The following is a 57,446-nucleotide window of genomic DNA, read 5'->3' as shown; positions in this document are numbered from 1 at the left end:
TCTGTCCGCTCGACTTGCATGTATTAGGCACGCCGCCAGCGTTCGTCCTGAGCCAGGATCAAACTCTCCATAAAAAGAAATTTGATTAGCTCAAATTGTTTTGCTGGCATCATGTTTGATGTCCAAAATTTTGTTTCGTTCACTAACTCAAGGTTAGCTACTAAAAACTTTATTGATTACGTTTTGCTTGTTCAGTTTTCAAGGTTCATTTCGTCGCCGTTTCATTTCAGCAACTTTTATATCATAACATTTCTTATTTTTGTTGTCAACTTCTTTTTTTAGAAGTTTTTTGCTCCTTTTCAGAAGCGACAACTCTTATATAATATCACTCTCGGTTATCGATGTCAACATCTTTTTGAAATGTTTTTTCGAAACCGTTTTTGTTCTTGCGTCGTTTTAACGACAAGTAATAATTTATCACGATTTCATTACATCCGCAAGTGTTTTTTTGCTATAAAATTATCTTTTTTTTAAAATAATTAGTTAGTAAGCTATTTTGTGTTTTTTCGAGTAATAAACAACTCTTGTAATCTTCTAGCTACTACTTTATTTGTTTTACTATACATCTCTTTCTCATAAATCTCAACAAGCTAAATCAATTATGTCTCAGCATAATCGCGTCCGGAATCGACTTTGTGCTCAGGCCTGCCGATGTTTTTTGTGCGAAAGCGAAGCAACACGACGTTGATCTCTCAGGCGTTTTCACAGGATGTGAAGCTCTTAGCCTGAGTCCCCCTATTTCAGCCGGTGTTTGGATACACGCCGAAAAGTGACTTAAAACCGCATTCATCATCTCACCATCTATAGCGGCAGGAGACTGCTGTACCTGTCGCTACGCTTTCGGTACAAAAAACATTTGCTGAAAGAAGTTAAGCTCTAGTCCTTTTTAAACTACTCATTCTTCAGCCTTCCTCAATAATGCCTCAAAGTTACCAGCTGGCTATTCCTACACATCTGGAACGCACCTACGTCATCTACACATTACCCTAACAAATACTCAATAGCGAAAACAGGAGCCAAAGTGCTTCTCCTGCACCTTGACTCCTGCTTATCATGTTTGTCCCTTATCAAATGAAACAATTCATTTTTCTTAAAGAAACTACTACATTAATCATTTTGTTTTTCAACTATACTTAGACACCAAGAGAAATTATCCCACGCAGAATACCAGCCACTGAAAACTTCGGAAGAATCATCCCAACGGACGTCGAATTTTTTCTGACCGTCAATATCTACTAAATATAAAGTAAGGGTCGGATCTACTTTAGAAACCGCTAACTTCATACCGTTTTCAAGTTCTTCTTCAGTTAACGTAACATCTGAAACTGAACGTACTTGTGCCTGTTCAAATACTTGTTTGTTAAAGATTTTGTAATTCATTACAAGCCCCCAATAAAACTTCTGTTACTATTTATTATTTTTATCTGCAAAACATAGTACTCTAAAAGTATAACCTATATTCATTCATCTTTAAAAACACTTATTTAGTAATGTGGCGCATTGTTGGGAATAATAATACGTCACGGATTGAAGGTGAATTTGTAAGAAGCATGATTAAACGGTCGATACCAATACCTAACCCACCTGTTGGAGGCATACCGTATTCTAATGCTTCAATGAAATCATTGTCCATTTCATGCGCTTCGTCGTTACCAGCTGCTTTTTCAGCTAACTGAGCTTCAAAACGTTCACGTTGGTCAATAGGATCATTTAGTTCTGTAAAGGCATTTGCATGCTCACGTCGAACGATAAATAGTTCAAAACGGTCAGTGAAACGCTCGTCCTCTGGATTTTTCTTTGCTAGAGGTGAGATTTCTACTGGATGACCATAAACAAACGTAGGCTGAACAAGAGTTTCCTCAATCTTTTGTTCGAAGAACTCGTTAATAATATGTCCTACCTCATGTGTTTCTTTAACTTCTACTCCATGTTCTTTAGCAAGAGCTTGAGCTTGTTCCTTAGTCATAGGTTGCCAGAAGTCTACACCTGTAGCTTCTTTTACTGCATCTACCATATGAACTCGTTTCCAACCTACAGCAAGGTTAATGTCATCTTCACCGTATTGAACTGTAGTTGTCCCAAGAACTTCTTGAGCTACATGGGCAATAAGGTTTTCTGTTAGAGACATAATATCTTTATAGTCTGCATAAGCTTCATACAGCTCTATCATTGTGAATTCAGGGTTGTGGCGTGTTGAGATCCCTTCATTCCGGAAAACACGACCAATTTCATATACTTTTTCAAGTCCACCAACAATTAGACGTTTCAAATGCAGTTCAATAGCAATACGCATGTATAATTCCATATCAAGTGCATTGTGGTGTGTAATAAATGGACGAGCCGCTGCACCACCCGCAATTGTATGAAGCATTGGTGTTTCAACTTCTAAATAACCTGCATTATCCAAGTAGTTGCGAATGGCACGAATAATTTTAGAACGTGTAATGAATGTAGTTTTACTATCCTCATTCGTCATTAAATCTAAATAACGTTGACGGTAACGTTGTTCAACATCTTGTAAGCCATGGAATTTTTCCGGCATAGGGCGTAAAGCTTTTGATAGGAATGTAAACTCTTCAGCCTTTACCGAAAGCTCTCCTACTTGTGTTCGGAAAACATTACCACGAATCCCTACGATATCACCAAGGTCAGCTTGTTTAAATAATTCATACGCTTCTTCGCCAACGTGATCCTGACGAACGTAAATTTGAATTTGGCCAGCTAGATCTTGAATATGTGCAAAGCCAGCTTTTCCTTTACCACGCTTCGTCATAATACGACCCGCGATAATCACTTCTTGTAGGTTTTCCTCTAGCTGCTCTTTTGATTGATCTGTAAATTGTTCACGTACTTCTGTTGATAAATGTGTACGTTCAAAACGACTACCAAATGGGTCTTGACCATTTTCTCGAATAGCCGTCATTTTTTGGCGTCTCACCAAAAGCTGATCATTTAATTCTTCTATGTTTGACACTTGTTTCACTCCTTATTAAATTGTCCGCGTTTACGTCCATAATATTTCTATTGTACACAATTTTATTGCTGTAATCATCTGTTTCGGTTTAATTTCCATATAAGAAGAAATGATTAATAATTCTAAAAATTAAAGTTGGCAGAAAAATCGACGCCTCTAAACGAACAGCGAGACGCCTTTTTAATATATTAAATAATTAATTCTTTTGCTTCTGGTACTATTAATTTAGATTCACACTCTTCATAGTCTTGTACAAGTCCATTTAATAGCGCACGAAGATCTGCCGCAGTTTCAGTTTGGTTAATCGCTTTTCGCGCTTTACCATTACCGCGAATACCTTTTAAATACCATGAAGCATGTTTACGCATTTCACGTACCGCCACACCTTCTCCTTTTAATTGCATGAGGCGTTCAAAGTGAAGCAAGCACACATCAATTTTTTCACGTACACTTGGCTCTTCCTTTAGCTCACCAGTTTCAAGGTATTGAACTGTACGATAAATCATCCATGGATTACCTAAAGCAGCACGTCCAATCATTACGGCATCCACCCCGGTAGTGTCAAGCATACGTTTTGCATCTTGAGGAGTTTCTACATCACCATTACCAAGAACAGGGATTTTCACATTTTCCTTCACTCGGCGAATGATATCCCAATTTGCTTTTCCTTCGTACATTTGTACACGCGTACGTCCATGAACAGCTACCGCTGAAGCACCAGCACGTTCGGCGGCTTGTGCGTTCTCAACAGCAAAGATATGCTCGTCATCCCAACCAATACGCATTTTTACGCTGACAGGTTTTTTTACTGCATCTACAACAGCCGCTACCATTTCATATAATTTATTCGGATCTAAAAGTAAACGAGCGCCCGCTTCACATTTAATAATTTTATTAACTGGGCAGCCCATATTAATATCGATAATATCAGCAGTTGTGTTTTCATCTACATACTTGGCTGCTTCCACTAGTGTTGCCTTATCACCACCAAAAATTTGTAATGAAAGTGGATTTTCACGCTCATCGATATAAAGCATGCCTAGTGTTTTTTCGTTCTTCTGGACAATCCCTTTATCACTAATCATTTCTGCATATACTAGCCCTGCTCCGAACTCTTTAACAGTTAAACGGAAAGCAGAGTTACAAATTCCAGCCATTGGTGCTAATACGACACGGTTGTCCATGACAATATCGCCAATTTGAAACGGCTTCTCCGTTGTCTGACTCAACGTTGTTTTCCTCCTTCTATAGGTTTTACCTAATCCTATATATCTAATTAACAGACTGGATAAATTTCAGCTCTGTTGATACTTGCCATAAAGTTACGCCTTCTTTTTCACAATCCACCTGTTGCATTATATCGTGTGCCTTTTGCAGCTGTTTTCCAACCGGTATAGGCGCAATTTCTATCAGTGGTACTAGTACAAAAGCTCGTTCATACATTCTTGGATGCGGAACAACTAAGCTCTCTGTTTCAATATTTTCGTGATTGAAAAGCAAAATGTCAAGGTCAATGATTCGAGGGCCCCAACGAAACTCACGAACACGCCCTAGTTCATTTTCAACCCATTGGCAAATTTTCAGCATTTCGGAAGATGAATAACTCGTTTTAATATGAACTGCAATATTTAAAAAATCGGCTTGGTTAGTGTAGCCTACAGCAGCTGTTTCATAAACTGAAGAAGTGTGCACAACATCAATTTCCGCTTTGTCCATTAAAAGTTTAACAGCGAGCTGGAGGTTTTCAAATCTGTCTCCCATATTTGTACCGATCGATAAATACACATCATTCATTCGTAATCACCTCTCGTTACCTCAACTGATACTTCTTTATAATAGCCATGTATTGGCGGGTCTGGTTTAATAAGCTCCACTCGAACACCCTTAACCTTTTCTGAGTATGTTTCTAGGATACTATTTGCTATTTTCGATACAAGTGCTTCGATAAGCTTGAACGGCTCACCTTCCACGATATCACGACATAACGCATAAACCTCTGCATAGTTCACCGTATAATTTAAGTCATCAGTTTCCCCTGCCGTTGTCATATCTACAGCAAGTGAAACATTAGCACGAAAGCGTTGACCGAGTGTAGTTTCCGCTGCTAAAACACCGTGATAGCCGTAAAACTGCATATCCTTTAAATGAATATAATCCATCACACTTCCTCCTTATAAATACGTTTACCTACTAATATATCAGCCATATAAGTAGCTCGCGCCATTTCCCTTACATCATGCACACGAATCATATGGCATCCCTTCTCAATACCATAAACAACTGTTGCGCCTGTACCTTCTACACGCTCCTCAACAGGTAGCTTCAAAACATGACCAATCATTGATTTACGGGAAGTTGCTAGCAAAACAGGATAACCCATTGCTACTAAGTCCTCTAAATGCTGCATCATTTCAATATTTTGGGCAGTTGTTTTAGCAAAGCCTATTCCTGGGTCCAAAATAATATGGTGATCTGGTATACCTGCATTATGAGCAATAGCAATACTCTTCTCTAAATCGGCCTTTGCCGTTACCCAAAAATCAGTTCCATAATCAGTGTTTTCTCGATTATGCATTAAAATAATCGGTACATTTAAATCTGCAGCAACTTGAGCGATCTCAGGATCTGCTTTTGCTCCCCAAATATCATTAATAATATGTGCACCAGCTTCAATAGCTGCTCGTGCGACGTTCGCTTTATACGTATCAACCGATATAACCGCTGGTACTTCAGCTGCTAGCGCTTGTATAACAGGTACAATACGCGCAATTTCATCTTCATCTGAAATACGCTCATAACCTGGGCGTGTTGATTCTCCGCCAACATCAATAATTTTAGCACCCTCTGCTACCATTTTTTTCGCTTGGGCTACAGCAGTTTCAACACTATTGTACTTTCCTCCATCTGAAAATGAATCTGGCGTGACATTTAAAATACCCATCACGAAAGTTTCTGCTGTATAGTCTAACGTGATACCGTTAATAGTTAATGGTGTTGTATATTTTTCTAGCATGTTAACGCTCCTTCTATTCTTGTTCCACTTCATTGACAAATGCTTCATGTAAACACGAATAAACAGGCCCTTCATTGCCTAGTAACTTCTTGTTTTCTAATTTACGAATTGGAACTAGTTCTTGTACAGAGTTGGTAATAAAGCATTCTAAGCTTTGCTCCACATCTGCTTTAGTATAGAAACCTTCCATTACCTTCATCCCTAGAGATTGCGCTCGCTCAATTACCCATGCTCGGATAATTCCAGGTAAAATACCAGTCTCTAGAGAAGGCGTATATAGTATATCATTTTTCACCCAAAAGATATTTGATGTAATACCTTCAGCAACATAGCCATCTTCTGTTAAAAAGAAGCCTTCTTGTTGCGCCAAAGATGGCATTTCAAAACGCCCAAGAACGTTATTGCCATAATGATGTGATTTCACTCGCAGTCCTTTTTCAGGAGTATTACGAGGTGTTACAAGCCACTGTGCGTTTTTTTCCATACCTCTAGGTGTATCATGTAATTCTTTGCGAAAAACAATAACATTCGGATGTCTATATTCAGTCGGCTGCAAACCGATACTATGTTCTCCAGCTGATACATTTAAACGGAAATAGCCATCCTGCCCATTCGCCTGTTCATTTAATTGCTGAACAACCTTTAGTAAATCACCTTCAGTATAAGGAAGATGAATACGATATTGAGAAAGCGCTGTTTGCAACCTCCCCATATGCTCTTCCCAGCAAAACACCTTTCCCTTATACGTTCGAAACGTTTCGAAAAAACCTAAACCATATAAAAATCCATGATCGAATGGCGATATGCGCAAATCCTGCGCCGCTACGTAGTCACCGTTCATCCAACACAGCATTTACTTCGCTCCCTCTACATACAATTCTATAAACTTACGTAGAAGCTTTTTACCTTGCTCCGTCATAATCGATTCAGGATGGTATTGCACGCCCTCAATTGGATAGTCCTTATGACGAATACCCATAATCTCGCCTTCTTCTGTCCATGCAGTTACTTCAAAACATGCTGGTAATGTCTCTTTTTCAACAATCAAGGAGTGGTATCGAGTTGCTTCAAATGGATTTGGCATTCCCTTATGCAAACCTATTTCAGCATGTAAAACGGGCGATGTTTTACCATGCATCAAACGCTCAGCTCGTATAACCTTCCCTCCGAAAACTTGAGCAATTGCTTGATGACCAAGACAAACGCCTAAAATCGGAATATTTCCCGCGAAATACTTAATAATGTTCAGGCTTTCACCTGCTTCATTTGGGCTACATGGTCCTGGAGAAATGACAATCATATCTGGTGCAAGTTGCTCAATATCTTTCAACGTCAATACATCATTTCTTTTTACCACTAATTCATGACCAAATTCCCCAAAATACTGCACTAGGTTATACGTAAATGAATCATAGTTATCAATCATTAAAATCATTTTGCTCGCTCCTCTGCCATTGCCTTTGCCTGCCACATTGCTTTCGCTTTATTTAGAGACTCTTGGTATTCTTTTTCCGGAACAGAATCAATAACAATGCCTGCCCCTGCCTGGATATGCGCTACTCCATCTTTAACAAATGCTGTACGAATAACAATATTAAATTCCATATCACCCGTGTAGCCTAGCCAGCCAATTGAGCCAGTGTATAATCCCCTTCTTACAGGTTCTAACTCTTCGATAATTTCCATCGTACGGATTTTCGGAGCACCTGTTATCGTACCTCCCGGAAACATGGCACGGATCACGTCTGCATTCGTTTTTCCCTCAGCCATTTCTCCTCGTACATTCGAAACAATGTGCATCACATGGGAATAGCGTTCAATGACCATGAACTCATCCACTTCAACCGTTCCAAATGTAGATACCCGTCCTAAATCATTACGCTCTAAATCAACAAGCATTACATGTTCGGCACGTTCCTTGTCGTTATCAATCAATTCCTGCGCTAATGCCAAATCCTCCGCCTCGGATTTCCCTCTTGGTCGTGTGCCAGCAATTGGTCGCGTAGACAATTCATTGCCGTGACGCTTCACCAAAAGCTCAGGTGATCCAGAAACGACAGCAAAATCCGGCGCTTCTATATAAGCCATATAAGGAGACGGGTTAAATGCACGTAATGCTTCATATACATCCATTGCAGTTGCATTTAATTTTTTGGATTGACGTACTGATAAATTCACCTGAAACACATCGCCCTGGGCTATATATGTTTGAATTTTACTTACTGCGTCTTCAAAGTCAGTTCCAGCAAATGATACTAACAATTCACTTTCGTCATTCACTATTTCTACAGCGTTTGTTTTTTCAAATTTGCGTGAAAGCAATCCTTCTTGCGCTGCCCCTTGCCATGCCTTAGCACATTCTTCTAAATCTACGTCACAGTCTGTTAGCTTCATTAGCGTTACTTTATTTGTTTTGACATCATGTACTGCCCAGCAATCAAAGATATAAAAATAAATATCTGGTACATGTAAATCATCTACTGCAGTATTAGGTAGCATTTCAATTTTACGCGCATAATCGTATGTAACAAACCCTATAGCTCCACCTTGAAAAGCAGGAAGCTCAGCATTGTATGAAAGGTGATATTTCTCTAACAATCCCTCTAGCAAAGCAAGAGGCTCACCGTTTAAAACTTCGCTCTCACCATTTCTCCAATTTACAAGCAAACCATTCTCGACCGACTGCGCCGTAGCCAACGGATTCCAAGCTGCTATTGTACAATTCTCTCCACGTCCACTTTCTAAAAATACATGTGCTTGCTCTGCTTCTGTTTGCTTCTTATAGCTATAAAAAAACGAATCTGCATCCATTGTTATTGTTTTCGTAAGTATCGTCTTCAAGTTGCTATTCCCCTTTAAGTCATTTGATGTGATTCCATCTTAACTTGAATACTGCCTAGAAGCGAATATTTTTAAATCACTCCCTTTAATTTATTTCTTTAGGTTTTTACATTTAAAAATTTATAGTTAAACAAAAAAGAACTCCTTGTTGAAAGGAGCCCTAACGTACAAATATAAATAGATTAGTCTTCAAATTGATATAATGGTGTTGATAAATAACGTTCCCCATTAGAAGGTACAATTGCTAGAACATTTGCGCCCTTACCTAAACGTTTTGCTGCTTCAATAGCAGCATAGATAGCTGCACCCGATGAAATACCACATAAAATACCTTCTTCACGCGCTACTTTACGAGCTACCTCGAAAGCAATCTCATTTTCTACTGGAAATACCGAAGAATATACATCTGTATCTAACACTTCAGGTACGAACCCAGCTCCGATGCCTTGAATTTTATGAGGTCCTGGTTGACCGCCAGAAAGCACTGGTGAATCTTTTGGCTCAACAGCAATAATTTCGATATCAGGATATTTCTCTTTTAACACAGCACCTGCACCCGTAATTGTACCTCCTGTACCAACACCAGCAACAAATGCGTCCAATTTTAAACCTTCAAATGCTTCTACAATCTCTGGACCAGTTGTTAAACGGTGAACAACAGCATTAGCTGGATTTGTGAATTGTTGTGGTAAGAAGTAACCATGCTCAGCAGCTAATTCTTCCGCTTTAGCAATCGCACCTTTCATACCTGCTGGTCCAGGTGTTAATACAAGTTCTGCACCATATGCACGTAATAAGTTACGACGCTCCAAACTCATTGTTTCTGGCATCACTAAAATTGCATTATAACCCTTCGCCGCAGCAATCATCGCAAGACCAATACCAGTATTACCAGAAGTAGGCTCAATAATTGTACCACCTGGCTTTAATGTACCGTCTTTCTCAGCTGCTTCAATCATCGCTAAAGCTAAACGGTCCTTTACTGAGCTACCTGGGTTAAAATATTCTAATTTCACATAAACAGTACCTTCGTTTTCACCTGTTGCATGATTTAACTTTACAATTGGTGTTTTACCGACTAATTCAGCTACCGAGTTCGCTAATCTACTCATTTATCCATCCACTCCTAATCCCTACTATTTTCATAGGTTTTACTTATTTTGATTTTATCAACTTTTCCATTCGATTGTCAATCAATAAAACTTATATTTTCAGAATATTTATTGCCATCTAGCTAAACTAGGTTAAATAAAAAATCTGCTCAATATCCTAGAGTAGCCGTTACTCTGTTGACGCTAAACGTCTGCAGTGTTTTCCTGGCTCACTTTTCAAGCAGATATCTTGCAGATTCTTTAACTTCTTTTATGTAACGTAAGTGAAACGGCAGTTACAAATTTTTTTGTAGCGAAAGCGAAGCGACAGCAACACACGACTGAGTGACCAACATCGAGTTGGCCTAAAGCCTCCGGCGGATGTCATTTCGGAGCAATCTGTTATTTACCTTTTTTTGCTTCTCCGTAATACCAAGTTGCATTGAATTCCGACCAAAATGCTTCTGGTGTAACAGATTGTGGCAATTGTTCTAGCGCAAGCTCACGTTCAATATGTTCTTTCACATCGTCGTATGTAAAGGATTGTCCTTCTACTATTTCTTGAACTTGTACAATTCCGTAATGTCCGTTATCAAGCTTAAATGCTTTACTAACTTCACCTACTTTTAAAGCCTCCGCGGCTTTTAAAATGGCAGGATCAACATTTTCCTGTTTTTCTGTAAGGAAACCGATATCTCCTCCTAAACTAGCTGACGCGCTATCTACTGAGATTTCACGTGCTAGTACTGAAAAATCTGAGGCACTTTTTATTTCACTTAACGCTTCCTCAGCAGCTTTTTTGGAGTCCACCTCGATAAAATTAGTACGATAGCTTGTTTTCGTATTATACAGTGCCTGATTTTCCTCATAATATTTTTCAATACTGTCTTCTTTAATAACTACATCTTTTGTCAGTACCTTATCTAAAATAAGTTGTGAGCGGATTTTTTGTCGTAGCTGCTCCGCTGAAAGGTTTTTCATGGCTGTATCAAATTTATCTTGAGCAGTACGCATTAAAGCTAGCTCTAAATCAATCTCTTCATCCGTAACTTTTATTTTATATTTCTTCGCTGCATTTTCCATCACAGATTCATTCACTAAATTTTGTAGTGTCTCTTTACCATAGCGTTCTTCCATGGCAACCATCCACTCTTGACGTGTAATAATATCCCCGTCAATGGCAGCGACTTGTTCATCGCTACCAATTTCTTGAACTTCATTTGGGATTAACCAAGCAATAAGCCATAGAATATTTCCTAATAATAAAATTACAATAACTGTTAAAGCAGGTTTAGTTTTTAAACGGCGGTGCAATAAGGGCGTTTGGTTGGACGGTGTAGTTTTTAAAGGTCTTCGATTACGCGTTGAGCTCATCGATAAAACCTTCTAGCTCTTCTTTTGAGAAATGGTATGTTTCTAAACAGAAGTGACATTGTGCTTCTGCTTCGCCATCTTCATTAATCATTTCTCGAATTTCCTGTGTCCCTAACCCTAAAATTGCTGCACCAAATCGCTCTTTTGAACATTGACATTTAAATGCTACTGGCATGGAATCTAAAATTTGTAAATGACCCTTTCCTAATACAGCTTCTAAAATTTGCTCTGGTGTAAAGCCTTTTTCAATCATTTTTGAAACTGGCTCTATAGTAGCCAGATGCTGTTCGATTTCATCGATTGTTTCTTCTTCACAGCCTGGCATTAATTGAAGGATGAAGCCGCCTGCTGCGAGAATTGTGTTATCAGGATTTACTAAAACACCTAGTCCAACTGATGAAGGTACTTGCTCTGATGTAGCAAAGTAGTAAGTAAAATCTTCAGCGATTTCACCTGATACGATAGGTGTTTGTCCAGAGAACATATCTCTTAAGCCGAGGTCTTTTACGATTGTTAATGCACCTTCTGTCCCTACACCTGCACGTACATCTAGCTTACCTTGCTCGTTTAACTCAAAATGAACCTGAGGATTCGTTACAAAGCCACGTACTTCTCCTTTAGCGTTACTATCAATCACCATTGGACCAATTGGACCGTCTCCTTCAATTTTAATAGTGATTTTTTCTTCACCCTTTAACATAGCACCCATCATCGTAGCAGCAGTCATCGAACGACCAAGGGCTGCCGACACAACTGGCCATGTATTATGACGACGTTGCGCTTCTCCTACTGTTGCTGTTGTACAAGCTGCAAAAACACGAACCTGTCCGTTAAACCCTAAACCTCGTACTAAATAGTCTTTCATAAATGAAATGTCCCTCATTTCTTATTGATTACGTTTGTATAGCTTATATAAGCCTTTTAATGTTAAAAACGGGTCGACTATATCAATAACTTGCGTCTCCCCAGCAATTAAATTTGCTAATCCTCCAGTAGCAATAACTAAAGGCTCTTCCTTACTTTGCGCTTTAATGCGATTAACAATTCCCTCTACTTGCCCAACAAAGCCATAAAAAATTCCGGCCTGCATCGCAGATACAGTTGTCTTTCCAACAATATGTGGAGAGCGCAATATTTCAATACGCGGCAATCTAGCTGCCTGTGTATAGAGTGCCTCCGTAGAAATAGAAATACCTGGAGCAATAGCACCGCCCATATAATCGCCCTTTTCGTTTAAGTAACAATATGTTGTGGCAGTACCAAAATCAACAATGATCAGCGGTGCTTTATAAGCTTCTAGGGCTGCAATAGCGTTCACTATGCGGTCTGAGCCAACTTCACGCGGGTTTTCATATTTAATATTCAATCCTGTTTTCACACCTGGTCCTACAACGAGCGGTTTTTTACGGAAATACTTTTGACACATCGCTTCTAACGAAAACATAATTGGTGGTACAACAGAGGATATGATAATACCTTTAACTTGTTCAAATGAAATGCCTGCATGATTAAAGAAAGATAGTACTTGCATTGCGTATTCATCTTCTGTTTTATGAAGGTCTGTCACCATACGCCAATGGAAGGCTAATTGATCGTTGTCATCATAGACACCTAAAACGATATTCGAATTCCCTGCATCTAAAACTAAAATCATGGTTGATGCCTCCTATTTATTGCACCTCATCGTAATTGTACCTGTCACTATACGATTGATACAACTAAAACAATGCATACTCATGCACAAAAAGTAAAGATCAATTATGCATCGGCATAATTGCATCCGAAATCGCCTTTGCGATTGCACAAAGAAGTTAAAACACTTAGAAAATGATACCACACTTTTATTCCTACGAAATAGCATTCATCTCACTACAAAAGGGAGTCACCCTCATCATGGGTATCTCCTTTCAATAATTTATTTCCTATCACCAAAACGTGGGGTTGATTTCCGTTCCGGCTGGATGCTTTCCTGGGGGCGTCCTATGAGCCGCTTCACTCGCGTTGCTCGCTCCAGGGTCTCATCTGTGACGCTGATCCCCAAGGAGTCACCCAGCCTCCACTCCAATCAACCAATCTACTTAGCGTGTGTCTTCTGGCAGGGCACTCTATTTATAGTTATAAAAAAGCTTCAACAATGTATGCTTTTGCGCGAAAGCATAGCGTTAGCAATAACAGGTCTGCAATACTTCCATGTTATAGGTCGCCATATTACGTTTTACGCTATCGCTGATTGGAGTGGAAGGCTACTCGACTCCCGTGGGAAAGCGAGACAGGCGAGACCCTGCACGGAGCGTAGCGGAGGAAGCGGCTCGACGCTCGCCCACAGGAAAGCGAGTAGCCTGGAACGGAAATCAACTTCACTTTTTTTAGTATGAAATTTATTTATTTTGAAAGGAGCCACCCTCATATAGGTAGCTCCTTACATATTATTTAAAATTAAATTTTTCTGGGTCTGGTCCACAACGTAATCCATCATTTAGTGTATCTAATTGAGCCATTTCTTCCTCTGTTAACGCAAAGTCAAAGACCGTTAGATTTTCCGTCATACGTGTAGGAGTCATTGTTTTTGGAATTGTTACTACACCATGCTGAAACACCATAGCCTACTAACAGCATTTCTAAACCATTATTCAATGTTATGCTTCCCACTTTTTAACACTCCTATCCATATTGGCTATACATCAAGCGTTCTGATGTATTTGTACGGAACAAATAGTAGAAACTCTATTACGCAGCTGCGTAAAATAATATTTCTATCCTAATATCTTATGCTGAAAAAAGGCAAAGAAAAAGACTGCTTACAAAAATAGTAAACAGTCTTTCCAATATTAATCACGTTTTTCATCGATACCTTTAGGTGTATCGTTTGGCTCTTGACCTTCTTTTGGTAGATCAGCCGTTGTTGGAGCTGGCTCATTGTTAAGCAATTCTTTTTTAACAACTGGTTCACCAACTACATCTAATGTTGGTTGAACTTCAACTTTAAGAGTTTTTTCTACAACCGTTTCAACCTCTGGTTCTGGTAAAACACCGTGGTCACGTAAATGCTCGATTTCTTGCGCATTCAATGTTTCTTTTTGCATTAATGTGTTAGCAATTAAATCAAGTAAATGACGTTTTTCAGTTAGGATTCGTTTCGTACGCTCATATTGCGAATCGATAATTTTTTGCATTTCTTTATCAATTTCATAAGCGATTGAATCAGAGTAGTTTTGATCTGAATTAAAGTCACGACCAAGGAATACATTCCCACCCTGACTTGAACCAAACTGCATTGCACCAAGATTTTCACTCATACCATATTCAGTGACCATGGCACGTGCAATACTTGTTACCTTTTGGAAGTCATTATGTGCCCCAGTAGATACTTCACCAAGTACGATTTCCTCTGCTACACGACCACCAAGAAGTCCAGCAATACGGTCTAATAGTTCTTGTTTTGTTGTGAAGAAACGTTCTTCCTTCGGTAACATAATCGCGTAACCTCCAGCTTGACCACGAGGAACGATTGTTACTTTGTGTACTGTATCCGCTTCATCTAGCTCTAAACCAACGACTACGTGGCCGGCCTCATGGAAGGATACAAGTTTCTTTTCTTTCGCTGAGTAAACACGGCTAGCTTTTGCTGGGCCTGCAATTACTCGATCAGATGCCTCATCGATATCTGCCATATTAATTGTACGTTTACTTTTACGAGCAGCTACAAGTGCAGCTTCATTTAACAAGTTCTCTAAGTCGGCACCTGAGAATCCAGGAGTACGTTGTGCAACAGCTGCTAAATCCACTGTATCCGATAAAGGCTTGTTACGCGCATGCACTTTTAGAATAGCTTCACGACCTTTTACATCAGGGTGTCCTACTGTAATTTGACGGTCAAAACGACCAGGTCGTAATAACGCTTTATCTAAAATATCTGGGCGGTTTGTTGCAGCGATAATAATAATACCTTCGTTTGCTCCGAAACCATCCATTTCAACTAACAATTGGTTCAGTGTTTGTTCACGCTCGTCATGGCCACCACCAAGACCTGCGCCACGTTGACGACCTACTGCATCAATCTCATCGATAAAGATGATACACGGTGCGTTTTTCTTAGCATTTTCAAATAAGTCACGAACACGTGATGCACCGACACCAACAAACATTTCTACGAAGTCAGAACCTGAAATCGAGAAGAATGGTACGCCTGCCTCACCCGCTACTGCTCGTGCAAGTAATGTTTTACCTGTACCTGGAGGACCTACAAGTAAGATACCTTTTGGAATACGTGCACCGATTTCAGTGAATTTGCGGTGGTCTTTTAAGAAATCAACAACCTCTACAAGCTCCGCTTTCTCTTCATCAGCACCCGCTACATCTGTAAAACGAACTTTTTTCTTTTGATCGTCATAAAGTTTAGCTTTACTTTTACCAAAGCTCATCACTTTATTACCGCCACCTTGAGATTGACTCATTAGGAAGAAGAATAAGAAAATGATAATGATGAAAGGAATAATCCCCGTAAAGAATTGAATCCATCCACTTGTTTCCGGCGCTGTTAAATATCTAATATTACTATTCTTATCCTTAGCAGCCTCATCGATGCGGTCCATTAAAGATTGGTTATCACGAGGGATATTTACTGTGAATTTTTGACCCTTTTCATAACCCTTCAGTGTACCTTCAACGATGTATACTGATTTATCAGGTTGAATTGTCGCACTTGTTATTTCTTTCTTATCTAGAGCTTCTTGAAACTCAGCATAAGTTAACTCTTTCGTTGGTGCATTGCCACCGTTGAAAGTACCAAAAATACCGATAATCACCAGGAAAATCAGTAAATAGAATATGGTATATCGAAATATTCGATTCATCTCCAGCCTCCTCATTACAAACAGAAAAATTATAAGTAAAATCTTAACATATCATGATTTCATCATACAACGAAAAGCCCTGCTTTAAAAAAGTTTCGTTCGATTTTTGTCGAAATCAAAACATATTCATGCATTTATCAAGTATACCTCGGCATAATTGTATCCCAGCGTAGTTGTACCTATTCCTTTATCTTGATACAGCTGAACAATATGCCTAAATTTTTGAATTACGCTTAAAAAAAGTTCATCACCATAACGTGAGGTTAATTTTCGCTCCGACTGGGCACTCTATTCCTCGCTTAGGGAAGCATGTATTTTATGTGCGAGAGCGTAGCTGCAGCAACACGATGTTGGTCACGAAGGCGTTATCACAGAATGTGTTGCTCTTAGCCTTCGTTCCTCTATCACTAATCCTCAAGGAGTCGCCCAGCCTCCACTCAAATCAACTTATATACATGACATACGTTTTAACAAATGTCATCGATAACTTTTGGTGATGAGCCAAAAAACAAAAATCTATGACCTTCGCTGGAGGCTCTCTCGTTTCATAGTTGGTGTACTTTCGTTAACCCCTACTTCTTAGAAAGAATAGACTTCTGGTTTTAAAATGCCGATATATGGTAAATTACGGTATTTTTCTGCATAATCTAAGCCATACCCTACAACAAAGCCGTCTGGCACTTCAAAACCAACATAATCAGCATCTAAGTTTACTTTACGACCTGATGGCTTATCTAACAATGTAACGATTTTGATGGATTTTGCTTTACGGTATTTAAATAAGTCTACTAAATAGCTTAAAGTTAAGCCGCTATCAATGATATCCTCAATAATTAATACGTCACGCCCCTCAACGCTTGTATTTAAATCCTTTAGAATTTTTACTTCGCCTGACGAAACTGTGGCATTGCCATAGCTAGAAACATCCATAAAGTCTAGCTCAATGAAAGAATCGAAACGTTTCATTAAGTCTGTCATAAAAGGCATTGCCCCTTTTAGAACACCAACAGCTAGCGGGAATGCATCTTTGTATTCCTCTGTCAATTGTGCTCCTAACTCAGCGATTCTTTCTTGTAATTGTTCTTCTGAAATCATAATTTTTTCGATGTCATTTTGTAACATATCGATTCCTCCTCGTGTGTATAAAAAAATTTTCAACCATTTGTGGTGAAATTTTACAAAGACCTTAGTCTACGATGAGCACTGTATCATCGTTAGGTTGTGGAGTGGTTGAAAAAAACATTCCCATACGCACACCAATTACCGCTACTACCTCATCAGATTGAGAAATCAGTAACGGCCAGCTATTTCGCTCATTTAAAGGAATCTTTTCATCTATAAAAAGGCGAGATAAACGTTTCGGCTGATCCATACCTTTTAACAGCATTCTGTCTCCTTCCTTACGCGCTCTAACATAGAGTGGAAGTTTGAGTTTGCTAGCGTTAAAATAAAAAAGTTTTGCAGTATCCGTTATCATTTCAGACGATAAATCAGACAACTTGACTACGCATAAATGTTCACCATTTGTCAATGTGGCCCACCCATTAGCAGTTGAAATAACTTTTTTCTCAGGAGAAGTTTGCCCTTCTAATGGGTCTTTCTTCTGAATCGTTAATTTTCCATAACGGCGAACTGCTATAAAATCTTCTGGCAAGTGAACTTCAGCATACCCAGCTGTCGTATCACAAAGCTTTGAAATTGAAGTCAATAAAGCATAACTTTGTATCGTATTTGAATCTTTGTAAAGATAGTTTAATAGTATTAAAATGAGCCTCCTTTGTAAAGCAAGTGGTACCAATTGAAAAGCTTCAATTTCCATGCTATATGTATTTCCGCTTCTAATTTGTATCGTTCTAGAAAATACATCTTCCGCTAATGCCATTAAATAGGCATCATCTTCTTGCAATTGTTTTGTAAAATGGGTCACCTGCTCCGTTACTCGAGGATTTTCAGCTTCCAATAATGGCACCACATGATGTCTAAAACGATTGCGTACATAGGTGTCTTTAGAATTGCTAGCGTCTTCCCGATAATCTAAACCTTGTATAAGTAAATATTCCCCTATTTCGGACTTTGTAACCGTTAAAAACGGACGAATTAATGATTTTCCTTCAAAAAAGCGTTGTGAACGTATACCTTGCATACCATTTATCGTTGCATTTTTTGTCAGGGCCATTAATACTGACTCCAGTTGGTCGTCCGCATGATGTGCAGTTACAAGCTTGCTAGCGTTTGTTTTTTGCATGACCTCTTTAAAATATTGATACCGTTCTCTACGACAAATAAGCTGTGAATTCCCATTTTCTAAAGCCATGATTTCTGGTATTGGAATAGCTTTTGCATATAAGTTTACACCATACTCATCACAATATTTTTGGACAAAAGCTCTATCCTCAGCAGATGCCTCACCTCTTAGCATATGATCAACATGTACGGCTTCTACCGTAATCCCCCATTGCTCTTTTGTTGTAACAAAATAATGGAGTAAAGCCATTGAATCTAATCCACCCGAAACGGCGACGAGAAGATGATCGTCTGGCTGTAATAATTGTTCTTTTTCAATAAATAATTTGACCTTTAATTCAAGTGACAAACGCTTCTCCTCCCCTTTTCGTTTTCTATTTTGTTGATTTACTCATAGAATGTTCAACTGGTCTAAACACAGCCCATGTAGGTACAACATGGGTAACTTCTAGCATCAATACAGTGCAATCGTCGTCAATGTTATAAAAAGATTGGAAAGATTGCATAATCGTTGTTAGTTTTTCCTGTATGGATTTAGTAGTGCCTGCTACCTGCTGCGCATACGCTAAAAATGTCTCCTCCTGCTCGTCCCAATCATCCACACTTGAAAATAATCCATCGGAGTGCATTAAAATTACATCGCCCGCTTTCAGCTTTCTTTTTTCAGCCTCGACTGCTGAAATAGATAAAAATCCTACAGGCGCTGCATTACTTTCAACCTTCAGCACCTCTTTCCCACGTAAAATATACGTAGACATTCCCCCAGCCTTCCACGACCATAAATCACCGTGTTGTAAATCGACAAGGGCAAAATCAAGCGTTGCATACATATCATTTTGTTGCTTTAAAGACATAACATAATGCAACGTATGCATCGCAGTTTCTGGGTTCATATTGTAATTTAAGCATTCCCGCATTAAATGTATTAATTTTCTACTTTCATGCTGTGCTTCTTTACTCTGACCCATACCATCTGACAATAAAATTGCAAATAGTCCAGGATGCAATTGAAATAATGCATGGGAATCACCTGAATATAACGTCGCATCTTTAGACATGCTATATATATCATACTCTACTTCAAAGCTTATAGCTGATCTAAAGCTTACTTGAATGTGACGAAATGGTACATCACATGCTACTACTTTTTCAATTTCAAAGGGTTCTTCAAAAATATCGTATAAAATTGGCAGTATCATCCGTTCAGCTACTGTCGTGTCTTCCTCCCAATTGACACGTGCCGGTGCTAAGGCACATACAATTTTTCGTGCTCCAGGCTTATTGCTTATTACATCTAGTTGAAAGCATTCAATATGTGCATCTTTTAATCGTTGAGTAATGTCCTTTTCCACACTGACGAAGGAGATAGCCTCTTCTTTCATCTCCGCTATTAATTGATTTAGATGATTGCTCATATCCCGCAGCTGAAGCGCAATCATTTTCTTACCATGAAAATACTGTCCATTAATGCGCTCTCTATACAACTCTGTTTCTAATTCTTCAAAAATCTTCGTTGATTTTACACATTTAAAGCGTAGTTGTTCTTCGACACGGTGAAGAGCAGATTCCTTTCCAACGCCTTTCATATGGAACCAGTCCGTCATAAGCTTGTCCATTCCGTTATTTTGTGCTCCCCAACAACGATCATAGCGGAAGCAACTTAAACATGTATTCATCGGTGATATTTCCTTTGCCTCTTCTATCGGGACCGTCATAAAGCGTTCAAACACAAGCTCCTTCATAAATTGTACAAAATGCTGGAAATGCTCTAGTTTATACGTAACATGCTCCGTTAACCAATTTTGCCGAGCGAGTAAGACCTCCTCGCGCTGCGGAAACAGTTTGTCCCGCACCTTATCAGAATATTTTTGGGGGATGGTTAGAAAAACAATACTCCCGATCGCAATCGATGTGAAATAGACACTATCTAACGGTAATGTTGCATCGTAAAATAAAAAAAACACACTTGGCAAAATGCTACCAATTGCTACACCAAACCTTCCAGCGCGAGCTCCCATCCCTGCGCACAATCCCGTTAAAGTTGCTACTGAAAGCATACCTGAAAACGAAAGTTTTGCAACACCAATGAGAGTCCCGAGCACTGCTCCAATAACCGTTGCTAATGGTACACTTCCTACTAACGCACCAAAGCAAATTAATAGTTGTAATAGAAAAATGGGAAGTGAAAAATAGCTTATGACAATTGCTTGCATCCCTGTAAGCATAGCAGCAAATACAACTAATCCAGAACCTAGCTTCTCATATGTCCAATGACTCGTAAACCATTCATAAGAATTAACAAACAATACTTGCATAAACAGTGTCATAATAAGAGCTAAAGCTGCTTCACAGCCTACATAAAATTGTACAAGCACCGGTGGTAAGCCTTGATACATAACCCCCTGCCACATAATCTGCACAAACAGTACCGCTAAAGAGACCGCAATACTTTGTGGCAGCTGCCAATAGCGAAAGCGCATAATACATTCATACATAACAATTTGCAACGCTAAAATGAAGACTTGTCCAAAACCAAGGAAAAAACACCCTATTAAACCACCAAACAAAACATATTTGGCATATTCCTTATACTTCGTTCGAATAATTGCCCAAAAAGGAACCGAGAAAGGTACAGCCGCTTCAAATACAACAGACTGAGCTAAAAAAAAGGATGTTAAAAAGAGTAGGGAGCCAATCATCAATTGCCTTTTTTTCGCTCCTAATTTTTGATCATCGTCTACATTTGCTGTGTTATACCATTCAATACTCGTCATTTCACTATCCCCTTTCTGCACTTTTGGCTATTATAAAAAATTATGTGTGGAAAGATTGTCTGACGGTGACAGAAAAAAATATAAACATTTCGACGAATACATATACATAAATACGAGATATGGCAACAATTCCCACGAAAACTATAGAGTGTAATCGCGTCCGGGATCAACTTTATGCTTAAGCCTGCAGATGTTTTTTGTGCGAAAGCGAAGCGGCAACAACAACAACAACAACAACAACAACAACAACACGACGTTGGTCACTCAGGCATTTTCATAGGATGTGAAGCTCTTAAGCCAGAGTTCCTCTTTTTCAGCAGATATTTGTAACTGCCGTTTCACTTACGTTACATAAAACACTTGCTGAAAGAAGTTAATCTTTAACCAATTCATAAATTTTTATATTGACCATATATTTTTATTATTTTTTTTAAGAAAACTACTTGACGTTAGTAACAAAGGCTTGTATTATTTAACTTGTCCTTAAAATAAATGCGGAAGTAGTTCAGTGGTAGAACACCACCTTGCCAAGGTGGGGGTCGCGAGTTCGAACCTCGTCTTCCGCTCCATAATATTAATGGCGGCCTAGCTCAGCTGGCTAGAGCGTACGGTTCATACCCGTAAGGTCGGGGGTTCGATCCCCTCGGCCGCCACCATAGTAGGCCCCTTGGTCAAGTGGTTAAGACACCGCCCTTTCACGGCGGTAACACGGGTTCGAATCCCGTAGGGGTCATCTCAAATAGGCGTCTCAGAATTGTTCTGAGGCGCCTATTTTTTTGCACAATCAATGATGCCTCGGCATCATTGCGTTCAGAATGAATCGGCTTTGTGCTAAGGCCTGCAGATGTTTTCTGTGCGAAAGCGTAGCGGCAACACAGCACCGATGCAGGTCAGTTAGCCGTTATCGCATGGATGCGATGGTTTTAGGCTAACATCCCCTAAGAACCCCTTTCCAATTCCGTGACATCCTCCAGAGGCTTTAGGCCAACAGGTGTTTTTTGCGTGAAAGAGTAGTGCTAACGCAGCGGCAGCAAAAGGGTTTTATTTGCGCGAAAGCGACGCAGCAGCGGCGGATGTTTGGACACCCACTGAAAAGTGACTTGAAACCGCATTCATCTCATCACCTATAGAGACTGGGGACTTCTGTACCTGTCGCTACGCTTTCGGTACAAAAGACATTTGATGAAAGAAGTTAAAAAAGATATGGCTATAACCTTTCCAGTTATAAAATTTATGTACTAGGAAACGTCATATGTACTTATGTTTTTTACTGTCTACAAAAAATATGGCATACTAATAATGAAAAGAACGAATTAACTAGGAGGTTTATTTCCTTTGGGTTCATTAACAAAAGCTGCTTTAATTTGCGGAAGTGGCTCTATGATTATTCTCGTATCCATTCTTATTAATTTACCTTTTGCTGTACAAATATTTTTGCTTATCACTGGACTAGCCGTTAGTGTATATGGTGTGTTTTTACTTGTCAAAATGGTTGTTAACCCAGTAGAAAAGACTTCAGAAAAACCTGCTGAACAAATACCTGCGCCAGCTCCTAAAAAGAAAAAAAGACCAACATCCACGTTGTAGGGATTTAATGTATCCCTACTAGAAAAGTTATAATGACGTATGGCTAGAGTATATTTTGAGATAGCCTTTTTATGAAGTTTTGAGGATTATATTATTTAACTATCAAAAAAGGGATTAGCTTTAATAAAAGCTAATCCCAACTCTATTTCATACACTTTTTCTACGATTAAAACAGTCAGCAAACTACCCTCTTCTTGCGCCGCGACCACCGCGTTTTGACTCTGTAGCACGTTTAAGTGTTGCTAGACGCTCATCACTATCTTTTAAGAAACGTGCCATTTTTTGTTCAAAATTCTCTTTTGGTTGATGACGCTCGTTGCGATCATTAGAACGATTATCGCGACGAGGACGTGCTGGACGCTCTGGACGCTCTGGTCTCTCAGCTTGAGGCTTTGCTTTACGGATTGAAAGACCAATCTTTCCGTCCGCTTCAACATTCATCACTTTTACTTCAACTTCATCTCCAACTTTTAGATGCTCATTGATATCTTTTACATAATTGTCAGCAACTTCACTGATGTGTACTAAGCCTGTTTTGCCATCTGGCAGCTCAACGAATGCTCCAAAATTTGTGATTCCTGTTACTTTACCTTGTACCTTGCTGCCTACTTCAATTGACATAAAAAAAATGCTCCTCCTTAAAAATTAAGCGACTCATTTGAGCCATGTAATCAATTTAATCAAACTTTTTACTGCAATAAGTTTCTCTTTTCATTATATATAACAAAAAAAGAGTGTCAACAATACATAGCTTTTCAGTCGTCTTTTTTATCTTTCTTTTCTGGTATGACTTCTTTTTTATCCTTTTTTTCTGGTATATCGCCTTTATTTTCTTTCTCTTCCGGTATAATGAAAATAATTTCACCTTTTTCAGATAGGAAATAATCTTTGCGTAATAGCTTCGCGATATATTCATCATCTTCTAATTGTTTAATTTTAAGATTTAATGAATCTTGCTCTTCCTTCATTTCAGTTAGATGCTGATTCGCTTCGTCCTTTTTTTTCTCTTTTACAGCTAGTGTTTTGTTTTGTTGAAAAAGTATATTTATGAGAGCTGCGATAATAACGACTGGCACAATCGTAAAAAAGACAATACGTCGTAGTTTTCTTTTCAGTAATTGTTTTTTACGATTTATAGCTCTATCCGTGTTACGGACATAGTCATTATCAAGTTTAGTAAAGTTTTTTTGGTCATCATTTGATGAATGACGTCTAGACATGCCCGCACCTCCGAAAATTATTGTTGTCTTTTATTATACTTGATAAATCGGACTTTTTTTAAAAAAGTGTAGGACAAATACGAATAAATTTTGACAAAAGGTCTTAAAATAAAAGCTCCTATATTCATTAATATCTGTAAAATTTGTCGAATGATAGCAATTATTAATTGTACGACAAACCAGAAGGGTCTCCATATTATATTCACCAAAACTTTTGCGATGAAACGTAAAAATGTTTGAAAAAATGTTTGATACAAAAAAATTCCGGCAATTTGCGCTAGCGGGTCATAAGCCCGCCAAGCGCCATCCTTCAGCCAAAATAATAAATAGTATGTCAGCCCTCCCAGTAGAATCCAAGTGAGTAATTCAAATACCATCATCCACCTTCGAAGGCTTGACCTTTTTGGAGTCGAAAAAACAATAAGCCTTACACTATCAATTATGAACCCAACTGCTATACCGCTCAAAACCATGACTAATAGTTGAACAAATTGTTCACTAACAATCATCCAAACAGCTTATGAAGGAAACCTTTCGAGAAGCCACTTTCCTCCTCGTCATACTGTAAGGTTTTCACAGTTCCTTCAAGTGTCAATAACCCTTTATCAACATCTAAATGAACGATATGCAGTTCCTCTCCACGGATTAACAAATGCCCTTGGGACGTCTTGATAAAAAACTCTTCCTGATCAAAGCGTTCAATTGATTTTACAGAAGTCATGTCCATTCTTTTACGATTACGAATCGTTAAAATATGTTCTCCAGATGGAATTGTGTAACGGTTACTTTCTTGATGTAGCGTCATTTTCTTCCTCCTTTAGTCGTCCTAGCTTCTGTTCACTTTATGCGGACAACCTTAAAAGCATGACAACTTTATTAAAGTTGCTAAACTTTTACCATTCATTCGCATTTTTGTAGCTATATGCAGTAACAACTTTTGAGGACTTCAAAAGAGGACGAGACAAACATATAAGTCCGTATTACTTAGTCTTCATCATCAATAAATTCAGGTTCAATTTTTTCAAGACGCTCTTCTTTCAAAATAGTGAACATTTTTGCTGCATCTTCTTTTTTCACAGTATCACGTAATTCCTCTACACGTGCTGTCACAATTTTTTGTCCAAAACGAATGGCTAGCTCATCGCCAGCTTTAACAGCACTACTAGCTTTTGCTACCTTACCGTTAATCGTAATACGGCCTTGGTCTGCCACTTCTTTCGCTAATGTACGACGTTTAATTAAACGCGATACCTTTAAAAATTTATCTAATCGCATATTTTTACTCCTTTTCTAACTGCTTTGCTTCATTCCAGAAAGCATCTAATTGTTCTAATGTATAATCAGAAAACGGTTTTCCGCTTTCCTTTACCTTTGCTTCCACATAGCCAAAACGGCTCGCGAACTTCTCATTCGCATGTAACATAGCCTCTTCCGGAGATAGCTTGTAGAAACGTGCTAAATTCACAAGTGTAAACAAGACATCTCCAAATTCATCAAGACGTGACGCACTTGTACCTTTCGTCACCTCATTACGAAATTCCTGCCATTCCTCCGCAAACTTGTCCCATGCACCATCCACATCAGGCCAATCAAATCCTACCGTTGCAGCTCTTTTTTGATAATTATATGCTGTTTGTAAAGCTGAGGACGCTCGGTATTCCTCTTCCAATAGCGGCTTCTCACTTTTACCCTTTTCTTCTGCTTTTATAGCTTCCCAATTGGCTACAACACCTTCTGCATCTTCTACCGATACATCACCAAATACATGCGGGTGTCGACGAATCATTTTTTCACTGATTGAAGCTAAAACATCTTCCAATGTAAAGTAGCCTTGATCTTCTCCAATTTGTGCATGAAGGAATACTTGTAATAACACATCTCCAAGCTCCTCAATCATTGCAAAGTCATCCTCTGCATCTACAGCTGCCAAATATTCATGTGCCTCTTCTAATAAATATTTTTTCAATGATTCATGCGTTTGCTTTTGATCCCACGGACAGCCATCTGGCCCTCTTAAAGTAGCAATAATTTGACGGAAAGTGGTCCAGTCTCGTAATGCCCCCTCTTGTGATTTCACAGGCGGCACATATACCGTTGTTAAATTGTTCACCTCAACGCTTTGATCGAGCTCATAAAGTGGTACTGTTACTAACTTTTCCTGTGCTGATCCCGCTGCCGTAACTACAGTAACAGGGTATTCATCATCATATTTCTCCATCAACGTTAGCTTTACTTCTGATGCACTGAATGTATCATATACTTGGGCTATTAAAATATGTTGACGCATGTTAATGTCATGCATAGAAAAGTTAGTGCCATCTAGCAATTGAAAGCCTTCAATCGGGTCGATTTTCAACGCGCCAAATATTGGATCTAAGAAGCTTTGCCCACCTTCAATGATTAAATTTACCTTTCCCTCATCCGCCGCTGCAATAAGCAACTGTACAGTCTGCTCCGCAACAAGTGGATGTCCTGGTACAGCGTACATTACATCTTCCATTAATGCCGCAGCCACAAGTTTTTCTGCAATTTCCTCATACACAGGCTGGAATGAATTATGTTCTTCATAGACTGCATCAAAGCTTTCAAATTGTAAGCCTTCTGCTGATAATTCATCTAATACTGGATGATCCACTGTACGAACATATAATTTTCTAGCCGCTTTTATTTTTTTATAGACACCCATTTGCAGTTGATCAAAATCACCCGCACCTAAGCCAATAACTGTTAATGTATTCAATCCATCCACCTACTTCTTCCGATTTAACCATAATTGATAAACAGCCATTCTGCGCCCAAACGGCAGTAAGTACCACTCTTTTTCAGCCAGTACTCGTAACTTAGCGATTACTGTAATCATTACAAATGCACCTAAACATACGGCTGTAGAACCTGCTATCACTGCGACAAATCGGGGTGATAAAAATTGGTTTAACAACTCTGGCACAAACTGTAACCAAACTAATACTACAATTGCCATGCTGAGTGAAGCAATTCCAACTTTTTTGTAAAAATCGGCTGGCGCTAATTGAATTGCCGTCATTTTCTTCAAATAGAAAGCAAGCATCAGTGCTGTAAATAATAGACCCACATTATTAGCAATGGCCGCACCTAATACTCCGAAGAAACTAACTATCAGCACATTTAATATTATTTTTAATATAAAACCTATAATTAAAAATAACGCTGGCTTTTTTAATTTTCCATAACCTTGCAGAATAGCTGTAAATGTCAAAATAATCGACAAAGGAACAATTTGTAACACATATACCATAAGCACTTCTGATAGTGCATCTGTTTTAAAAAGCATTGCATTAATATAAGGCATAACGAGTATTAAACCTAGAGATGCTGCCCATCCAAATAATACAGACGCTCTATACGTTAGCTGTATAAACGGAATTGCACTACGCCCATCCTGTTTTTTAGACATATGTGCAATAAGAGGCACAATAGCAAGCGAAAGAGAAGAAGCAATGACAACTCCAAGCTGTACCAATGGCTGCCCGCGGTCATAAATACCTTTTGTTTCCTTAGCTACCGTCTGATCCATACCACCTTCGATTAATAGTGAATAAATAGTAAAGGAATCCACTAGCTGATAGCCTAGTAACAATAGACCACTCATGCTCACACTTAAGCTTAGTAACGTTACCTCTTTAATAACGGAAAAACTTTCGACACGTTGCTGTAGTTTTTGATCTTTCAATAGGCCAAAACGTTTTTTAAAGATAAACGCCAGTAATAAAAAGCCTACAATTTCGCCAATTACCGTACCTATAATGGCCATTTGCCCTGCGCTATATAGTGACTTTGTCGTCGTCATAATAATAAATGTACCTGCTAAAATGACAAATACTCTCACAGCTTGTTCAAGGACTTGTGCATAAGCAATCGGCTCCATAATACCTCTTGATTGAAAGCCACCCTTCAAAATAGCGAGAGCTGGCATGACAAGCACTATAAATGAACCAGTCCGTATTAAAGGTGCTAGCTCAGTATCGCCCATGAGCTGTGCAAGTATTTCAGCACCACCAAATAAAACACAAAAAAACAACAACGATAGTAATGTTAAATAGCGAAAAACAATACGTATAATACCGCTACGTTTCCGATTTCGCTCCAACGGGTCTAAAATACAATCATTATCTGCTAGCATTTTAGAAATGGCTACTGCAAAGCCGCTAGATGTCCACACAACAAAAATGGATATTATTGGATAAACCTGCTGGTAAATATAAAAACCTTCATCACCAACAAGATTTTGAAAAGGCACACGATAAATTGCACTAAGAACCTTCACAATAAGAGCAGCAATTGTAAGTAATGCCGCGCCCTTCATGTAGCTTTTCATGCCAAAACGTTCCGACATAAATTGCCCTCTTTCCTTCTATAACAATGCCAATAGTATAGCATATCTCAAAAGTTTGACGCGCCCGATTGCACCATCATAAATATTCTGTATACAACTATGTACAAAAAAAGTTATTGTTCAGCCTAAAAGGTCAGCGCAATAACTTTAAATTTTCATTAACTATTCATTTGTTTCGCTAAGAAGTTAGCAGCTGTTTCTGCGACTTTTACTTCAACCTCACCAACAAAATGCACTTTAGACAAAACGATAATACAGCCGATTGGATCACCATTTACCATAATAGGCGTTGCACAATATGACTTCACTTGCTCATATTGTCCAGGGACAATCTCAATAGTTGTTTCCATTTTTTCTATTTTTGTTGAACGCTCATCCATAAAACTTTCCGCAAAGGATGTAATACGACGATTAATGTACTCTTTCTTACCGATTCCTGAAACAGCAATTACTTCATCTCGGTCGGTTACAAATGCTGGAGTACCTAACGTTTCATATAATGTTTCTACATATTCTCTCGCAAATTCTCCCAAATCATTAATTGGAGAATATTTCTTTAAAATGACTTCACCTTCACGGTCTGTATAAATTTCTAGCGGGTCACCTTCACGAATACGTAGCGTCCTACGAATTTCTTTTGGAATAACCACACGCCCTAAATCATCAATACGACGAACAATTCCTGTTGCCTTCATTCTTAATGCCTCGCTTTCGCTACAATGAAATTTTTATTCAACAATAGTATGGTTTTTTATGAAGCAATCTATGCAAAAACTGAAGAAAAAGGATTTCACAGCCAACTTTATTTTTCAAAAAGGTTTTGGAAAGCCTAAGCCATTGCTCTAAATGCTTCTAACATGTAGAATTTTAACTTCAATCAACTTATCTTAGATTAACCACAGAACAAATTTCTATAAATGATTTATGAAAAAATTTAGTGAACCATAATAATCAATTCGACTTTGACGTTTCAACGCTTGTCATTTTATGCTTAGCCAAATAAAAAAGCTGATCATTACCCACGTGAGGTAAGATCAGCTTTTCATCTATTGTTGTTTTTTTGCATTAGCAATAATTTGCATCATTTCTTCTAAAATATCAAAGGGTTGGTATTTTCCACATTTTCGTTCATCGATCGTAAATTTCAATTGCATACCATCCATACCAAAACCGACAGCACGTTCAAATTTCATGGATTCCTCAACAATTTTACCGCCATCAACTCGCGCTGTACCTTCTGCAGACAGCAATAGTGTGACAATCTTTTGCTTTTCTTTCACAGATAATACCCCTGCATCTAATCCCCATACCTTCATACGTGCAATTCGCAGTAAGCGTTCTGTTTCAATCGGAAGATCACCGAAGCGATCCGCTAATTCCTCCATGATTTCGCTATATTCTTCCACATGATCCATTGCTTTAATACGTTTATACATTTGAATTTTTTGATAGCCGTCAGGAATGTATGCATCTGGGATATATGCATCAACACTCAATAGAATTTCTATGTCTGGCTTTTCTTCTTTTTTCACACCTGTTTGACGCTCGGCAATTGCTTCTTCTAGCATTTGTGAATATAAATCAAAACCGACAGAATCAATAAAGCCATGCTGTTGGGCCCCAAGCAAGTTACCAGCTCCACGAATGGATAAGTCACGCATAGCAATTTTAAAACCTGATCCCAACTCTGTAAATTCTTTAATCGCCTGTAATCGTTGCTCAGCCACATCTGTAAGAACTTTATCACGTTGATACATAAAGTACGCATATGCCACCCTATTAGAACGCCCTACACGACCACGCAATTGATAAAGCTGCGCTAAGCCCATTCGATCAGCATCATGGACAATCAATGTGTTCACATTTGGTATATCCACACCGGTCTCGATAATGGTTGTCGTTACTAGCACATCATAGTCACCTTCTAAAAAGGCTAATATTACAGATTCTAATTCGGATTCCGTCATTTTCCCATGTGCATGCCCTATACGTGCTTCTGGAACAAGCAGTTGAATCTCCTCGACTTTTCGAGCCATATCCTCTACACGATTGTATAAATAGAATACTTGGCCTCCACGTGCCATTTCTCTCTCAATGGCTTCACGCACTAATGCACCACTATGCTCCATTACATACGTTTGCACTGGGAAACGGTTGGCTGGTGGAGTTTCAATAACCGATAAATCACGAACACCTACCATCGACATATGCAACGTTCTTGGAATTGGAGTAGCTGTGAGCGTTAATACATCGACATTGGTTTTTAGTTGTTTAATTTTTTCCTTATGTGTAACGCCAAAACGTTGCTCTTCATCAACAATGAGCAGTCCTAAGTCTTGGAATGTTAGATCCTTAGATAAAATTCGGTGTGTTCCAACGACAATATCAACTTGTCCTTCTTTTAAACCTTTTAATGTCGCTGTTTGTTCTTTTTTTGTACGGAAACGAGACAAGAGACCTACGTTTATAGCGAAGTCTTGGAATCGTTCACGAATAGTTTCATAGTGCTGCTGCGCTAAAATTGTTGTTGGAACTAGGAAAGCGACCTGTTTACCATCTTGAATTGCTTTAAATGCGGCACGAATTGCTACCTCTGTTTTACCATAGCCTACGTCACCACATACGAGGCGATCCATAGGGCGTTCACGTTCCATATCACGTTTTACTTCAACAATTGAACGTAGCTGATCTTCTGTCTCCTCATACGGGAATGAAGCCTCGAAATTACGCTGATCATCGTTGTCAAACGCAAATGCATGGCCCTTCTCTGCTTCACGCTTCGCATAAAGTTTAATTAAATCATCAGCAATATCTTGTACAGCAGACGATACCTTTGCTTTGGCTTTTTTCCACTCTGCTCCACCTAATTTATGTAGCTTCGGTTCACGTTCTTCAGATGCCACATATTTTTGAATTAAATCGATTTGCTCTACTGGTACATATAATTTATCATCTGCACGATATCGAATGTGTAAGTAATCCTTATGTGTACCATTTACCTCTAATGTCTCTACACCAATATATTTCCCAATACCATGATGTACATGTACAACATAATCACCCGGTTTAATTTCTGTATAGCTTTTAATACGTTCGGCATTCGTCATTTTTTGAGGACGTGCTTTTTTCTTCGCCTGTTGTTTGAATAATTCATCCTCTGTCACGATCGCTAAACGTTGTAATGGCAATTCAAAGCCACTAGACAGTGAACCATCCACAATATAAATACCCGGCTCTGTTGGATCACCGATTGTCGTATGAATATCATATTCCTCAAGCATTTCCTGTACACGTTTAACACGTTCTTTATCCCTAGTAACGATAAGTACAGTAAATTTACCAAGTAGCCAGCGTTCAACCTCACTTTGTAATAAAGACATTTGACCATGAAATTGCTGCATTGGCTTACAAGAAAAGTTTGTCGTCTTATTAAATGTTACACCTGCAAATGTCCGTGAAAATAATGAGAAATATAATTTTTGCTGTGACAGCATTGCTAATATTTCTTTTAAAGAGAAGGCAGGCTTTACATCATGCACCATTTTTCCTTCTTCAATTAACGATAAAAACCATTCATCCTCTTCACGTTCCCAGGCTTCCATAACCTCCTGAATACGGCCAAGCTCATCAAATAGCACAATCCCATCATGTGCAAAATAGTCACCTAAGTAAGCAGTTTTCTCATACAATAACGAACCATATTTGTTTACGTAGTCTGGTAAATTCCCCTGCTGTAACAACTCAATATCATATTGTATATGCTGATAAAGTAACTCCTTTGTCTCTTGTTTTTTGACTTTCTTTAAGCTTGTCGCTAACGCCGCTTCTAAACGACTTGCCAACGCGACTCTTTCTTTCTTCGTCAAAATAACTTCAGACGCTGGTAGGATGCGAACTTTTTGCAATTTATCAATGGAACGTTGATCATCCGCTGAAAATGTTCGAATAGAGTCTACTTCCGTATCAAACAACTCAATACGAATAGGTGACTCTAAATACGGTGGATAAATATCTAGTATGCCACCACGTAACGCAAATTCGCCAGGTGTCGTCACCATTGAATTACGTACGTAACCCATCTCTACTAATGTTTGTAGCCATTCTTCAGTCTGAATTTCCTCGCCTACTGCTGTTTGTAAAAAATATTGTAGCCAATGCTCTTTAGGCTGCATCATTTTGCGTAAGCCCGCAACTGGTATCACATACACAGCTTTTTCACCTCTAGCTAGGTGATCGAGTGTCGCGATTCGCTCTGCACGTAACTCTGGAGAGGCTACAGACAAGTCTGCGGCAATAAACTCATCCGCAGGATAATAATGAACATGCTCCTCACCTAAAAGTCCCACAAGCTCGTCAGCCATTTTTTGAGCTTGCAATAGATTAGGAGATACAATATAGATTGGTTTTTTAACATATTCAAATAACACATCGACCATTACCGGACGTGCGCTTCCTGTTAATCCTGTAATAAGTTGTGATGCAGTATGACCGCTCTGAATCTCCTGTAAAAATGATGTGATATGTTTGTCCTGCGACACAAGCTGTCGTAAAACTTCCACAGTCAAAAGCTCCTTTCAGCGCGTAATTCTATTCGTCATATTACTACGAATCTAGTACTATAATACGCATCTTTATTGTCCATTTTTTAAACGGAAAAAGCTTTGAACGCACGAAAGTGCGCCAAAGCATCCTTCCAATTATTGAATCCATTTATTGAGTGCGTGATAATCTGGATATTGTTTCAGCGAATCCTCACATTGCTCACAAATGCAGTGCACCGTCGTTTGTCCATGTTGATCTTTCTCAACATAATCATCCGCTTCTCCCATTTCGAAAATATGCAGTTTTCGAATTGTATCATCTGCATCAAATGGTAGTGTCCCTATTTCTACTTCACAATGTCGACATCGATAGCGAACTGACATCTCCAAATCATCCTCCTTTAAGCAACTTTCTACTTAAAGTATAGACATTTCTAAAAAGGATTATGCACTTTCCAATTCTCACTCAGCTTAAATGTCATAGTTACTATGCCTTCAGAAAAGAGAATAATTTTTGCATTGTGTTGAAGACTACGCTATACAGTTTAGTTGGCCGTAGTCGCAAGCTACCGATCGCAATATCCACAATAAGCTTTAACTCTTTATATATTTATTTACTACTGTTAAAGTGATTCATCACATCAAGAAATGGTTCTGAAAGAGATGCTTCTATAGCATTTACACACTTTTCAATAGCGTCCCCAACAATAGCTTGGTCTTCTTTTGAAAATTTAGATAACACGTAATCTGCTACCTTCATGCCAGTTGGCGGGCGATTAACCCCAACACGGATGCGATTAAATTCTTGCGTGCCTAAATGCTGAATTAATGATTTAATACCATTATGTCCACCTGCACTACCTTTTTGACGCAGACGTAATTTACCTGTTTCTAAATCTAAATCGTCATAGATAACAATTAAATCTTCCACATCAATATCAAAATAGTCCATAAGGGGACCAACACATTCCCCTGATAAATTCATATATGTTAAAGGTTTAACAAGTAGAACCTTTCCTTCAGGACGATGTACTGTTGCATACATGCCGTTAAACTTTGAATTAGTTAAAGGTGTACCCCATTTTTCAGCTATAGCATCAATAACATCAAAGCCAATATTATGTCTTGTATGTTCATAAGGTTTACCCGGATTCCCTAAACCGACGATAATTTTCATAAGTACCTCTCTTCTTTCAAATCTAATAGTCATTATTTTACCATACCGTGTGCCAAGAAAGCATTTCGTACATTTCTTGAATGGAAAAAATTCAAAAATACAAAAGCTCTGATTAACTAAGAAAAGTATAGGTTCTTTTCAAAAGCTATAGTTGAGAATCCACTAAAAAACAGATAGGTCTCAAATAAAGTATCGTTCTCCTTTGTTAATCTTTTAATTATATGAGGTATATGGATTTCCATAAAACACAAAAGGGCTGTTAAAGAAGTATAGCCTTCTTTAACAGCCTTTCCTGATTATCTATTTTTACTCTTATTCAGTACGATCTGCTCCTTCAACTACTACAGCTGGAGCCATCATCGTTGCTAATATGCGCTCATCTTCACTAACAATCTCAAAATCTATTGTTTCCCGAATATTTGCTACGGTAATGGACTCACCAATTAAGAGTTTAGTAATATCCACTTCAATTACTTCAGGCATATCAGTTGGTTTTACTTTAATTTTCAACTCTAAGTTAGGCTGCATCAAAATACCACCCTCACTTACGCCAACTGAATCTCCGACAAGTTTAATAGGCACATCAGCTTCTAATGCTTCAGACATATTAATTGCAAAAAAGTCTATATGATTTACTTCATCTCTCAAAGAGCTTTGTTGTATTTCTGACACAACAACATTCACTTTTTTTCCGTCCAAATCCATTGGAAATACACTGTTTTGTCCATTTTTTAAAATAGATTTTCTGAATTCCTTCGCTGAAATAGAAATTGGGGTTGAATCTAAATTATAGCCGTAAATAACCGCAGGAATGGCTCCCCCTTTTCTAAGTTGGGTTAATGTCGAACGATGCCCAGCTTCGCGCTTTTTAACACTTAATACTGTACTCATATCTATACTTCCCCTTCCAAGAAAAATTATTTACGCCTTACGATTAATGTCACTATCACTTTTTAAAATATAATGACATATGTTGAAGGCTATAATAATATTTACCTCTATTTCGGCTCATCACCATAACGTGGGGTTGATCTTCGTTCCGACTGGGCGCTTTCCTGGGGGCGTCGGGATAACAAGTGTTTTCTGTGCGGAAGCGTAGTGCTAACTTAGCAGCAGCAAAAGGTTTTTATCTGCGCGAAAGCGAAGCGGCAGCGGCAACAGCACCAATGTTGGTCACGAAGGCGTTATCTCAAGATGTGATGCACTTAGTCTTCGTTCCTCTATCGCTAACCCCCCAAGGAGTCGCCCAGTCTCCACTCCAATCAACTTTTTCATATAAAATATGTTTTAACAAAATGTATCCCCATCTTTAGGTGATAAACCTCTATTTTTTTAAAGTAGTGTAAATATTATTAAGTCACATTTACTATATACTCTTTTATAAGAAAATTCACACAAAAACACATATAAAAAGGACAAATCTACTTTTCAACGTAGATTTGTCCTTTTTTGCCATATATTACTGCACTTGCAATATCTTTATTTATATTAATCAAATAGAGTACTTACAGATTTGTTTTCATAAACACGAGAGATTGCATCTGCCATTAATTTAGCTACCGAAAGCTCTGTAATTTTTGGAGATTTTTTCTCTTCAGGAAGCTGGATTGTATTTGTTACAACTAATTCTTTAATTGAAGAGTTTTCGATACGCTCGATTGCTGGACCTGATAATACTGGGTGAGAACAGCAAGCATAAACTTCTTTCGCACCAGCAGCACGTAATGCATCCGCGCCGATTGTAATCGTTCCTGCAGTGTCAATAATATCATCAATCAAGATTGCCACTTTACCATCAACATTACCAACAATGTTCATTACCTCTGCAACGTTTGGTTTTGGACGACGTTTGTCAATAATTGCAATAGGTGCTTTTAAACGTTCTGCCATTTTACGAGCACGTGTTACACCACCATGGTCTGGAGAAACAACAACGATTTCTTCTTCTGGGATACCTTTTGATTTGAAGTAATCAGATAATAAAGGTACTGCCATCAAATGGTCGATTAAAATATCGAAGAAGCCTTGGATTTGTGGTGCATGTAAATCTAAAACGATAACACGTGTTGCACCAGCAGTTTCAAGTAAGTTTGCTACTAATTTAGCTGTAATTGGCTCGCGTGCTTTTGCTTTGCGGTCTTGACGAGCATAACCATAGTAAGGCATTACAACGTTTACTGTACGAGCAGATGCGCGTTTTACAGCATCTACCATAATTAAAAGCTCCATTAAATGTTCGTTTACAGGTGCAGAAGTAGACTGCACGATAAACACATCACAACCACGAATACTTTCTTCAATGCTAATTTGAACCTCTCCATCGCTGAAGTGCTTAACAGAAGATTTACCTAATTCAACACCCATTTCTTGCGCAATTTCTTGAGCAAGTGGATTATTTGAATTAAGAGAAAATATTTTTAATTGTGAGTTTGCATAATGATACGGCATGATGGCCTCCTGTTTAGTTGATAATTATTTTGAATTTAGTTTGCTTACATAATTCGGTTTGTTTTCTTGTCTTGCACGAGCAATTGCAAGTGCATCCTCAGGAACTTCTTTTGTAATTGTAGATCCTGCTGCAATAAATGAACCTTTTCCAACTTTCACTGGCGCTACTAAGTTAGTGTTACATCCTACAAATACATCATCTTCAATAATTGTTTGGAACTTGTTTTTCCCATCATAGTTTACTGTAATGGAACCACAGCCAATATTGACATTACTTCCGATTTCAGCATCACCTATATAGCTTAAGTGTGATACTTTCGTGTCATTACCCAGTTTACTTTTCTTCACTTCTACAAAGTTACCAATCTTCACATGACTACCAATGTCAGAAAGTGGTCGAATATGCGCAAACGGTCCAATAGCTGTGTCTTCCGCTACAGCGCTTTCACGCACAACAGAAGAATGCACAGTTGTTCGGTCACCGATTCGGCTATCCATGATTTGTGTGTTTGGTCCGATTATACAATCTTCGCCAATAACAGTCGCACCTTCAATCATTGAGCCTGGCTGAATGACAGTATCTCTACCAATCACTGCGTCTGCGCTAATATACGTTGTCTCTGGATTAATGATTGTCACACCGTTACGCATATGTTTTTCATTAATTCTTGCACGCATTAGCCCTTCTGCTTGTGATAAAGCCACACGATCATTAACACCGAGTGTTTCTTCAAAGTCTTCTGTTACATATGCTTCCACGACATCGCCTTGTTTTTGTAAAATTTCAATCACATCAGGTAAATAAAACTCACCCTGTGCGTTGTCGTTTTTCACAAGCTTTAATGTCTCAAATAACGCTTTATTATCAAAGCAGTACGTGCCCGTATTAATTTCTTTAACTAATTGTTGCTCTGCTGAAGCATCCTTTTGTTCAACAATTTGCTCCACCTGTCCATTGTCGCCACGTAAAATACGACCATAGCCTGTTGGGTTTTCAGCAATCGCTGTTAAAATAGTAGCCTTAGCATTCTTTGCTTGATGATGCTCGAACAAAGCTTGCATCGTTTCAGGACGAATAAGTGGCGTATCACCACAAACAACTAATGTTGTACCTTCTTCGCTACCTAAAATTTCCTCAGCCTGTTGTACAGCATGAGCTGTCCCTAACTGTTCAGCCTGTAAAACATATTCGCTTTTATCTCCAAGCTGTTGTTTTACCTTTTCTGCACCATGTCCTACAACCGTTACGATGCGATTCGCATCTAACGTTTGAATGTGATCCACCACATGTTGTACCATCGGTTTCCCACATACTGGATGGAGCACTTTATATAATTTGGACTTCATACGTGTACCTTGACCTGCAGCCAAAATGACAGCAAAAATGTTGCTCATCTGTAAGTCCTCCAATACGCTCATTTTCTCTTATGACTATATAGCAAAATCCATCTATTTTCAAGGTGTGTAGACTTGACAAAAAGATGAATTTCCAAATCAAATGCACCTTATGCTCGAATGTTAATATGTATTTCCTAAAACTGCTCTATTTCTCTTATTCACAAAATAAAAAGAACTCTCCAATCAAGAAGAGCTCTAATTATACACTATAACCAAATGTATACTAAAATTTGAATAGATTGGATTATTACCCTAGCATGGGGTTGATTTTCAGTCCCAACCTAGGCTCCGATGAGTCGCCCAGCATCCAATCAACTTATATACAAGGCATAGGTTTTATCAAATTTCATCTCCAACTTTTGAAGATGAGCCAATAGCTTTTTACATGAACACTTATTTCTTTTGTAACTATACGCCAATTCCTTCTAATTCTTCTGTTTTCTCGGCTTCTTCTGTTTCGCTTGAATTATGGTACTCGTTTAAAATAATCTCCTGAATTTTATTGCGAGTCGTTGAATTAATAGGATGCGCAATATCTCTAAATTCACCGTCTGGCGTTCGTTTACTTGGCATAGCAACAAACAAACCAGTATTCCCATCGATTACACGAATATCGTGAACCACAAACTCATTGTCGAGTGTAATGGAAGCAATCGCACGCATGCGACCATCCGTCTGTACACGACGTAATCTTACATCAGTAACTTCCATTTTCTCACCACCTCTCATCTTAGATGCCTAAATAAAAATCTAATATTCTTTATTACCGAATATTTTCCTTTTTCTAGTCTATCAAATTTTCTAAAAAATTTGAATACTCATTAGTATAATATTTCATCTAAATTACGGAAATTTTGACAATTGTTTGTCAGCTGCTCTGACACTTAAAAAAAAAGCCCACTAAAAGAGCTAATCACTTCTCTTCTAGCGGGATTAAAAAATTTCTTATTTAACGATGGCAATAACTTCAATTTCTACTTTTACATCCTTCGGTAGACGTGCAACCTCTACTGCTGAACGAGCTGGTTTATGATCGCCAAAGTGACTAGCATATACTTCATTCATTGCAACAAAGTCGTTCATGTCCTTCATAAAAACAGTTGTTTTCACAACATTGTCTAAAGAAGTTCCAGCAGCTTCTAAAACTGCTTTCAAATTAGCAAATACTTGATTTGTTTGAACTGTGATGTCGCCTTCTACTAATTCGCCAGCTGCTGTTAATGGAATTTGACCTGAGCTATAAAACATGCCGTTTACAATAATACCTTGTGAATATGGTCCGATTGCTGCTGGTGCATTTGTTGTTGCTACTACTTTCATTTGTCATTTCCCCTTTTTAGAAAAATAGTTACCTTCACTTAATGCAATTGTACGGTCCTTTTCATTGACCTCATGAAGCTTCACTAGTGAATAATAATCATCTACTAACGTCTCATCTGCATGCTCAGCCTCTACAAGTACTGCAATACCTGCCAACTGACAGTCAAATTCCTCTAATAGATTTTTCATGCCGTTCATTGTACCACCGACCTTCATAAAGTCGTCAGTAATAAGCACCCTTTGTCCACTCTTCATACTTCTTTTTGATAATACCATTGTCTGAATTCTTCTGGAAGAACCAGATACATAGTTGATGCTGACTGTAGAGCCTTCCGTTACCTTACTATCTCTTCTAACAACAACAACTGGTACATTTAAATGTCTTGCAATAGCGTGGGCAATAGAAATCCCTTTTGTCGCCACAGTCATTATGACGTCAATCTGCTGGTCAGCATAAGCTGATGCAAAAACCTTTCCAACTCGATTAATTAAATCTGGATTGCCGAGTAAGTCCGTCATAAATAAATAACCGCCTGGTAACAAACGATCTGAATGCTCAAGCTCCGCCTTTAAATCCTGAATAACTAAACGGACCTCAGCCTCGGACATTTTAGGAATATACTTAACTCCCCCAGCAGCGCCCGGTACTGTTATCAATAACCCGATTCCTTTTTCTTCGAAAGTTTCTTTTACAATCGTTAAATCTTCACTAATAGAAGACTTTGCAGATTGATATAGTTCTGAAAAATAAGTTAGCGGGATCAACTGATGTGGATGCTCTAGTAAATAGTACGTCATATCAACTAGTCGTTCACTACGTTTCCATTTCATGCGACCCTCTCCTAAACACGAATATTTATAGGTAAAATTAACATAAATTTGCGTTTTTAAGCAAGTGTATTTCGCTCGCCTAAAATTCGGACAGCATATACTTCTTCACAAAAACCACGTAAACCATTGTAAATGCGGCTTACACGAGCTTCACTATCCACTAAACCAAACACAGTTGGACCGCTTCCACTCATTAATGTTGCATCTGCCCCAAAGCGCTTCATCTGTTCCTTTAACATTACTACTTCTGGATGAAGTTTAAATGTTACAGTTTCTAAAACGTTTCCTAATGATGCACAGAGTAACTCATAATTTGTTGTTTCAATAGCATGAATCATTTGTTTCGTATTTGGATGTGCTAATCCTTCAACCTTTAGTCCACCATACACTTCAGCAGTAGAGACACCTATTTTTGGCTTAGCTAAGACTACCCAACAGTTTGGTGGTGCAGGTAATTCCTGAATTATTTCTCCACGGCCTGTTGCTAATGCCGTGCCACCATAGACACAAAAAGAAACATCTGAACCAATTTTAGCACCTAATTCAGCTAACTCGTCTATAGATAGCCCTAAATTCCACAACTCATTTAAACCTTTTAGTGTAGCAGCCGCATCGCTACTTCCACCTGCTAGCCCTGCTGCAATTGGTATTTCTTTTTCTATAGTAATGGATACACCTTGTCCAATGCCGTATGTATCTTTAACTAGACGCGCTGCCTGATAAGCAAAATTACGGTGATCATTTGGCACAAAATTATCAGTCGAAATTATTTCAATTACGCCATCTTCGCGAGATTCCAGACTAATACGATCAGCTAAATCGACAGTCGTCATGACCATCTCTACTTCGTGATAATTATCTGGTCTTTTATAAAGTACATCTAATGTTAAATTTATTTTTGCAGGCGCCTTTACATAAAGCATCTTTCTTCCTCCTTAGTATAAACAGCCGTTCATCTTTCACAAAGATTATTCATTTTATTTTACCATAACGGGAAAGCGAAAACGGAAAAAAAGAACCGTATACCCCTGTTTGGTGTAACGGTTCTCTCTCGTCAGTTGTGTTGTTGTGTCGACAGGAAGTTTTCATCCCTGCTGAAATGAAGTTACCTTTTATAAGTGGTCTATTTCAAAAATAGTCTACTTATTATGCTCTTGCTCATTACTTGCTCTTTCAGCCATTTCAATGGCACGCTTCACCATGTTACCGGCATCTCGAGCTTTTATGCCGCCCCAACCTTCTCGTTGCACAACATCATAAAATCCAAGTTCTTTAGCGATCTCTTCTTTTAAACGAGGTGACATGATACCTTTTCTAGGCATATAAACTCCTCCTTTAACAACTGACGAATTTAGTATGTCCCAGAAAACGCAAAACACTCATGCAGTTTTGAACATACATGAGCGTTTCAAAATATAGAAATAAGTACTAGAAACTATTTTGCGACAGCAGCCTTTGCTTCGTCTAAAAATGTAATCTCTACTGCTTCAGTTAAAATATCTGTGTAGCTATACGATACGCGCTTGCACGTATTGTCCTCTTGATCAAGCTCAACTACAAAAATAGCGCGATATGTCTCACGCAATACCCCTGCACACTCGACCGTTTTCTTGCGACCGCCGTTTGCTCTTAACTGCAAACGTTTACCCAAATGACAATCCAACGACTTTTTAATGTCCGCTAAAGTTTTTGGCATTTTCGCTTACACCTCACTACTACTTAGTATAAGCGATTCGCCCAAAAATGTCAACAAAATATAATATTTTATCAGCCTACAATAAATATTGTCAACTTATTTTTTATGAAAAAAATTATTTTTTTTACGTAAACTCAAAAAAATTAACAAAAAAGCTTTACTTTGCAAACGTTGGATATAGTGCATCTGCCAATTTCCCAAACTCTTGTATAGTAAGTGTTTCTCCTCGACGTGTTGGTTCAACATTTACTGCAGTTAAGGCCTCCATAATTTTCTCCTTATGTTCCTTTCCATTCGGTAAACTTGATTGCAAATTATTAAAAATCGTTTTTCGACGCTGTACGAACGACGCTCGAGTTACCACAAATAAGAAGTCCTCATCAATTACCTTTACCGGAGGCTCATCATGTTTAATAAGACGGATTACCGCAGAATCTACATTTGGCTGTGGCATGAAAACAGTCTTCGGTACTGTCATAGCTATATCAGCCTTTACATAGTATTGGATCGCAATTGATAAAGAACCGTACTCCTTCGTTCCAGGTTTAGCCGTAATACGTTCCGCTACCTCTTTTTGCATCATGACCACAAAGCCACGAATTGGCAAACGATCATTGAGCAATTTCATTAAAATCGGTGTCGTCACATAATAAGGTAAATTTGCTACAACCATTATATCTTCAATTCCCGGCATCTCTTCATTAATTACCTTCTCAACATCGGCCTTTAAAATATCTGAATGTACAATAGTAACATTGTTATATGGACTAAGTGTATCTTCTAATACAGGTAATAAGCGCTGATCAATTTCAAAAGATACAACCTTTTTGGCACTTCTTGCTAAATGCTCTGTTAATGCTCCAATGCCAGGACCAACTTCGATTGCACCACTATTCTCAGTTAAATTTGCATGGCTAACAATATTACGTAATATATTCGGATCTATTAAAAAATTTTGACCTAAACTTTTTTTAAATGAAAATCCATATTTCTTTAAAATCTCTTGTGTTCTAATTGGTGTTGCAATATCCTTATGCATTGTTTTCCTCCTGATCTAACTGTGCGACGGCCGCACCAAATTGCTTTTCTGTAATTTGAAACATTTTCAATCTTTTATGAAGCTGTTTACCGTTTGTTGCACCAATATTCAAAATCTCTCCAAGGCGATCACGACGATTTTTTGCCTGTTGATGGCCAATCAAACGTGCTGTCATTAAATCCTCCAGAGTAATATCATCGATGATGCACTCAACACTATTTGGGGTATAGACATGTCGTAATGCCTCTCGTATATCCTCATCTGCTGCATGCTCAATGCCTAGTCCTTTACCGTTTTTTGCAATTGTTTTAGCTTTTGGTAAAAAAGCGTGTTTCACTCCTTTTACACGCTCCTCGATAATGGCACGAATCCGACGACCTGGATAATCTGGATCAGTAAAAACAATAACGCCTCTTTTATCCTGTGCATGTTGAATTCGCTTGAGTGTCTCCTCTGAAATAGCCGATCCATTTGTTTCTATTGTATCTGCCTGTGTAGCCCGCTTAACAGCTGTTGTATCATCTTTTCCTTCAACAACAATAATTTCTTTTATTTGCAAAAAGGCTCCTCTTTTCTACCTTATCTTCAGACCATTTTACAACTGCACTGTACGATTGTACAGAAATACACGGTCGTTCACCTTCTTATATAATACTCTTTACTTGAATTGAGTATTGTTGTTCATCAATTTCGCGCAGACTTATTGCCTCTGTCGCTACTGCTTACCTTATGTAAATTTAATTTAGTTACGATTCATTCTCTAGAACATAAAAATGACTAAAAAAAGATAAAAAAGCTTTCCTGCCAGTCAAAACAGGAAAGCTACTAATTAGCGAAAAAACATATTGATTAATTTTACAATTTTTTTAATTTAATACTTTTATACGCACTTTCCTAACTCCCCAATTGCTAGCTTGGGCTTCAGTTTGTACAAGTATGTCGATCTTATTACCTTTAATTGCACCACCAGTATCTCCTGCTATAGCCGTTCCATAGCCTTCAACCCAAACTTTTGAGCCCAGCTTAATAACAGATGGGTCTACTGCGATTACCTTCAATCCAGAGCTTGAGCGCAAATTAATGCCAGTGGCAGATGTACCCGAGCAACCATTACAATAAGGTGTATAGGCTGTTGCCGTTACATAAAATTCTTTACCGCTAGCTGGCTCTTTTGAACCACGTGATACAGTTGCAGCACTTGCTACTACAGATTTAGTACCTACTGCTACCACTTGTTTCTTTGGTTCTTTTACAACTTTTTCAGATTGTAGATTTTTTGCTACAACTTTGCCATTTTCCTTCACGACTTCATACGTTCGGGTAATTACGCCTTCCTGGCCAGCTGTTACAACTTTTTGTTTTCCCTTTTGTAATGAAGCATCCTGCTTCTTTTCAATTGCGAAATCTAAAGAGTCTTCCACTACATCGATAACCTTTTCTACGCGAACTACTGTGATTTTACTTCCCGGAGTGATTACGTCCTTCAGGTTATTCTCGACACGATCGAATTCATTTAGCTGAATTCCCTGTTGTTTTAAAAAGTTAGCGACCGTAGTCGAAGTGGACCATACTTGTCTTTTGTTTACACCATCGACAAGCGTTACTTGAAACGCTTTTTGAATATCAATTTTGTTATCTGCTCCTACTTCTGTATCTAGACCTCGTGCTAATGAGTCATGCTCTGATACTTCGATATTTGCTTCTTTCAAAATGTCTTTCACTTGTGTTTCAGTTGTCCAAACTTTTGACTGATTTCCATCAACTGAAATAGTTACTTCTTTTGCCTGTTCCCATGTAATTGCTAAACCATTTGCAATTTTGGTATTCAGAGAGGGTGATATTTTGTCATGCTCTGCTACGTCTATATTTTGATCTTGTAATAATTGTTCTACAGTTTTGGCATGTGTTACTACGTTGATTATTTCCCCGTTTGCATCAAGCGTTACGGTTTTTTTAGTAACTTGATAAAGTACAAATGAAATTACAGTTACAAACAGGACAAGTGAAATAATGCTTATCACTGTTTGCTTACTCCTCAATGATCCTAAGAACAAGTTTTTCATGGAATTATTTGACATGAAAAAACGCCTCCTTAATACAAAGTTGGATTATACGGACTAGTTTTGGCACTGTCAACCCGAATGTTTTGAAAAAGAAATTTGACCTTGCCTTTTCACCCAACCACAAACCCAGCATTGGAGGCGTCTCAGCTACTAAATGTCAATCCCAAAAAATTTTTTCGCATTTGCTGTTGTGACCTGTGCAACATCCTCAACGTTTAACCCTTTTAAACGAGCAATTTCTTCTGCAACTAATGGCACTAATGCTGGCTCATTACGCTTTCCTCGATATGGATGAGGCGCTAAATAAGGAGCATCTGTTTCAATCATCAAATGCTCTAACGATATTTCTGTCGCTACTTCCTTTGGCATACGTGCATTTTTAAATGTTACTGGCCCACCAAGACTAATCATAAAATTCATAGCAATACATTCACGTGCTGTTTCCACGCTACCACTATAACAATGCATCACGCCCCCCACAGATGCTGCATTTTCTTCACGTAAAATTTGTACAACATCTTTTGTTGCATCCCTGTTATGAATAATGATTGGTAAATTTAACTTTTGCGCTAAATGGATTTGCTTGCGGAAAAGTGCTTGTTGAACATCCTTTGGGGATTTATCCCAATAGTAGTCCAACCCAGTTTCACCAATACCAACTATTTTTGGATGTGCTGCTAATTCCTCAATCCAATTTAATTCCTCTTGCGTACAATCAATCGCATCTACTGGGTGCCACCCTATGACACCGTAAACAAAATCATATTGTTCAACCAATTGCATTGTTTTTTCAATGGTTTTACGGTCAAAACCAACAACAACCATTGTCTCTACTTTTGCTTCAAGAGCTCTATCAATAACCTCTTGTAAGTCTTCTTCATACTGATCAGCGTTTAAGTGTACATGTGTATCAATGAACATCGTCATTCTCCTAACATAGATTTTATTAAAAATTATTATTTCATATTTTGCGTAAGTATTACAATTTTGTTACAGACAATTTGGTATTATGACATTACCCGTAACCTTAGGCACCAAATTTGTTACTATATACCTAATGAAACTCACCATTTACTGCACATAAGTTATTTCAAGATAATAAAATACTCATTTTTTAAACAGATTTTAAAAGCCTGCTGAACTTTTTGCATTCAGCAGGCCTTCCTAAAATTTTTTACTTTACTTTCGCACCATTCTCTAGTTTTGGATCAACAGATGCTAATTTTAAAATTCCATCTTTTTCACCGGCTAGAATCATTCCTTGTGATAATTCGCCACGTAATTTAACTGGTTTTAAGTTAGTGACTACAATTACTTTTTGACCTATTAATTCATCTGGTGAATAGAACTTCGCAATGCCTGAAACTACTTGTCGTTGCTCATATCCAAGATTCACTTGAAGCTTTAATAATTTGTCTGCTTTCGGAATAGTTTCACATGCTGTTACAGTAGCTACACGTAAATCTACTTTCATAAAATCATCAATTGTAATTTCAGGGATTTCTGGAATTTCTACTGACTTTTGCTCATCTTTCGACTCTTCTTCTTGTGGAGTTTTCACTGAACCGCGCATTTCCTCACGAATATACGCAATTTCAACTTCACTCTCTAAACGAGGAAAAATAGGAATTCCTTTTTCTACCACTTTAATGTTTGCCGGAATAATATTGCCGAATGTTTCAATTGTTTCCCATGCTAAGAATTTGTCATCCAAGCCTAATTGTTCAAGAATTCGTTTAGGTGTAGATGTCATAAACGGTTGTAACATGACAGCAATTTGATGTAAGCTTTCCGCCAAATTTCGCATAACGGCGCCTAATTTTGGTTTATCCGATTCCTCTTTTGCTAGGACCCACGGTTGAGTTTCATCTATATATTTATTTGTTCTCGACACAAGTGTCCATAAGTCAGCTAATACGACACTAAATTGCATTTTTTCCATACTTTCTTCATATTTAATACGAACAGATTCAGCCTGCTCTTTCAAAGCTGCATCAAACTCTGTCGATTGAAGATTTTCAGCTGGAATAATGCCGTCGAAATATTTGTTTATCATTGATATTGTACGATTCAGTAAATTTCCTAAATCGTTTGCTAAGTCGAAGTTTGTACGTTCAACAAAAGATTCTGGCGAGAATACACCATCAGAGCCAAATGGTAGCTCACGCAATAGGAAATATCGAGTCGCATCTAAGCCATAACGTTCTATTAGCATTTCAGGATAGATAACATTGCCCTTTGATTTCGACATTTTACCGTCCTTCATCATTATGAAACCATGTGCAAACACTTTTTTAGGAAGTGGTAAATCTAGTGCCATTAAGAAAATTGGCCAATAAATAGTATGGAAGCGAACGATATCTTTTCCAACCACATGTACGTCTGCCGGCCAATATTTATTGAATAGTGTTTCATCCTCTGATAGATAGCCTAATGATGTAATATAGTTAGTTAAGGCATCTACCCACACATAAATCACATGTTTAGGGTCTCCTGGAACTTTAATTCCCCAATCAAATGATGTTCTTGAAACAGATAGATCTTCTAGTCCTGGCTTAATAAAGTTGTTAATCATTTCATTTTTTCGAGATTCCGGCTCAATGAAGTCAAGGTTTTCTTCATAATAAGCTAATAGACGATCTGCGTATTTCTTCATATTAAAGAAGTATGATTCTTCTTTAACTTTGTGTACCGGACGACCACAGTCTGGACAGTTACCATCTACTAATTGTGTTTCAGTAAAGAATGATTCACATGGTGTACAGTACGAACCTTCATACTCACCTTTATAAATATCATTATTGTCTAAAAACTTTTGGAAAATCTTTTCGACAGCTTTCGTATGACGCTCTTGCGTTGTTTGTATAAAGTCATCGTATGAAATATCCATTAATGCCCATAGTCTTTTCGCAGAATCCGCAATTTCATTCACATAATCTTGAGGATGTTTGCCCGCTTCCGCAGCTTTTTCTTGAATTTTTTGTCCATGCTCATCCATCCCAGTTAAAAAACGTACATCATAACCACGTAAACGTTTATAACGTGCAACCGTATCTGATGCTACAGTTGTATACGCTGTACCAATATGAAATTTTCCACTTGGGTAGTAAATAGGGGTTGTTATATAGAATGTTTTATTTTGTTCGTTCACAAGAACTGCCTCCATTGTTTCACAGTATACTATCTATTCTATCGAAGTACGAAATTCGTTTCAACTTCTTTCAGCGGGTGTCCCAACACCCGCTGAAAGAAGTTAAAGCCTCCGGAGGATATCACGGAATCGGAAAGGAGCTCTTTGTACAAGCACAAAGCCTATTCCAGACGCAATTATGCCGAGACATAATTGATTGAAAGTTTCTCGTACGCGAAAAATGTCGAATAATATAGCGAATCCATTTAATGTATTATATAAGAAGCTTTTTTACTATAAATAAAAATATATAATAAAAACCTTTTAAAAAAACCAAAATATCTGTTTTCTTCTCAAAAATTTTTTCAAAGCAATAATATTAGTGTATTAATTAATTGACGTTTATGGCATTACTTGGTATGATAACTATCAGACAAAGAAATTATGTCGAAATTTGACGAAACACCAATATATATTTAACATTAGGAGGAAAATAATTATGAAATCAACAGGAATCGTTCGTAAAGTCGATGAATTAGGTCGTGTAGTAATTCCAATCGAACTACGTCGTACATTAGGTATTGCAGAAAAAGACGCTTTAGAAATCTATGTGGATGATGACAAAATCATCTTAAAAAAATATATGCCTAACATGACATGTGCTGTAACTGGTGAAGTTTCTGATGATAACTTCCGTCTAGTTGGTGGCAAATTAATTTTAAGTCCTGAAGGCGCAGAAATGTTAGTGAAAGAAATTCAAACTAACTTAAAAAAATAATTTGTTATACACCTAAATTGAGAACAGCAATTTAGGTGTTTTGATTTTATAAAATATAATATAACCAATTATTAAGTCCCTTATAATGTCCATGTCAGACCTTTCATGATTAAGGGTACTATTTTTTACAATTATTATCAATTAAAATATTGGCTTATCACTATAACATGGGGTGATTTTCGTTCCTTAATCACTAATCCCCAAAGGGTCGACCAACCCCACTCCAATTAACTTATATAGGATGCGTTTTAACAAATGTCATACCGAACTGATGTTGATGATGTGCCACCTATTTGAATAGATATACAAAAAAGAGGTGCCGATATGAAGGCAACCTCTTTTTTACATTAACTATGATATTCATTATAGACGTCTCGCTTCGCTACTTGACGTAATTTTGCTACTTCCTTTATAGCTTCTTTCGATGTAACACCTGTATGATTAATAATATAATCGACATGATCAATAACAGACATGGTCATCCAATATGTTTCTTCATTATTTTCTTCCTCGGCATTTTCGTTTCCTTCAAGGACAATACAAAATTCCCCTCGGATTTCCTCTGTTTGTGACCATTCCACTGCTTCAGCTAATGTACCACGTAAAAACTCCTCGAATTTTTTTGTTAACTCACGAGCTAATACAATTCGACGATTCCCAAGAATAGCTTCCATATCTTTTAAGGTTTCCTTTAATCGATGAGGAGCCTCATAAAACAAAATGGTTTCCTGACGTTTTTTGAGTTGCTCTAATTGTTGTCGACGTTCCTTTTTTCCTCGGTTCAAAAATCCATAAAAGAAAAAGGGTTGTGGCGTTAACCCAGAAGCAATTAATGCTGATATTGCTGCATTGGGACCTGGCACTGGAACAACTGGGAAGTCTTGATCGATTGCTTTTTCTACTATATCTGCACCAGGATCAGAAATACAAGGTAAACCAGCATCACTAACTAACGCAACGGTTTTTCCTTCACGTAATAGGGCTAACAGCTTCTCTCCACCCACCGCTAAATTATGTTCATGATAGCTTATAAGTGGTGTTTCTATATTAAAGTAGTTGCATAACTTCTTTGTATTACGCGTATCCTCGGCTGCAATAATATCTGCTTCCTTTAAAATACGTAGTGCACGCACACTCATATCCTCTAGATTCCCAATAGGTGTTGCAACTAGATATAAACACCCTGTATGATCATGTATTGTACTTTTCTGAGATTTCATGACCCATCTCTCCCTATATATTTTATTTTTTGCGTTCGCGTTAGCTGTTTAAAAGCATATTCTGCTCGCATCGCCTCAGGTTTTGTATCGAATTCCTCTACATAAATACATTGCACTGGTCCTCGTGCTCTCGTATATTTTGCTCCTTTACCAGCATTGTGTACAGCGACACGCCTATCTACATTATTTGTATAGCCTGCGTATAAGGATTGATCGGCACATTCTAGCACATAAAAATAATGACTATTGTTCTTTTCCATAAAGGATTTCTCTCACTTCTGCTGTATATTCATTGTTAGCATCATAGACATACAGGGGAGGCAATATTTTCAAATCAGGTTTACCGTCCTTAATTCCTTCTATTAATAGTGTATTGGCTTCCTTACCTTCTTTTGGATAAATAAATTGCATTCGTTTAGGCTCTAAACGATTTGCCCGCATTGCCGTAACAATATCTAATAATCGACCAGGTCGATGAACAAAGGCTGCCTTTCCACCTTGCTTTAATAATTTGCTTGCTGATTGTATCGATTCCTCTAACGTTAAATATAGTTCATGACGTGCAATAGCGTAATGTTCACTTAGATTTTTATCACTAGCTTCATGTGCTAAAAAATATGGTGGATTACAGGTTACAGTATCATATTTTTCGATCCCAAGCTTCTTAGGAATTTCCTTCACATCACCAAGAACCATATCAATTTGCTCTTCTAACTTATTGTAACGGATACTTCGTTCAGCCATATCAAATAAGCGTGGTTGAATCTCTACTCCTGTAATATGTCCTTTTGTTCTGGCACTTAGAAAAAGCGGAATTACACCATTACCTGAACATAAATCAACAATTTTCCCTTTATGATATGGGACATTGACAAATTTCGAAAGTAGTACTGCATCTAATGAAAACGAAAAGACAGAGGGACTTTGAATAATACGTAAATTCTCAGCCAATAAATAGTCTAACCGTTCGTCATCCTTTAACCAATCTTCCATGTTTCTTCCTCCTACTATACAAAACAAAAGACTGACACCACCATAGTGGGAATCAGTCTTCTATTACACATTTTGTTTATTTAAAAATGATAGACAAAACAGACAGTCTTCGCCTTTCCTTGAACTTCCAAAATGAACATGACAAACATGGAAGCCTTCTTGGTATAGACGTGCTAGGTTATCATAGCCTTCGCCAATATCTAACGAATTCCCTTTCTTCTCAACAATAGCTTGTACAGTATTTTCATTAGAAAGTAGTTCTTCTAGACGTGTACGAAGGTGATGATTTTCTGTTTCGAGTGCCTTATGTTCTTCCATCATTAACGCTACAAATTGTTTCAATGCACCAAATTGCTCCTGCATTGCTTCGAGCTGTTGTTCGAACTCCATAACGGTATCTAAGAAATTACGGTCCTTCACCCAAGCCACCTCGTTCAATTCTCTATCTTATATAAGATTTTTTTCGTATGCTAGCAGTTCTTCTAGTGTATATTCGACTGTGCGCTCCTGCTCTTGTAAATATACTTGAATAAGTCTTTCCAGTACATTTAAACCTACAACTTTACCGCGGCCATCTGGTGTCATCGTCATTTCACCAATATCTGGCATACCTTCTTTTGCTTCCTCATATTCATCATTTTCATACTTCAAGCAGCACATTAAACGGCCGCAAAGACCTGAAATTTTGGATGGATTTAAAGATAAGTTTTGATCTTTAGCCATTTTAATAGAAACCGGCTCAAAATCGCCTAAAAAAGTTGAGCAGCAAAGCATTCGGCCACATGGACCAATACCACCTAACAACTTCGCCTCATCACGTACGCCAATTTGACGAAGTTCGATACGTGTTCTAAAAACGGAAGCTAAATCTTTTACTAAATCTCTGAAATCGACGCGTCCTTCAGCCGTAAAATAAAAGATAATTTTATTACGATCAAATGTATATTCAACATCTACGAGCTTCATTTCTAAACTATGCTCTATGATTTTTGTACTTGCTAATTCAAATGCGCGCTTTGATTCGGCAGCATTTTCTTCTACTTGAATACGATCACGTTCATCCGCTGGTCGTAGAACTTGCTTAAGTGGTAATACAACATCATTATCCCCAACAACCTTTTGAGGGACAACTACTTTACCATATTCCACACCGCGAGCTGTCTCTACAATGACATATTGACTGTCTTCTAGTAGATATGATGCTGGATCAAAATAATATATTTTACCCGCCTTTTTAAAGCGGATCCCCACTACATTATACAAATGTATATCCCTCCTGCAGATTTAGCATTAACTGCTCCATCATTAACGTCCTATTCATGTTACGCTGTAAAGATGCGCGTGCCTGTAAAATTGACTCCATTTGACTAGATAGACGTTCATAAGTCGAATGTAACGCAGCTTCTTTAAATGTTTGTAACATGTCTGGGTAAGTACAAGATGCTTCGGGATTAGCTTTTATTGACACTATATCACGGTAAGCAAATAGCAGTAAATCCAATGCCTGCTCCATCTCGCCTTTTTCTTTAAACAGCGGCAACCATTCTTCATGTACAACAAGCATTGCTTCATGTACATTCTGACGAATTGCCTCTACTAATTTTAACACTGTTTTTCGAGCATGTGCAAACTGCTCATCATTTGCTAAAAATATCGCTGTTTCGAGCTCGTTCGTCATCATGCTCACTGTAGAAGCCATCGAATAAGAAATATTTTGATCTTGCAAATGCTTTAACAATATATGTCGAGGCATTTTTTGAAATTTAATATGCTGGCAGCGAGAGCGAATCGTTGGTAATATTGACTGCATTTGCTCCGTTAGTAAAATCGCAGTTACCTCACCATCTGGTTCCTCTAAAAATTTTAGTATCATGTTTGCAGATGCAATATTGAGACGATCTGCATGATGAAGTACATAAATCTTACGTCCCTCTTCAACGCCCATCATTTTCATCTCAGCAATTAATTCACGTATTTGATCAATTTTTATGAATTGACCCTCTGGATAAATTTGATGAATATTTGGATGATTGCCTGAATCGACACGTCTGCAATTTCGACATGTTTCACATGGAACATTTTGATTTGGTTGCTCACATAGCATTAATTTGACAAAAAACTGCATAATATCTACTTTGCCTGTCCCTTTTTCTCCATCAAAAATGTATGCATGCGCTAATCTATTTTTGTCAAAAATCGTTTGAAGCTGCTTCATTACGACTGGCTGTAGTGTGAATAGCTCTTCAACATTCTTGGCCATATATTTAAATTCCTTCCTATAACAATTGCTCACTTTTAGTACAGAAATATCTGCTTTTTAGTGTAGATAGATTAGTTACATATTAGTTTCATGTCATTCACAAGTAATTCCTTACCTAGTGTTGTAAAAATGACTGCTGAATAGATTTGAAAAAAGCCCGCGCCTACAAGAGAACAAGACACGGGTTTTACATATATAAATTAATTAATAGGCCTTTAATCTCACCGATTTTATCAAGAAGGTCAATTGCTTCTTTTTCTTCATCTAAAATATCTTGCGCAAGCTCCACAAGACGCGTATCAATGGTTTCAATAATTTTTAAGCGTCTTCCTTCACCAAAACGATTCCATGTATGTGATTGCTTTAACTCCATACCATGCTCTACTGTTTCTTGTAAAAATCGTTTAACAAGCATTTTAAAACGAGCAAGTTCTCGTAAATTACGTGATCTTGCAACACGGTCACCCGCGGTAGATATATCTCCTAGCAACCTTGTAAGTTGTTCAGTTTGCAGTTTGGTTCCTTGCTTGACGACCATATCTCCAAATCGGTTATTTTGATTATTGTTATGCAGTGGCTCTTTACGATTAGTATTTAACCCGACACGTATATCTTGATTGATCTTCAAGCTGTTTTCGCCCCCACTTGCTTTCTTTATCAAATACGGAAAAGCTAATTTATAATGTGTTTACGTTATATTTAACATGGCAATAATTTAAAAATGGTGAAACTGTTCAATTGGTAATACAAACACAGTTGCTCCCCCTACCTCCACCTCCACAGGATAAGGTATATAGGAATCTGCATTTCCACCTAATGGTGAAACAGGTGCAACCATTTGTTCTCGTGCTCGACAATTATCACGAATTATATCTAAAACTTTGGGTATGAGAGAGTCTTCCGTCCCAATAAGAAACGTCGTATTTCCTGAGCGTAAAAATCCTCCTGTGCTCGCTAACTTAGTTGCACGAAACTGATTTTTCGTTAAAGCATTCGATAAACGGCTGCTATCCTGATCTTGAACTACAGCTACGACTAACTTCATTCGCACTCACCCCTTTTATAAAATTCACCTAAATAAATTTTAACTACCTTTTTTAATACAGTAGCATCTACGGGAAATGTTTATCATATTTAATAAGCGTTATAGAGCCAAATCAAATATGCAACGGAGACTTTATCTTCAGTCAGTTGGTGTCCAAATATCGCCTGAATGAAGATAAAACAATAGATGTTACCATTATATCACAATGTGGTGAACAACTTCATGTTTTTACTGCATTACTTCATATAATAATGACCATACATCTTCAACTACACGATCAATATTTTGGTCTGCATTGACGACATATATACGCTTAGGATAACGCTCCACTAACTGTAAATACCCTTCCCGAACCTTCTTATGAAAAGCTAAACTTTCAACATCTAAACGATTTACTTCTCGCTCTCCGTGGGCATGAATCCGGGCTAAGCCAACCTCTGGAGCAAGATCAAATAATATTGTCATATCAGGTAACTTCTTACCGATTGCAAACTCATTAATAGATAATACTTCATCGACGCCAATACCGCGTGCATATCCTTGGTATGCTAAAGATGAATCAATAAAGCGATCACAAATAACCATTTTACCAGCATCCAAAGCAGGTCGTACTTTTTCAAAATAATGCTGACTTCTCGCCGCTGCATATAGTAATGCCTCTGTACGTTCATCCATGGCAGTATGAGCAGGGTCTAAAATAATCGTCCTAATTTTTTCAGCAATCTCAATACCACCAGGTTCTCTCGTTGCTAAAACATCAATATTTTCTTGTGCAAGTCGCTCAGCTATTTTTTGAATAACTGTTGTTTTTCCAGCACCTTCTGGACCTTCAAATGTAATAAATAAATTGCAATTCATGCTGTTATTGCCTCCAACTATTTAATGACCTCTATCATTTTTTCTTCTAAACGGTGATTTCCTTGAAACGTCGCACCAGTAGCTAGTAATTCCTCAAGTTGACTCAACTTTGCTACTGTTATTTTTTCGCCCGGAACAAGCAATGGAATACCAGGTGGATACGGAATAATCATACTTGCGGAGATACGCCCCATCGTACGCATATACGGCAACCATTCTTTTTCCGCTCCTTCAACTTCATCAAATGTATAAGCGGGTTCCGTAATAGCTACAAAATTGTAGGTTGTTTGAGAAGCAGTTATTATTTCTACCATTGGCGTGCTCAATAACAATGTTATTGCATCCTTAATACGGACACGAATTTCTGCAAATGGATAGCTATGACCCTGTTTCAACAACGGTAGCACAAGCAATACTTGATTTGCATCTGCTAGCTCTGCGTAAACATGCTTTGCTTCTAATGCCTCTTGTAATTGAAAGCCACTATAGCCATCAACGCGGAGTAATAATTTTATTGGATCATCTACTTCAATAACTTCCAAAGAACCAATAGCCCGTAATGCCTCTATCCATTGATTCCTTTTTTCTATTATATATGCACCGTCACTCTCCATATATGTCTGTACATAATAGCGTGCATCATCTAAAGAAGCTAATAAGAGATAGGATGGACTACTAGATTGTAGCATCCGTAAATAATGATTTACTTTGTCGACATTGATGAAGTCTGAATTGACATGCATAAAGGATGCCATTGTCATTGCAGGCAATGTTTTATGTGCTGACTGTACTACGATATCAGCACCATATGTCAATGATGACGGTTGGAATAAAGTACACGCACTAAAATGAGCTCCATGTGCTTCATCCACCAAAACAGGAATACCTTTTTCATGACAATACGCAATCTGCTGCTCTATTTCTTTAGATGTCACACCATAGTAAGTAGGGTATGTTAAAACTACTGCACGAGCCTCTGGGAAATAATCAACAGCTTCTTTTAAATCTCTATAAGAAACATGTGTTGCAGTTAATGTTCGTTCATCCCAAAGTGGCGAAACAAATACAGGCTTTGCTCCAACAAGCTCAATTGCATGAAAGATAGACTTATGTGCATTACGTTGGACAATAATTGTATCACCTTTTTTACATGTGGCATAAATCATGGCTAAATTACCAACTGTCGATCCACCTACTAAAAAGAAACTCTTCATCGCCCCATATGTATCTGCCAACAAGTTTTCTGCTTCTAATATCATTTCCTCTGGATGATGTAGGTCATCAAGACCCGATAATTCAGTTACATCATAGCGCATTACATCTTTAAATGCCTGAGGAAGATGTGACAGTTCTCCATGCTTATGCCCTGGTACATGAAAGGAAATATTTTGTTGTAGTCGAAAGCGCTCTAACCCTTCTACAATTGGCTTTTTCTTTTGCAAAACAAAACACCCATTTCCGTTATATTCTTATTTAATTATACGAAATTATAGCATGATAAAAAAGCTATCCTAGCAAATTGGGTAGCTCCGCTCTACAAAGATTATTCTTCAAATAACTATGCAAGTTATTCTCGTCTCCTCATTTATACTATTTAGTGGCCTTTGCCGCCATTTCTTGTACTAGATGTTCTACTAATTTAACTTGATCATTATTTGATTCCAAGCACTTGAAACAGCCTTTGAGATGAATAATACCGAAATCCCCTTGAAATACCCAAATTATATCTTGTACACTTGGAAATTCATGATGTAAATAACCCTGTATTAGAATAGCTCATTCCTCTTTATTTTCAATAAATTCCTGTAACCTTACTTTTTCAATTCAAATATCTTCACTATGTAACCCCTTTTTTGCTAATTTAAATCAATTAAATTGCAACATTTTTCAGGGTTTAGGTATTTGTCGAGCTCTTGAAAGCAAACAAAAAAGCCACTGATTTCTCAGTGGCTGCTGTTTGCCTAGCGACGTCCTACTCTCACAGGGGGAAGCCCCCAACTACCCTCGGCGCTAAAGAGCTTAACTTCCGTGTTCGGTATGGGAACGGGTGTGACCTCTTTGCCATCATCACTAGACTATTTTCGACCTCCAATACACGGCGTATTACTGCGTCAGCTTTTCTCGCTCAATCGGTCACGTACAGAGGTACGCTCCCTCATTCACTCGTTTGCTTCCTTGTACTACTCGTATCTTGAAACCCTTATATGAAAGGTTTTGTTCTTTCAAAACTGGATAAACGTGCATTGAATGTTTCAAACATTTTGGTTAAGTCCTCGATCGATTAGTATTCGTCAGCTCCATGTGTC

The 57,446-nt window shown here is 38.0% G+C and carries 54 protein-coding genes, 3 tRNA genes, 2 rRNA genes and 1 pseudogene; 5 read left to right on the top strand and 55 right to left on the bottom strand.

Annotated features, from left to right (window positions below; genetic code table 11):
• The 19 genes and pseudogenes from BFJ97_RS21240 to BFJ97_RS21150 form a co-directional block, all read right to left on the bottom strand.
• Positions 1-74, bottom strand: a 16S ribosomal RNA gene (locus tag BFJ97_RS21240); the annotation flags it as partial.
• A 1,033-nt stretch (positions 75-1,107) separates the two neighbouring features.
• Positions 1,108-1,380, bottom strand: coding sequence for a hypothetical protein (locus BFJ97_RS21235; protein WP_068986616.1), 273 nt, complete (start codon positions 1,378-1,380; stop codon positions 1,108-1,110).
• Between the two features lie 100 nt (positions 1,381-1,480).
• Complete coding sequence (gene lysS, locus BFJ97_RS21230) at positions 1,481-2,983, bottom strand: lysine--tRNA ligase (RefSeq protein WP_175401827.1); 1,503 nt, start codon at positions 2,981-2,983, stop codon at positions 1,481-1,483.
• Between the two features lie 179 nt (positions 2,984-3,162).
• Positions 3,163-4,203 carry a tRNA dihydrouridine synthase DusB gene (dusB, locus tag BFJ97_RS21225; RefSeq protein WP_068986614.1) on the bottom strand — a complete coding sequence of 347 codons (1,041 nt, stop codon included), beginning with the start codon at positions 4,201-4,203 and terminating at the stop codon, positions 3,163-3,165.
• A gap of 43 nt (positions 4,204-4,246) precedes the next feature.
• Positions 4,247-4,768, bottom strand: coding sequence for a 2-amino-4-hydroxy-6-hydroxymethyldihydropteridine diphosphokinase (gene folK / locus BFJ97_RS21220; RefSeq protein ID WP_068986613.1), 522 nt, complete (start codon positions 4,766-4,768; stop codon positions 4,247-4,249).
• Positions 4,765-5,133, bottom strand: a complete 369-nt coding sequence (gene folB, locus BFJ97_RS21215) for a dihydroneopterin aldolase (RefSeq protein WP_068986612.1) — start codon at positions 5,131-5,133, stop codon at positions 4,765-4,767. Before folB ends, folK begins: the two co-directional genes overlap by 4 nt.
• A complete protein-coding gene (gene folP, locus BFJ97_RS21210) occupies positions 5,133-5,987 on the bottom strand; it encodes a dihydropteroate synthase (protein ID WP_068986611.1) in 855 nt (284 codons plus the stop codon). Before folP ends, folB begins: the two co-directional genes overlap by 1 nt.
• A 13-nt stretch (positions 5,988-6,000) precedes the next feature.
• Positions 6,001-6,840, bottom strand: coding sequence for an aminodeoxychorismate lyase (pabC, locus tag BFJ97_RS21205; protein ID WP_068986610.1), 840 nt, complete (start codon positions 6,838-6,840; stop codon positions 6,001-6,003).
• Positions 6,841-7,422, bottom strand: coding sequence for an aminodeoxychorismate/anthranilate synthase component II (gene pabA / locus BFJ97_RS21200; protein WP_068986609.1), 582 nt, complete (start codon positions 7,420-7,422; stop codon positions 6,841-6,843). It lies immediately after the preceding gene.
• Entirely contained in the window at positions 7,419-8,828 is a 1,410-nt protein-coding gene (locus BFJ97_RS21195; protein ID WP_068986608.1) for an anthranilate synthase component I family protein, read from the bottom strand. The genes pabA and BFJ97_RS21195 overlap by 4 nt, the downstream gene beginning before the upstream one ends.
• A 182-nt stretch (positions 8,829-9,010) precedes the next feature.
• Positions 9,011-9,940, bottom strand: coding sequence for a cysteine synthase A (gene cysK, locus BFJ97_RS21190; RefSeq protein WP_068986607.1), 930 nt, complete (start codon positions 9,938-9,940; stop codon positions 9,011-9,013).
• Positions 9,941-10,321: 381 nt separating this feature from the next.
• Positions 10,322-11,293 (bottom strand): peptidyl-prolyl cis-trans isomerase, encoded by a 972-nt coding sequence (locus BFJ97_RS21185; protein ID WP_068986606.1) that lies wholly within the window; start codon positions 11,291-11,293, stop codon positions 10,322-10,324.
• Positions 11,277-12,158, bottom strand: coding sequence for an Hsp33 family molecular chaperone HslO (gene hslO, locus BFJ97_RS21180; RefSeq protein ID WP_068986605.1), 882 nt, complete (start codon positions 12,156-12,158; stop codon positions 11,277-11,279). Before hslO ends, BFJ97_RS21185 begins: the two co-directional genes overlap by 17 nt.
• Before the next feature lie 21 nt (positions 12,159-12,179).
• Complete coding sequence (locus BFJ97_RS21175) at positions 12,180-12,947, bottom strand: type III pantothenate kinase (RefSeq protein ID WP_068986604.1); 768 nt, start codon at positions 12,945-12,947, stop codon at positions 12,180-12,182.
• A gap of 772 nt (positions 12,948-13,719) precedes the next feature.
• A pseudogene (locus BFJ97_RS23880) lies at positions 13,720-13,884 on the bottom strand (aldo/keto reductase); the annotation flags it as partial.
• Positions 13,885-14,121: 237 nt separating this feature from the next.
• A complete protein-coding gene (gene ftsH / locus BFJ97_RS21165; protein WP_068986602.1) occupies positions 14,122-16,146 on the bottom strand; it encodes an ATP-dependent zinc metalloprotease FtsH in 2,025 nt (674 codons plus the stop codon).
• A gap of 579 nt (positions 16,147-16,725) precedes the next feature.
• On the bottom strand, positions 16,726-17,268 hold the full coding sequence (gene hpt / locus BFJ97_RS21160) for a hypoxanthine phosphoribosyltransferase (RefSeq protein WP_068986601.1): 543 nt from the start codon (positions 17,266-17,268) through the stop codon (positions 16,726-16,728).
• Positions 17,269-17,332: 64 nt separating this feature from the next.
• Positions 17,333-18,739 (bottom strand): tRNA lysidine(34) synthetase TilS, encoded by a 1,407-nt coding sequence (tilS, locus tag BFJ97_RS21155; protein WP_068986600.1) that lies wholly within the window; start codon positions 18,737-18,739, stop codon positions 17,333-17,335.
• A 25-nt stretch (positions 18,740-18,764) separates the two neighbouring features.
• On the bottom strand, positions 18,765-21,164 hold the full coding sequence (locus tag BFJ97_RS21150) for a SpoIIE family protein phosphatase (protein ID WP_068986599.1): 2,400 nt from the start codon (positions 21,162-21,164) through the stop codon (positions 18,765-18,767).
• A gap of 494 nt (positions 21,165-21,658) precedes the next feature.
• On the opposite strand from BFJ97_RS21150, the gene BFJ97_RS21145 reads away from it, so the two are divergent.
• The 4 genes from BFJ97_RS21145 to BFJ97_RS21130 all read left to right on the top strand — a co-directional run bounded on the left by BFJ97_RS21145 (position 21,659) and on the right by BFJ97_RS21130 (position 22,751).
• Positions 21,659-21,733: transfer RNA gene (locus BFJ97_RS21145), tRNA-Gly, on the top strand.
• Positions 21,734-21,743: 10 nt separating this feature from the next.
• Positions 21,744-21,820: transfer RNA gene (locus BFJ97_RS21140), tRNA-Met, on the top strand.
• Positions 21,821-21,825: 5 nt separating this feature from the next.
• Positions 21,826-21,897 (top strand) — tRNA-Glu (locus tag BFJ97_RS21135).
• Between the two features lie 602 nt (positions 21,898-22,499).
• Positions 22,500-22,751, top strand: coding sequence for a hypothetical protein (locus tag BFJ97_RS21130; RefSeq protein ID WP_068986598.1), 252 nt, complete (start codon positions 22,500-22,502; stop codon positions 22,749-22,751).
• Between the two features lie 183 nt (positions 22,752-22,934).
• On the opposite strand, the gene BFJ97_RS21125 is transcribed toward BFJ97_RS21130, so the two are convergent.
• The 25 genes from BFJ97_RS21125 to metG form a co-directional block, all read right to left on the bottom strand.
• The gene (locus tag BFJ97_RS21125; RefSeq protein WP_048395331.1) at positions 22,935-23,372 is read right to left on the bottom strand and encodes a S1 domain-containing RNA-binding protein; all 438 of its coding nucleotides are present in this window, start codon (positions 23,370-23,372) and stop codon (positions 22,935-22,937) included.
• A gap of 134 nt (positions 23,373-23,506) precedes the next feature.
• Complete coding sequence (locus BFJ97_RS21120) at positions 23,507-23,971, bottom strand: FtsB family cell division protein (protein WP_068986597.1); 465 nt, start codon at positions 23,969-23,971, stop codon at positions 23,507-23,509.
• A 17-nt stretch (positions 23,972-23,988) separates the two neighbouring features.
• Entirely contained in the window at positions 23,989-24,480 is a 492-nt protein-coding gene (yabQ, locus tag BFJ97_RS21115; RefSeq protein WP_068986596.1) for a spore cortex biosynthesis protein YabQ, read from the bottom strand.
• Entirely contained in the window at positions 24,477-24,776 is a 300-nt protein-coding gene (gene yabP / locus BFJ97_RS21110) for a sporulation protein YabP (protein WP_004229167.1), read from the bottom strand. Before yabP ends, yabQ begins: the two co-directional genes overlap by 4 nt.
• A gap of 179 nt (positions 24,777-24,955) precedes the next feature.
• Positions 24,956-25,246, bottom strand: a complete 291-nt coding sequence (locus BFJ97_RS21105; protein WP_068986595.1) for an RNA-binding S4 domain-containing protein — start codon at positions 25,244-25,246, stop codon at positions 24,956-24,958.
• 4 nt (positions 25,247-25,250) lie between these two features.
• Positions 25,251-26,711 (bottom strand): nucleoside triphosphate pyrophosphohydrolase, encoded by a 1,461-nt coding sequence (gene mazG, locus BFJ97_RS21100; RefSeq protein WP_068986594.1) that lies wholly within the window; start codon positions 26,709-26,711, stop codon positions 25,251-25,253.
• A 9-nt stretch (positions 26,712-26,720) separates the two neighbouring features.
• Positions 26,721-28,343: a putative polysaccharide biosynthesis protein gene (locus BFJ97_RS21095; RefSeq protein ID WP_068986593.1), complete on the bottom strand. Its 1,623-nt coding sequence runs from the start codon at positions 28,341-28,343 to the stop codon at positions 26,721-26,723.
• Between the two features lie 158 nt (positions 28,344-28,501).
• Positions 28,502-29,038: a stage V sporulation protein T gene (gene spoVT / locus BFJ97_RS21090; RefSeq protein WP_068986592.1), complete on the bottom strand. Its 537-nt coding sequence runs from the start codon at positions 29,036-29,038 to the stop codon at positions 28,502-28,504.
• A 351-nt stretch (positions 29,039-29,389) separates the two neighbouring features.
• The gene (gene mfd / locus BFJ97_RS21085; RefSeq protein WP_068986591.1) at positions 29,390-32,902 is read right to left on the bottom strand and encodes a transcription-repair coupling factor; all 3,513 of its coding nucleotides are present in this window, start codon (positions 32,900-32,902) and stop codon (positions 29,390-29,392) included.
• Between the two features lie 138 nt (positions 32,903-33,040).
• Positions 33,041-33,268: an anti-sigma-F factor Fin gene (locus tag BFJ97_RS21080; protein ID WP_010857031.1), complete on the bottom strand. Its 228-nt coding sequence runs from the start codon at positions 33,266-33,268 to the stop codon at positions 33,041-33,043.
• Positions 33,269-33,494: 226 nt separating this feature from the next.
• Positions 33,495-34,061: an aminoacyl-tRNA hydrolase gene (gene pth / locus BFJ97_RS21075; protein ID WP_068986590.1), complete on the bottom strand. Its 567-nt coding sequence runs from the start codon at positions 34,059-34,061 to the stop codon at positions 33,495-33,497.
• A gap of 312 nt (positions 34,062-34,373) precedes the next feature.
• The gene (locus BFJ97_RS21070) at positions 34,374-34,952 is read right to left on the bottom strand and encodes a 50S ribosomal protein L25/general stress protein Ctc (RefSeq protein WP_068986589.1); all 579 of its coding nucleotides are present in this window, start codon (positions 34,950-34,952) and stop codon (positions 34,374-34,376) included.
• A 597-nt stretch (positions 34,953-35,549) separates the two neighbouring features.
• Complete coding sequence (locus BFJ97_RS21060; RefSeq protein WP_049667363.1) at positions 35,550-36,509, bottom strand: ribose-phosphate diphosphokinase; 960 nt, start codon at positions 36,507-36,509, stop codon at positions 35,550-35,552.
• A 24-nt stretch (positions 36,510-36,533) separates the two neighbouring features.
• Positions 36,534-37,904, bottom strand: a complete 1,371-nt coding sequence (glmU, locus tag BFJ97_RS21055) for a bifunctional UDP-N-acetylglucosamine diphosphorylase/glucosamine-1-phosphate N-acetyltransferase GlmU (RefSeq protein WP_068986587.1) — start codon at positions 37,902-37,904, stop codon at positions 36,534-36,536.
• A gap of 411 nt (positions 37,905-38,315) precedes the next feature.
• A complete protein-coding gene (gene spoVG / locus BFJ97_RS21050) occupies positions 38,316-38,618 on the bottom strand; it encodes a septation regulator SpoVG (protein ID WP_068986586.1) in 303 nt (100 codons plus the stop codon).
• Between the two features lie 234 nt (positions 38,619-38,852).
• Positions 38,853-39,227 (bottom strand): RidA family protein, encoded by a 375-nt coding sequence (locus BFJ97_RS21045; protein ID WP_068986585.1) that lies wholly within the window; start codon positions 39,225-39,227, stop codon positions 38,853-38,855.
• Positions 39,228-39,230: 3 nt separating this feature from the next.
• A complete protein-coding gene (gene purR, locus BFJ97_RS21040; RefSeq protein ID WP_068986584.1) occupies positions 39,231-40,058 on the bottom strand; it encodes a pur operon repressor in 828 nt (275 codons plus the stop codon).
• 56 nt (positions 40,059-40,114) lie between these two features.
• The gene (gene ispE / locus BFJ97_RS21035; protein ID WP_068986583.1) at positions 40,115-40,981 is read right to left on the bottom strand and encodes a 4-(cytidine 5'-diphospho)-2-C-methyl-D-erythritol kinase; all 867 of its coding nucleotides are present in this window, start codon (positions 40,979-40,981) and stop codon (positions 40,115-40,117) included.
• A 216-nt stretch (positions 40,982-41,197) separates the two neighbouring features.
• Complete coding sequence (locus BFJ97_RS21030) at positions 41,198-41,380, bottom strand: small, acid-soluble spore protein, alpha/beta type (protein WP_053485317.1); 183 nt, start codon at positions 41,378-41,380, stop codon at positions 41,198-41,200.
• Between the two features lie 113 nt (positions 41,381-41,493).
• Positions 41,494-41,754, bottom strand: coding sequence for a biofilm formation stimulator Veg (gene veg, locus BFJ97_RS21025; protein WP_053594102.1), 261 nt, complete (start codon positions 41,752-41,754; stop codon positions 41,494-41,496).
• 157 nt (positions 41,755-41,911) lie between these two features.
• Positions 41,912-42,793 carry a 16S rRNA (adenine(1518)-N(6)/adenine(1519)-N(6))-dimethyltransferase RsmA gene (gene rsmA, locus BFJ97_RS21020; RefSeq protein WP_068986582.1) on the bottom strand — a complete coding sequence of 294 codons (882 nt, stop codon included), beginning with the start codon at positions 42,791-42,793 and terminating at the stop codon, positions 41,912-41,914.
• Complete coding sequence (gene rnmV, locus BFJ97_RS21015) at positions 42,786-43,352, bottom strand: ribonuclease M5 (RefSeq protein WP_068986581.1); 567 nt, start codon at positions 43,350-43,352, stop codon at positions 42,786-42,788. The genes rsmA and rnmV overlap by 8 nt, the downstream gene beginning before the upstream one ends.
• Before the next feature lie 307 nt (positions 43,353-43,659).
• On the bottom strand, positions 43,660-44,871 hold the full coding sequence (locus BFJ97_RS21010; protein ID WP_068986580.1) for a G5 and 3D domain-containing protein: 1,212 nt from the start codon (positions 44,869-44,871) through the stop codon (positions 43,660-43,662).
• A gap of 135 nt (positions 44,872-45,006) precedes the next feature.
• The gene (locus BFJ97_RS21005) at positions 45,007-45,777 is read right to left on the bottom strand and encodes a TatD family hydrolase (RefSeq protein WP_068986579.1); all 771 of its coding nucleotides are present in this window, start codon (positions 45,775-45,777) and stop codon (positions 45,007-45,009) included.
• Between the two features lie 253 nt (positions 45,778-46,030).
• On the bottom strand, positions 46,031-48,022 hold the full coding sequence (gene metG / locus BFJ97_RS21000) for a methionine--tRNA ligase (RefSeq protein ID WP_439098006.1): 1,992 nt from the start codon (positions 48,020-48,022) through the stop codon (positions 46,031-46,033).
• Between the two features lie 463 nt (positions 48,023-48,485).
• Between metG and BFJ97_RS20995 the strand changes: the two genes are divergently transcribed.
• Positions 48,486-48,764, top strand: coding sequence for an AbrB/MazE/SpoVT family DNA-binding domain-containing protein (locus tag BFJ97_RS20995; protein ID WP_068986577.1), 279 nt, complete (start codon positions 48,486-48,488; stop codon positions 48,762-48,764).
• Between the two features lie 347 nt (positions 48,765-49,111).
• Here the strand turns inward: BFJ97_RS20995 and rsmI are convergent, their stop codons facing one another.
• The 11 genes from rsmI to rrf all read right to left on the bottom strand — a co-directional run bounded on the left by rsmI (position 49,112) and on the right by rrf (position 57,215).
• On the bottom strand, positions 49,112-49,984 hold the full coding sequence (gene rsmI / locus BFJ97_RS20990; protein WP_068986576.1) for a 16S rRNA (cytidine(1402)-2'-O)-methyltransferase: 873 nt from the start codon (positions 49,982-49,984) through the stop codon (positions 49,112-49,114).
• The gene (locus BFJ97_RS20985) at positions 49,981-50,244 is read right to left on the bottom strand and encodes a GIY-YIG nuclease family protein (RefSeq protein ID WP_068986575.1); all 264 of its coding nucleotides are present in this window, start codon (positions 50,242-50,244) and stop codon (positions 49,981-49,983) included. The genes rsmI and BFJ97_RS20985 overlap by 4 nt, the downstream gene beginning before the upstream one ends.
• Positions 50,228-50,977 carry a tRNA1(Val) (adenine(37)-N6)-methyltransferase gene (locus tag BFJ97_RS20980; protein WP_068986574.1) on the bottom strand — a complete coding sequence of 250 codons (750 nt, stop codon included), beginning with the start codon at positions 50,975-50,977 and terminating at the stop codon, positions 50,228-50,230. The genes BFJ97_RS20985 and BFJ97_RS20980 overlap by 17 nt, the downstream gene beginning before the upstream one ends.
• 63 nt (positions 50,978-51,040) lie before the next feature.
• Positions 51,041-51,397: a DNA replication initiation control protein YabA gene (gene yabA / locus BFJ97_RS20975; protein ID WP_068986573.1), complete on the bottom strand. Its 357-nt coding sequence runs from the start codon at positions 51,395-51,397 to the stop codon at positions 51,041-51,043.
• A gap of 27 nt (positions 51,398-51,424) precedes the next feature.
• Positions 51,425-52,240, bottom strand: a complete 816-nt coding sequence (locus tag BFJ97_RS20970) for a PSP1 domain-containing protein (protein WP_068986572.1) — start codon at positions 52,238-52,240, stop codon at positions 51,425-51,427.
• Entirely contained in the window at positions 52,233-53,237 is a 1,005-nt protein-coding gene (gene holB, locus BFJ97_RS20965) for a DNA polymerase III subunit delta' (RefSeq protein WP_068986571.1), read from the bottom strand. The genes BFJ97_RS20970 and holB overlap by 8 nt, the downstream gene beginning before the upstream one ends.
• Before the next feature lie 187 nt (positions 53,238-53,424).
• Positions 53,425-53,865: a YaaR family protein gene (locus BFJ97_RS20960; RefSeq protein WP_068986570.1), complete on the bottom strand. Its 441-nt coding sequence runs from the start codon at positions 53,863-53,865 to the stop codon at positions 53,425-53,427.
• 87 nt (positions 53,866-53,952) lie between these two features.
• Positions 53,953-54,282: a cyclic-di-AMP receptor gene (locus tag BFJ97_RS20955; RefSeq protein ID WP_010857007.1), complete on the bottom strand. Its 330-nt coding sequence runs from the start codon at positions 54,280-54,282 to the stop codon at positions 53,953-53,955.
• Between the two features lie 228 nt (positions 54,283-54,510).
• Complete coding sequence (gene tmk / locus BFJ97_RS20950; protein ID WP_068986569.1) at positions 54,511-55,140, bottom strand: dTMP kinase; 630 nt, start codon at positions 55,138-55,140, stop codon at positions 54,511-54,513.
• A gap of 17 nt (positions 55,141-55,157) precedes the next feature.
• Positions 55,158-56,582, bottom strand: a complete 1,425-nt coding sequence (locus BFJ97_RS20945) for an aminotransferase class I/II-fold pyridoxal phosphate-dependent enzyme (RefSeq protein ID WP_068986568.1) — start codon at positions 56,580-56,582, stop codon at positions 55,158-55,160.
• Between the two features lie 517 nt (positions 56,583-57,099).
• A 5S ribosomal RNA gene (rrf, locus tag BFJ97_RS20940) occupies positions 57,100-57,215 on the bottom strand.
• Positions 57,216-57,446 lie beyond the last annotated feature (231 nt).

This window comes from Lysinibacillus xylanilyticus (genome assembly GCF_001708185.1).
GTDB lineage: Bacteria > Bacillota > Bacilli > Bacillales_A > Planococcaceae > Lysinibacillus > Lysinibacillus xylanilyticus_A.
This window is presented reverse-complemented; position numbering and strand designations above follow the sequence as displayed.

Coding starts and splice junctions, on each gene's coding strand:
- rsmI (WP_068986576.1), bottom strand. CDS start 49,984: ATGAAATCTCAGAAAAGTACAATACATGATCATACAGGGTGTTTATAT.
- yabP (WP_004229167.1), bottom strand. CDS start 24,776: ATGACGCTACATCAAGAAAGTAACCGTTACACAATTCCATCTGGAGAA.
- BFJ97_RS21175 (WP_068986604.1), bottom strand. CDS start 12,947: ATGATTTTAGTTTTAGATGCAGGGAATTCGAATATCGTTTTAGGTGTC.
- BFJ97_RS21010 (WP_068986580.1), bottom strand. CDS start 44,871: ATGTCAAATAATTCCATGAAAAACTTGTTCTTAGGATCATTGAGGAGT.
- folB (WP_068986612.1), bottom strand. CDS start 5,133: ATGGATTATATTCATTTAAAGGATATGCAGTTTTACGGCTATCACGGT.
- tmk (WP_068986569.1), bottom strand. CDS start 55,140: ATGAATTGCAATTTATTTATTACATTTGAAGGTCCAGAAGGTGCTGGA.
- BFJ97_RS21120 (WP_068986597.1), bottom strand. CDS start 23,971: ATGTCTAGACGTCATTCATCAAATGATGACCAAAAAAACTTTACTAAA.
- holB (WP_068986571.1), bottom strand. CDS start 53,237: ATGGCCAAGAATGTTGAAGAGCTATTCACACTACAGCCAGTCGTAATG.
- BFJ97_RS20955 (WP_010857007.1), bottom strand. CDS start 54,282: ATGAAGTTAGTCGTAGCTGTAGTTCAAGATCAGGATAGCAGCCGTTTA.
- BFJ97_RS21105 (WP_068986595.1), bottom strand. CDS start 25,246: ATGCGATTAGATAAATTTTTAAAGGTATCGCGTTTAATTAAACGTCGT.
- cysK (WP_068986607.1), bottom strand. CDS start 9,940: ATGAGTAGATTAGCGAACTCGGTAGCTGAATTAGTCGGTAAAACACCA.
- BFJ97_RS21185 (WP_068986606.1), bottom strand. CDS start 11,293: ATGAGCTCAACGCGTAATCGAAGACCTTTAAAAACTACACCGTCCAAC.
- BFJ97_RS21045 (WP_068986585.1), bottom strand. CDS start 39,227: ATGAAAGTAGTAGCAACAACAAATGCACCAGCAGCAATCGGACCATAT.
- BFJ97_RS20995 (WP_068986577.1), top strand. CDS start 48,486: ATGAAATCAACAGGAATCGTTCGTAAAGTCGATGAATTAGGTCGTGTA.
- BFJ97_RS21125 (WP_048395331.1), bottom strand. CDS start 23,372: ATGTCAATTGAAGTAGGCAGCAAGGTACAAGGTAAAGTAACAGGAATC.
- folP (WP_068986611.1), bottom strand. CDS start 5,987: ATGCTAGAAAAATATACAACACCATTAACTATTAACGGTATCACGTTA.
- pabC (WP_068986610.1), bottom strand. CDS start 6,840: ATGCTGTGTTGGATGAACGGTGACTACGTAGCGGCGCAGGATTTGCGC.
- metG (WP_439098006.1), bottom strand. CDS start 48,022: ATGGAGGCAGTTCTTGTGAACGAACAAAATAAAACATTCTATATAACA.
- BFJ97_RS21150 (WP_068986599.1), bottom strand. CDS start 21,164: ATGACGAGTATTGAATGGTATAACACAGCAAATGTAGACGATGATCAA.
- BFJ97_RS21080 (WP_010857031.1), bottom strand. CDS start 33,268: ATGTCAGTTCGCTATCGATGTCGACATTGTGAAGTAGAAATAGGGACA.
- veg (WP_053594102.1), bottom strand. CDS start 41,754: ATGCCAAAAACTTTAGCGGACATTAAAAAGTCGTTGGATTGTCATTTG.
- yabQ (WP_068986596.1), bottom strand. CDS start 24,480: ATGATTGTTAGTGAACAATTTGTTCAACTATTAGTCATGGTTTTGAGC.
- purR (WP_068986584.1), bottom strand. CDS start 40,058: ATGAAATGGAAACGTAGTGAACGACTAGTTGATATGACGTACTATTTA.
- hslO (WP_068986605.1), bottom strand. CDS start 12,158: ATGAAAGACTATTTAGTACGAGGTTTAGGGTTTAACGGACAGGTTCGT.
- ftsH (WP_068986602.1), bottom strand. CDS start 16,146: ATGAATCGAATATTTCGATATACCATATTCTATTTACTGATTTTCCTG.
- ispE (WP_068986583.1), bottom strand. CDS start 40,981: ATGCTTTATGTAAAGGCGCCTGCAAAAATAAATTTAACATTAGATGTA.
- BFJ97_RS20985 (WP_068986575.1), bottom strand. CDS start 50,244: ATGGAAAAGAACAATAGTCATTATTTTTATGTGCTAGAATGTGCCGAT.
- glmU (WP_068986587.1), bottom strand. CDS start 37,904: ATGAGCAACATTTTTGCTGTCATTTTGGCTGCAGGTCAAGGTACACGT.
- spoVG (WP_068986586.1), bottom strand. CDS start 38,618: ATGGAAGTTACTGATGTAAGATTACGTCGTGTACAGACGGATGGTCGC.
- pth (WP_068986590.1), bottom strand. CDS start 34,061: ATGAAAATTATCGTCGGTTTAGGGAATCCGGGTAAACCTTATGAACAT.
- BFJ97_RS21030 (WP_053485317.1), bottom strand. CDS start 41,380: ATGCCTAGAAAAGGTATCATGTCACCTCGTTTAAAAGAAGAGATCGCT.
- spoVT (WP_068986592.1), bottom strand. CDS start 29,038: ATGAAGGCAACAGGAATTGTTCGTCGTATTGATGATTTAGGGCGTGTG.
- hpt (WP_068986601.1), bottom strand. CDS start 17,268: ATGTTACAAAATGACATCGAAAAAATTATGATTTCAGAAGAACAATTA.
- BFJ97_RS21235 (WP_068986616.1), bottom strand. CDS start 1,380: ATGAATTACAAAATCTTTAACAAACAAGTATTTGAACAGGCACAAGTA.
- BFJ97_RS20980 (WP_068986574.1), bottom strand. CDS start 50,977: ATGGAAGATTGGTTAAAGGATGACGAACGGTTAGACTATTTATTGGCT.
- BFJ97_RS21095 (WP_068986593.1), bottom strand. CDS start 28,343: ATGTCGGAACGTTTTGGCATGAAAAGCTACATGAAGGGCGCGGCATTA.
- rsmA (WP_068986582.1), bottom strand. CDS start 42,793: ATGCATAAGGATATTGCAACACCAATTAGAACACAAGAGATTTTAAAG.
- BFJ97_RS21005 (WP_068986579.1), bottom strand. CDS start 45,777: ATGTTCATTGATACACATGTACACTTAAACGCTGATCAGTATGAAGAA.
- pabA (WP_068986609.1), bottom strand. CDS start 7,422: ATGATTTTAATGATTGATAACTATGATTCATTTACGTATAACCTAGTG.
- folK (WP_068986613.1), bottom strand. CDS start 4,768: ATGAATGATGTGTATTTATCGATCGGTACAAATATGGGAGACAGATTT.
- BFJ97_RS21060 (WP_049667363.1), bottom strand. CDS start 36,509: ATGCCGTATCATTATGCAAACTCACAATTAAAAATATTTTCTCTTAAT.
- BFJ97_RS21070 (WP_068986589.1), bottom strand. CDS start 34,952: ATGAGTACAGTATTAAGTGTTAAAAAGCGCGAAGCTGGGCATCGTTCG.